General features: G+C 45.8%; 53 protein-coding genes, 1 tRNA gene and 3 pseudogenes (1 of these 57 running past the window's edge). 39 read left to right on the top strand and 18 right to left on the bottom strand.

The genetic code is table 11. The features are described from left to right. Nucleotides 1–418 carry the start of a threonine--tRNA ligase gene (thrS, locus tag JK130_RS06670; protein ID WP_218353539.1) on the bottom strand. It extends 1,499 nt beyond the left edge of the window, so the window shows 418 of its 1,917 coding nt (coding positions 1–418); its start codon is at nt 416–418; the stop codon falls past the left edge of the window. Nucleotides 419–749: 331 nt separating this feature from the next. On the opposite strand from thrS, the gene JK130_RS06665 reads away from it, so the two are divergent. From JK130_RS06665 to JK130_RS06655, 3 genes are read left to right on the top strand one after another with little or no spacing between them, the layout of a single operon-like run. Next, a complete protein-coding gene (locus JK130_RS06665) occupies nt 750–1,670 on the top strand; it encodes a fructosamine kinase family protein (RefSeq protein WP_218353538.1) in 921 nt (306 codons plus the stop codon). A 12-nt stretch (nt 1,671–1,682) separates the two neighbouring features. Beyond that, nucleotides 1,683–2,432 (top strand): pteridine reductase, encoded by a 750-nt coding sequence (locus JK130_RS06660; protein ID WP_218353537.1) that lies wholly within the window; start codon nt 1,683–1,685, stop codon nt 2,430–2,432. Between the two features lies 1 nt (nt 2,433). After that, a complete protein-coding gene (locus JK130_RS06655) occupies nt 2,434–3,441 on the top strand; it encodes a DUF3080 family protein (RefSeq protein ID WP_218353536.1) in 1,008 nt (335 codons plus the stop codon). An 8-nt stretch (nt 3,442–3,449) separates the two neighbouring features. Here the strand turns inward: JK130_RS06655 and JK130_RS06650 are convergent, their stop codons facing one another. Next, nucleotides 3,450–4,568 (bottom strand): mechanosensitive ion channel family protein, encoded by a 1,119-nt coding sequence (locus JK130_RS06650; protein WP_218353535.1) that lies wholly within the window; start codon nt 4,566–4,568, stop codon nt 3,450–3,452. Nucleotides 4,569–4,841: 273 nt separating this feature from the next. Between JK130_RS06650 and JK130_RS06645 the strand changes: the two genes are divergently transcribed. The 11 genes from JK130_RS06645 (at nt 4,842) to JK130_RS06595 (ending at nt 14,880) form a co-directional block, all read left to right on the top strand. Beyond that, nucleotides 4,842–5,408, top strand: a complete 567-nt coding sequence (locus JK130_RS06645) for a DUF924 family protein (RefSeq protein WP_218353534.1) — start codon at nt 4,842–4,844, stop codon at nt 5,406–5,408. Nucleotides 5,409–5,529: 121 nt separating this feature from the next. Next, nucleotides 5,530–6,756 carry a pyridoxal-phosphate-dependent aminotransferase family protein gene (locus JK130_RS06640; protein WP_218353533.1) on the top strand — a complete coding sequence of 409 codons (1,227 nt, stop codon included), beginning with the start codon at nt 5,530–5,532 and terminating at the stop codon, nt 6,754–6,756. After that, nucleotides 6,753–8,012 (top strand): allantoate amidohydrolase, encoded by a 1,260-nt coding sequence (locus tag JK130_RS06635; protein WP_218353532.1) that lies wholly within the window; start codon nt 6,753–6,755, stop codon nt 8,010–8,012. The genes JK130_RS06640 and JK130_RS06635 overlap by 4 nt, the downstream gene beginning before the upstream one ends. 405 nt (nt 8,013–8,417) lie before the next feature. Then, nucleotides 8,418–8,561 carry a hypothetical protein gene (locus JK130_RS06630; protein ID WP_218353531.1) on the top strand — a complete coding sequence of 48 codons (144 nt, stop codon included), beginning with the start codon at nt 8,418–8,420 and terminating at the stop codon, nt 8,559–8,561. Between the two features lie 9 nt (nt 8,562–8,570). Beyond that, complete coding sequence (locus JK130_RS06625) at nt 8,571–9,137, top strand: glycosyltransferase (protein ID WP_218353530.1); 567 nt, start codon at nt 8,571–8,573, stop codon at nt 9,135–9,137. A gap of 1 nt (nt 9,138) precedes the next feature. Then, a complete protein-coding gene (locus tag JK130_RS06620) occupies nt 9,139–10,158 on the top strand; it encodes a glycosyltransferase (RefSeq protein WP_218353529.1) in 1,020 nt (339 codons plus the stop codon). Continuing rightward, nucleotides 10,155–11,201 carry a glycosyltransferase gene (locus JK130_RS06615; protein ID WP_218353528.1) on the top strand — a complete coding sequence of 349 codons (1,047 nt, stop codon included), beginning with the start codon at nt 10,155–10,157 and terminating at the stop codon, nt 11,199–11,201. Before JK130_RS06620 ends, JK130_RS06615 begins: the two co-directional genes overlap by 4 nt. Then, nucleotides 11,185–12,222, top strand: coding sequence for a glycosyltransferase (locus JK130_RS06610; RefSeq protein WP_218353527.1), 1,038 nt, complete (start codon nt 11,185–11,187; stop codon nt 12,220–12,222). The genes JK130_RS06615 and JK130_RS06610 overlap by 17 nt, the downstream gene beginning before the upstream one ends. Continuing rightward, a complete protein-coding gene (locus JK130_RS06605) occupies nt 12,204–13,040 on the top strand; it encodes a glycosyltransferase family 2 protein (protein ID WP_218353526.1) in 837 nt (278 codons plus the stop codon). Before JK130_RS06610 ends, JK130_RS06605 begins: the two co-directional genes overlap by 19 nt. 585 nt (nt 13,041–13,625) lie before the next feature. Beyond that, nucleotides 13,626–14,291, top strand: a complete 666-nt coding sequence (gene gntA / locus JK130_RS06600) for a guanitoxin biosynthesis heme-dependent pre-guanitoxin N-hydroxylase GntA (protein WP_218353525.1) — start codon at nt 13,626–13,628, stop codon at nt 14,289–14,291. A gap of 7 nt (nt 14,292–14,298) precedes the next feature. Further along, the gene (locus JK130_RS06595) at nt 14,299–14,880 is read left to right on the top strand and encodes a DUF1989 domain-containing protein (RefSeq protein ID WP_218353524.1); all 582 of its coding nucleotides are present in this window, start codon (nt 14,299–14,301) and stop codon (nt 14,878–14,880) included. A 376-nt stretch (nt 14,881–15,256) separates the two neighbouring features. On the opposite strand, the gene JK130_RS06590 is transcribed toward JK130_RS06595, so the two are convergent. Continuing rightward, nucleotides 15,257–16,255 (bottom strand): adenosine deaminase, encoded by a 999-nt coding sequence (locus JK130_RS06590; RefSeq protein ID WP_218353523.1) that lies wholly within the window; start codon nt 16,253–16,255, stop codon nt 15,257–15,259. A 337-nt stretch (nt 16,256–16,592) separates the two neighbouring features. Between JK130_RS06590 and JK130_RS06585 the strand changes: the two genes are divergently transcribed. After that, nucleotides 16,593–17,924 carry an NCS2 family permease gene (locus JK130_RS06585; RefSeq protein ID WP_218353522.1) on the top strand — a complete coding sequence of 444 codons (1,332 nt, stop codon included), beginning with the start codon at nt 16,593–16,595 and terminating at the stop codon, nt 17,922–17,924. 76 nt (nt 17,925–18,000) lie between these two features. After that, nucleotides 18,001–18,495 (top strand): thiol peroxidase, encoded by a 495-nt coding sequence (gene tpx / locus JK130_RS06580; RefSeq protein WP_218353521.1) that lies wholly within the window; start codon nt 18,001–18,003, stop codon nt 18,493–18,495. Between the two features lie 44 nt (nt 18,496–18,539). On the opposite strand, the gene bamE is transcribed toward tpx, so the two are convergent. Genes bamE through JK130_RS06565 form a run of 3 tightly spaced genes read right to left on the bottom strand, consistent with a single transcriptional unit; the run spans nt 18,540 to nt 20,390 of the window. Next, complete coding sequence (bamE, locus tag JK130_RS06575; protein ID WP_218353520.1) at nt 18,540–18,794, bottom strand: outer membrane protein assembly factor BamE domain-containing protein; 255 nt, start codon at nt 18,792–18,794, stop codon at nt 18,540–18,542. Nucleotides 18,795–18,825: 31 nt separating this feature from the next. After that, nucleotides 18,826–19,743 (bottom strand): allantoinase PuuE, encoded by a 918-nt coding sequence (gene puuE / locus JK130_RS06570; protein WP_218353519.1) that lies wholly within the window; start codon nt 19,741–19,743, stop codon nt 18,826–18,828. Continuing rightward, nucleotides 19,740–20,390, bottom strand: coding sequence for a TetR family transcriptional regulator C-terminal domain-containing protein (locus JK130_RS06565; RefSeq protein WP_218353518.1), 651 nt, complete (start codon nt 20,388–20,390; stop codon nt 19,740–19,742). Before JK130_RS06565 ends, puuE begins: the two co-directional genes overlap by 4 nt. Nucleotides 20,391–20,692: 302 nt before the next feature. Here JK130_RS06565 and xdhA point away from each other — a divergent pair, with 302 nt between their 5' ends. The 8 genes from xdhA to JK130_RS06525 all read left to right on the top strand — a co-directional run bounded on the left by xdhA (nt 20,693) and on the right by JK130_RS06525 (nt 30,005). Then, nucleotides 20,693–22,231, top strand: a complete 1,539-nt coding sequence (xdhA, locus tag JK130_RS06560) for a xanthine dehydrogenase small subunit (protein ID WP_218353517.1) — start codon at nt 20,693–20,695, stop codon at nt 22,229–22,231. Then, complete coding sequence (gene xdhB, locus JK130_RS06555) at nt 22,224–24,599, top strand: xanthine dehydrogenase molybdopterin binding subunit (protein ID WP_218353516.1); 2,376 nt, start codon at nt 22,224–22,226, stop codon at nt 24,597–24,599. Before xdhA ends, xdhB begins: the two co-directional genes overlap by 8 nt. Beyond that, nucleotides 24,596–25,429 (top strand): xanthine dehydrogenase accessory protein XdhC, encoded by an 834-nt coding sequence (gene xdhC, locus JK130_RS06550; RefSeq protein WP_218353515.1) that lies wholly within the window; start codon nt 24,596–24,598, stop codon nt 25,427–25,429. The genes xdhB and xdhC overlap by 4 nt, the downstream gene beginning before the upstream one ends. Beyond that, nucleotides 25,419–25,934, top strand: coding sequence for a 2-oxo-4-hydroxy-4-carboxy-5-ureidoimidazoline decarboxylase (locus tag JK130_RS06545; protein WP_218353514.1), 516 nt, complete (start codon nt 25,419–25,421; stop codon nt 25,932–25,934). Before xdhC ends, JK130_RS06545 begins: the two co-directional genes overlap by 11 nt. After that, on the top strand, nt 25,934–26,257 hold the full coding sequence (uraH, locus tag JK130_RS06540; protein WP_218353513.1) for a hydroxyisourate hydrolase: 324 nt from the start codon (nt 25,934–25,936) through the stop codon (nt 26,255–26,257). Before JK130_RS06545 ends, uraH begins: the two co-directional genes overlap by 1 nt. Further along, nucleotides 26,257–27,558, top strand: a complete 1,302-nt coding sequence (gene guaD / locus JK130_RS06535) for a guanine deaminase (RefSeq protein ID WP_218353512.1) — start codon at nt 26,257–26,259, stop codon at nt 27,556–27,558. The genes uraH and guaD overlap by 1 nt, the downstream gene beginning before the upstream one ends. 4 nt (nt 27,559–27,562) lie before the next feature. Next, nucleotides 27,563–28,780 carry a urate hydroxylase PuuD gene (locus tag JK130_RS06530; protein WP_218353511.1) on the top strand — a complete coding sequence of 406 codons (1,218 nt, stop codon included), beginning with the start codon at nt 27,563–27,565 and terminating at the stop codon, nt 28,778–28,780. Between the two features lie 424 nt (nt 28,781–29,204). After that, complete coding sequence (locus JK130_RS06525; RefSeq protein WP_218353510.1) at nt 29,205–30,005, top strand: DUF481 domain-containing protein; 801 nt, start codon at nt 29,205–29,207, stop codon at nt 30,003–30,005. 316 nt (nt 30,006–30,321) lie between these two features. Here the strand turns inward: JK130_RS06525 and JK130_RS06520 are convergent, their stop codons facing one another. The 5 genes and pseudogenes from JK130_RS06520 to JK130_RS06505 form a co-directional block, all read right to left on the bottom strand. Then, nucleotides 30,322–31,965 (bottom strand): methyl-accepting chemotaxis protein, encoded by a 1,644-nt coding sequence (locus JK130_RS06520; RefSeq protein ID WP_218353509.1) that lies wholly within the window; start codon nt 31,963–31,965, stop codon nt 30,322–30,324. 1,089 nt (nt 31,966–33,054) lie between these two features. Beyond that, nucleotides 33,055–33,131, bottom strand: a tRNA-Val gene (locus tag JK130_RS06515). A 290-nt stretch (nt 33,132–33,421) separates the two neighbouring features. Beyond that, a pseudogene (locus JK130_RS16815) lies at nt 33,422–33,882 on the bottom strand (IS30 family transposase); the annotation flags it as partial. A gap of 74 nt (nt 33,883–33,956) precedes the next feature. Further along, the gene (locus JK130_RS06510; protein WP_218353508.1) at nt 33,957–34,667 is read right to left on the bottom strand and encodes an exosortase, PEP-CTERM interaction domain protein; all 711 of its coding nucleotides are present in this window, start codon (nt 34,665–34,667) and stop codon (nt 33,957–33,959) included. Nucleotides 34,668–35,001: 334 nt separating this feature from the next. After that, complete coding sequence (locus JK130_RS06505; protein ID WP_218353609.1) at nt 35,002–36,042, bottom strand: patatin-like phospholipase family protein; 1,041 nt, start codon at nt 36,040–36,042, stop codon at nt 35,002–35,004. Between the two features lie 891 nt (nt 36,043–36,933). Between JK130_RS06505 and JK130_RS06500 the strand changes: the two genes are divergently transcribed. Continuing rightward, nucleotides 36,934–37,431, top strand: a complete 498-nt coding sequence (locus JK130_RS06500) for a PTS glucose transporter subunit IIA (protein ID WP_218353507.1) — start codon at nt 36,934–36,936, stop codon at nt 37,429–37,431. 14 nt (nt 37,432–37,445) lie between these two features. On the opposite strand, the gene JK130_RS06495 is transcribed toward JK130_RS06500, so the two are convergent. Then, nucleotides 37,446–37,877, bottom strand: coding sequence for an OsmC family protein (locus JK130_RS06495; protein WP_218353506.1), 432 nt, complete (start codon nt 37,875–37,877; stop codon nt 37,446–37,448). A gap of 298 nt (nt 37,878–38,175) precedes the next feature. On the opposite strand from JK130_RS06495, the gene JK130_RS06490 reads away from it, so the two are divergent. From JK130_RS06490 to JK130_RS06475, 4 genes are read left to right on the top strand one after another with little or no spacing between them, the layout of a single operon-like run. Continuing rightward, the gene (locus tag JK130_RS06490) at nt 38,176–38,529 is read left to right on the top strand and encodes an ArsC family reductase (protein WP_218353505.1); all 354 of its coding nucleotides are present in this window, start codon (nt 38,176–38,178) and stop codon (nt 38,527–38,529) included. Then, on the top strand, nt 38,522–39,649 hold the full coding sequence (gene dapE / locus JK130_RS06485; protein WP_218353504.1) for a succinyl-diaminopimelate desuccinylase: 1,128 nt from the start codon (nt 38,522–38,524) through the stop codon (nt 39,647–39,649). The genes JK130_RS06490 and dapE overlap by 8 nt, the downstream gene beginning before the upstream one ends. Continuing rightward, complete coding sequence (locus JK130_RS06480; RefSeq protein ID WP_218353503.1) at nt 39,646–40,320, top strand: M15 family metallopeptidase; 675 nt, start codon at nt 39,646–39,648, stop codon at nt 40,318–40,320. The genes dapE and JK130_RS06480 overlap by 4 nt, the downstream gene beginning before the upstream one ends. After that, nucleotides 40,317–40,469: a DUF2897 family protein gene (locus tag JK130_RS06475; protein ID WP_218353502.1), complete on the top strand. Its 153-nt coding sequence runs from the start codon at nt 40,317–40,319 to the stop codon at nt 40,467–40,469. The genes JK130_RS06480 and JK130_RS06475 overlap by 4 nt, the downstream gene beginning before the upstream one ends. Before the next feature lie 26 nt (nt 40,470–40,495). On the opposite strand, the gene JK130_RS06470 is transcribed toward JK130_RS06475, so the two are convergent. The 4 genes from JK130_RS06470 to JK130_RS06455 all read right to left on the bottom strand — a co-directional run bounded on the left by JK130_RS06470 (nt 40,496) and on the right by JK130_RS06455 (nt 43,636). Beyond that, entirely contained in the window at nt 40,496–40,822 is a 327-nt protein-coding gene (locus tag JK130_RS06470; protein WP_218353608.1) for a heavy metal-binding domain-containing protein, read from the bottom strand. Nucleotides 40,823–40,826: 4 nt separating this feature from the next. Continuing rightward, complete coding sequence (locus tag JK130_RS06465) at nt 40,827–41,237, bottom strand: HIT domain-containing protein (protein WP_218353501.1); 411 nt, start codon at nt 41,235–41,237, stop codon at nt 40,827–40,829. Continuing rightward, on the bottom strand, nt 41,234–42,262 hold the full coding sequence (astE, locus tag JK130_RS06460) for a succinylglutamate desuccinylase (RefSeq protein ID WP_218353500.1): 1,029 nt from the start codon (nt 42,260–42,262) through the stop codon (nt 41,234–41,236). Before astE ends, JK130_RS06465 begins: the two co-directional genes overlap by 4 nt. A 63-nt stretch (nt 42,263–42,325) precedes the next feature. Next, entirely contained in the window at nt 42,326–43,636 is a 1,311-nt protein-coding gene (locus tag JK130_RS06455) for a putative bifunctional diguanylate cyclase/phosphodiesterase (protein ID WP_218353499.1), read from the bottom strand. Nucleotides 43,637–44,145: 509 nt separating this feature from the next. Here JK130_RS06455 and betB point away from each other — a divergent pair. From betB to ylqF, 7 genes are all read left to right on the top strand, one after another. Beyond that, complete coding sequence (betB, locus tag JK130_RS06450) at nt 44,146–45,609, top strand: betaine-aldehyde dehydrogenase (protein WP_218353498.1); 1,464 nt, start codon at nt 44,146–44,148, stop codon at nt 45,607–45,609. Between the two features lie 9 nt (nt 45,610–45,618). Further along, nucleotides 45,619–47,295, top strand: coding sequence for a choline dehydrogenase (gene betA / locus JK130_RS06445; protein ID WP_218353497.1), 1,677 nt, complete (start codon nt 45,619–45,621; stop codon nt 47,293–47,295). An 85-nt stretch (nt 47,296–47,380) separates the two neighbouring features. Continuing rightward, complete coding sequence (locus tag JK130_RS06440; RefSeq protein WP_218353496.1) at nt 47,381–48,598, top strand: BCCT family transporter; 1,218 nt, start codon at nt 47,381–47,383, stop codon at nt 48,596–48,598. A gap of 9 nt (nt 48,599–48,607) precedes the next feature. Further along, nucleotides 48,608–49,312, top strand: a complete 705-nt coding sequence (locus tag JK130_RS06435) for a TorF family putative porin (protein ID WP_218353495.1) — start codon at nt 48,608–48,610, stop codon at nt 49,310–49,312. Between the two features lie 150 nt (nt 49,313–49,462). Next, entirely contained in the window at nt 49,463–50,011 is a 549-nt protein-coding gene (gene gloA, locus JK130_RS06430) for a lactoylglutathione lyase (protein WP_218353494.1), read from the top strand. A 249-nt stretch (nt 50,012–50,260) separates the two neighbouring features. Then, nucleotides 50,261–51,010, top strand: a complete 750-nt coding sequence (locus tag JK130_RS06425; RefSeq protein WP_218353493.1) for a TrmH family RNA methyltransferase — start codon at nt 50,261–50,263, stop codon at nt 51,008–51,010. A gap of 57 nt (nt 51,011–51,067) precedes the next feature. Continuing rightward, nucleotides 51,068–52,072 carry a ribosome biogenesis GTPase YlqF gene (ylqF, locus tag JK130_RS06420; RefSeq protein WP_218353492.1) on the top strand — a complete coding sequence of 335 codons (1,005 nt, stop codon included), beginning with the start codon at nt 51,068–51,070 and terminating at the stop codon, nt 52,070–52,072. Nucleotides 52,073–52,141: 69 nt separating this feature from the next. On the opposite strand, the gene JK130_RS06415 is transcribed toward ylqF, so the two are convergent. Next, nucleotides 52,142–53,431, bottom strand: coding sequence for an MFS transporter (locus JK130_RS06415; protein ID WP_218353491.1), 1,290 nt, complete (start codon nt 53,429–53,431; stop codon nt 52,142–52,144). A gap of 127 nt (nt 53,432–53,558) precedes the next feature. Here JK130_RS06415 and JK130_RS06410 point away from each other — a divergent pair, with 127 nt between their 5' ends. Together JK130_RS06410 and JK130_RS16610 are read left to right on the top strand one after the other, a co-directional pair. After that, nucleotides 53,559–53,864, top strand: coding sequence for a GMC oxidoreductase (locus JK130_RS06410; protein WP_218353490.1), 306 nt, complete (start codon nt 53,559–53,561; stop codon nt 53,862–53,864). 271 nt (nt 53,865–54,135) lie between these two features. Next, nucleotides 54,136–54,610: pseudogene (locus JK130_RS16610) on the top strand (transposase); the annotation flags it as partial. 75 nt (nt 54,611–54,685) lie between these two features. Here the strand turns inward: JK130_RS16610 and JK130_RS06395 are convergent. Further along, nucleotides 54,686–55,426, bottom strand: coding sequence for a hypothetical protein (locus JK130_RS06395; protein ID WP_218353488.1), 741 nt, complete (start codon nt 55,424–55,426; stop codon nt 54,686–54,688). 617 nt (nt 55,427–56,043) lie between these two features. On the opposite strand from JK130_RS06395, the pseudogene JK130_RS06385 reads away from it, so the two are divergent. Beyond that, nucleotides 56,044–57,401: pseudogene (locus JK130_RS06385) on the top strand (serine hydrolase domain-containing protein). Nucleotides 57,402–57,671: the final 270 nt, after the last annotated feature.

Here is a 57,671-nt window from a genome sequence, read left to right as displayed (position 1 = left end):
TAACTTTGTTTTTAACCACCTGATAATTGGTTTTTGCCAGCTCTAGCATTCGCTTTTCAAGCTTTTGCAGGTCTTCGGTGGTCAGCGAGTGCTCCATATCAACATCGTAATAAAAGCCGTTATCGATAACCGGGCCAATCGCCATTTTAGCATCTGGCCACAGTTGCTTAATCGCATGCCCGATAAGATGTGCACAGCTATGACGCAGTATTTCCAGGCCTGCGTCATCTTTGGCGGTAATAATTTGCAGCTCAGCATCGTGCTCAATGGGTTCAACAGCATCAACCAATTCGCCATTTATTTTACCCGCGATGGTGGCTTTAGCCAGACCAGGACCAATATCGGCGGCAACATCAAGTACAGATACCGCATTGTCAAAAGCGCGTTGGCTTCCGTCAGGAAGGGTAATTACAGGCATTTTTATTCCTTTACAGTGGTGACACCTACTCTGTGCCACTTGAGATATGTGAGTTTAAGAGACGAATACGTTGGCGAATGGTTACTGTTGTACATTGTTTATTTTGACAAAATACACAGATAAACCGTACGCGCTAAAAAAGAGGGGAATTATAACGGCTTAACCAGCGCTTGCAATGGGCACATACAAATTGAAGTACACGATGTATTGCCCCCTCTAGCCTCTGATGACAACTACAACCAGTTGTAAATAAGTCATTATTTCGTTATTGCGCGTAAAAAAAGCTACATGCTCCTGGTGACAAACTATACTAAAGAGAAGGTTAGTGCACATGCGCGCAGGCTTATCAGACGACCCTATGTGGCATTTTATCAGCGACCATATCAGCCGGGCTACCGCTACCTGCTTTTTGTGTCAAAGCAAACAGAAAGTGACGGGCGGTGACACCCATCAGGCGTATCTTATCAAAGATGCGACAGCGCGTTATTTTGTAAAAATCAGACCTCATACAGGGCCTTTACAGCTACACTTTGAAGCAGAAAGCCTTGAGGCTATTCAGGCGACAGATACCGTAAGTGCGCCGCGGGTCATTTGTCACGGGGTGACCGACGAGGGTAATCACAGCCATGAATACCTGGTAATGAACTATCTTCGCTTTGTAAATGGCGATGATGCGGGTTGGCAGCTTTTGGGTGAACAGCTGGCGCTTTTACATCAGACCCCGTTACCGGGCCGCGCTGAAAATAATCAGTTTGGCTGGTCGCACAACAATTATCTGGGTAAAACCGAACAGTGTAATGACCCCTATCAAACGTGGTCGGTGTTTTATTCTGAATGCCGCATTGGCGCCATGCTTGATAAGCTGGCTAATCAGGGCCATCGGCTGATTAATCGCGATGTATTTGTTACCCAAACTGAACGTTTTTTAAATAGTCACCAACCTCAGTTAAGTTTGGTTCATGGTGACTTATGGTCAGGAAATATCGCTCATACCGTAAAAGGCCCGGTGGTTTTCGACCCCGCGGTTCATTTTGCTGACCGAGAAACCGATATTGCCATGACAGAACTATTTGGCCGTCTGCCTGCCCCTTTTTATACCGGATACAATAACAACGCGCCATTCAGTGAAGGTTACGAACACCGTAAAAAACTGTACCAACTTTATCATTTGCTTAATCATGCCGTTATCTTCGGTAGCCCCTACCTCGAAGAGGCAAAATCTGCCATCATTCACTGTCAGAAAATGTATTAAACCCGAGGTTTTATGTCTGTTCAGACGCCAGTGGCGTTAATCACCGGTGCCGCCCGACGTATCGGGCATCATTTTGCTTCTGCATTACATGCAAAAGGTTATAAGGTGATTGTTCACTACAATCATTCACAGACCGAAGCAGAGCAATTGTGTGATTTACTCAACCAAACCCGACCTGATTCGGCAATGGCTATACAAGCCGACCTGAGTGATAGTCAGCAGGTTAATATGCTGGCCGAAAAGGTACTTCATTGTACCGCCAGACTGGATGTGCTTATTAATAATGCTTCTGCTTTTTACCCAACTGTGATTGGCAATATACAACGCAGCGACTGGGATATGCTGGTAGGCAGCAATGTGCAGGGGCCTTTGTTTTTAACTCAGGCGCTAGCAAACAGGTTAGCTGATACCGGTGGATGTGTTATTAACATGGTGGATATTCATATTGCGCGCCCCCTACCCGGCCATAGCGTATATTGCGCGGCGAAGGCGGCGCTGGCTTCAATAACCCGTTCGCTGGCTGTAGAACTTGCTCCCAGGATACGTATAAACGGTATTGCGCCAGGCGCTATATTGTGGCCCGAACGCTCAATAGATGAGAATCAAAAAAAGCATTTACTCCAAAGCATACCGTTACAACAATTGGGAACCGTAAAGTCATTGTTTCAAACCGTAGAGTTTTTAATCAGCAATCACTACATCACCGGCCAAATTATTGCGGTAGATGGCGGGCGTAGTATTGCCAGTCAGGCAACGGTATAAAATGCGTTGGCTGGTGTTGCTCTGTCTATCAACCTTACTGACTGGCTGCTTTTTTAGTAGCAGTCTTCAAGATGAGCTGGATGAATATCATCAGCGCCTTAATCGCGTTCTTGATTCACAGGCCAATGCTATTGTTCCTGAAGTTTCTTTAAATTATCCTTCATCGGCAATGCTGGTCAGTTCAATAGAACCGGTCACCATCAATCTGCGAGATTTTTATCGTTTTCAAAATTGTGAGTTAGGTACTATGGTAGCCCAACGAAACACGGCCCTGGGAAAGACCGCCCAGCTTTCACAGCGTTATATCTATGAGTCGTTATTACTTAAAACGCTTCAACAATGTATAGATTCAATTGCAGACGAAAACCCTGAAATGACCGGGCAGTTAACGCGCTGGCTGAAGATAAAGCAGCAACAGCAGCCCGCGCTGTGGGCCAATTTAATACAAACCAGTCCAGAGATGCGCGCCGCTTTGTCGCGCTCTCCTGACTACCTCGCAGCGCAAGACAATAGCAATGCCAGCGCGGCGGTTTCGGCTTTGGGGTATTTAAACAGCCTTAAACATACACCTTTACACAATGTCTCTGAATTAGAAACGCAGTTGAAAATTATTGACCAGGCACGCCTGCCCGCCAAGCTTTGGCGTACACAACGTGTATTCGTTGCGTATTTAGAACCCATGAACGCGCAACTGACTATACAGTTACCCCAACTGAGCTGCCCGGCCGGAAAAGCCAGTAACCAGGTGAAAATCCTCAAAAATGTGTTTTATCTGTTTTTTATTGAAAAGATTCAACCCATCGGCAGTAAGCTTAATCAATATCATTACCAGCTTGGTGATGTTTGGCAGAAATGGCAGACCGACGCTGCTTTACACCCATCGTTTAAACGTTACATTGGTCAACACGCCGAACAAGGGTTTACCCGCTATCAACAAGCAGTAAAAGATCATGTGCAATTATGGCAAACCCTGTTCGCCCGCTGTAATCTGTCGCCTACCGCGCCATAGGGTGTGAATTATAAAATATTCTCCCCGTCTTCAGGGTCCCGCGACTGCTCGGCCTGACGCCGTATTTCCGACGTTTCGCTGCTTACGTCATCCTGGTTATGATTAGCGCTCGCTTCTTGTGTCTCGGTGTGCTTATTTGTACTGCTACCCATATTATCTGATGATTTTTCTGATTGCGTATTAGATTGTGAATCGGACTGCACTTGTGATGGGGCGTCAGAGGCCGGCTGAGAATTTGAGTTTTCTGAAGCCGCATCGCGCATTATTGGTAGGCCAGCAGGAAACACGCGTTCGCGCGCATCATCGGGCATACTAATACCCGCATTTTCAAATAAAACTACCAGCTCGCGCATTAATACTGACGCCATTTTTAAAACACTGGTTTTCTCAACATCAATCCAAAAATAAACCTTTAGATTGGCTGTAGCCGAACCTAAATTGTCAATCAGCACCTGCGGTTCTGGCTGTGTAAGAATGTTAGCGTGCTTTGATAAAAACTCACTGGCGAGTTGCTGAGCGTGCTTAATATCGTTGTCATAACCTACACCGATAATAAAATGACCACGCATATTGGGGTTAGCAGTAAGATTCTTAATCACCCCTTTATAAATACTGGCGTTGGGGATTTGTATATGATTGCCATCAAAGTCAACCAGAGTTGTAGCCCGCGCGGTTACCTTTTGTACCACACCCAGATAATCTTCAATTTGTACAACATCCCCAATCCTAAAAGGCCTTTGTACTGTCAGTAACAAACTCGAAATAAAATTTTCTGCAATATCCCGAAAAGCAAAGCCTAATATCAGTCCAAGCAAACCAGTACCACTTATTATGGCCACGGCAAACTCAGTGAGCCCTGCCAGCTTTAAAAATAAATACACCCCCAGCAGTATGCATAAAATAGATAAGGCTCTGTGTGTCACCGACCGAATAAGCGGACTTTTGGTTAAATGCCGAAATGGCTTTATAAGCAGGGTAGCCAGAGGGCCGGAGATAAAAATTAAAATCAGTAAAAACAACAGGCCTAAAGCAATACCCGGTATTTGAGCCCGGACGCCATCAAAAATATGGGTCAACACCTGAGTCTGGCTTTCGCCTGTTCCCTGTAAACCGGCCAACAACCACATAAGCTACCTTTATTCGTAATAAGATTTTAAGGCTATTCATACGCCAAAACTAAGGGCTTCGGGTCAAAAAACCGGACAGTCTATTAGGAGCTGATATCATTGTAATTATTAGTGCTTACCCGCTTTTTGAGACTTAGTTGGCCTACCGTAATAAATTCTAAACTGACCGCACCAATATTTTGTATTGATTATTTTTTGTTCTCATTCACAATGAGTTAGTGAATACCAAAGGTTGATTCGGTTAACTATTATTTAATTATTGGATAATCATTTATGGCAAAACAGCCAATGATCACGGTTGAAGAAGCTGCCAACGTACTGGCTTTCTGGTTTGAAGAGCTTGAACCAAATCAGTGGTTTATCAAGGATGACAGTCTAGACACGCTTATTCGAGCGCGTTTTATGACGGTTCACAATGCCGCAGCGCAATGTGAATTATGGCCCTGGCGAGCAACGGCCTATGGGCGCTTAGCTGAAATTATCGTGCTGGACCAATTTTCCCGAAATATATTTCGCAATAAACCTGAAGCATTTATGCATGACTCTTTAGCATTAGCGCTGGCTCAGGAGGCGGTAAGTGTAGGCGCAGACCAACATCTGAGTCATTCTGAACGTGCTTTTTTGTATATGCCTTTTATGCATAGCGAGTCGCTAGAAGTACACAGTACAGCCATGGAACTGTTTGATGAGAAAGGCCTTCAGAATAACTTTGAATACGAAAAGAAACACAAGGCCATTTTACAACGCTTTGGTCGCTACCCTCATCGCAATGCAATTTTAGGCCGCGAATCTACGCCTGAAGAAAAACAGTTTTTAACCCAGCCCGGATCTTCTTTTTAGAGCTATTGTGCGCGTGCAGTGAGCATTCTGGTCGGTCAAAAGCACGGCACCTTTCAACTGCACAAACTTGTTACCTACACGACGCTTTGCTGTATTTCAGCATCTTGAATATAAGGTACCTATGAAAACACTAAATTTGCCTCCTCGTCTGCTTATGGGCCCTGGGCCTGTAAATTGTTACCCAAGGGTATTGTCTGCTATGTCTACGCAGTTGGTGGGTCAGTTTGATCCGGCTATGACCGCAGTTATGGACGAGGTAATGGCGCTTTACAGACAAGTGTTTTTAACCAATAACCCGCATACCTTACTGATTGATGGCACCAGTCGCGCGGGCATTGAAGCCCTATTGGTTTCGGCGCTCGAACCTGGAGACAAAGTGCTGGTACCGGTTTTCGGGCGCTTTGGTCATCTGCTGACCGAGATTTGTGAGCGCGCCGGCGCTCGTGTTTACACTATCAATAGCCCCTGGGGCACCGTGTTTGAACCTGAACAAATTGAAAAAGCGCTAATTCGCATAAAGCCTAAGGTGTTAGCAATTGTCCAGGGCGATACCTCTACCACCATGCTGCAACCTTTAGAACATTTGGGGGCGCTGTGTCGCCAACATGACGTCTTATTATATTGCGACGCTACTGCCTCGGTTGGTGGTAATACGCTTAACACCGATGAGTGGCAATTAGATGCCGTATCAGTAGGCCTGCAAAAATGTTTAGGGGGGCCGTCAGGCAGTGCGCCCATAACGGTTAGCGAACGCTATGTTACGCAGGTACGTAAACGACATCATATTGAAGCAGGAATTCGCGAGTCCTCTTCATCGCATGCGCTGGGCAGCCCAATTCAATCAAACTACTTCGACATACCCATGTTACTTGATTACTGGAGCGGCGCCCGGTTGAACCACCACACCGAAGCTGCCTCAATGTTATTTTGTGCACGCGAATGCGCCATAGCCTTACTGGAAGAAGGCCTCGGCAATGTAATTCGCCGGCATTATGATGCTGGCTCGGCAATGCTTGCCGGCATTCAGGCAATGGAGCTTACCCCCTACGGCGATATAAAACACAAAATGAACAATGCTGTCGGGGTTGTTATACCTGACAAAATCGACGGCGAATTGGTACGCCATGAACTGCTGCACCGCTTTAACATTGAAATTGGTACCAGTTTTGGGCCATTAAAGGGCAAAATCTGGCGTATTGGGACCATGGGCTACAACGCGCGTCAGGATGCGGTACTTCACACATTGCAGTCTCTTGAAACCGTACTTCGCCGGCATCAGTGCGTACCCAAAGCTGGCGGGGGTGTAGATGCTGCTTTAGCCTATTACGACCAGGCCAGTATACAATGACCGCATTCGCCCGTGCGGCTGCCCAGGTAATGCAGCAATTACAACAGCTGGCAACCATCAGTCAGCATCCAGAATATCTGGATAGACGTTATCTGAGTGACGAACATTTTGCCGCTAATGCCTTGGTCGCTCACTGGATGAGTCAGTCGGCGATGCAGCATCATACTGATGCAGCGGGTAACCTTTGGGGCCGGCTATCCAGTGGTACACCTGACGCGCCGCGCTTTATCATGGGAAGCCATCTTGATACCGTGCCTAACGGCGGTAAGTACGACGGCATGCTGGGCGTAGTCGCTGCTGTTATGCTGGCAAAGTTACTTGATGAATACGCCGTTCAACTTCCCTTTCATTTAGATATTGTCGGCTTTGGTGATGAAGAAGGCACCCGTTTTGGTTCCACTTTATTGGGAAGCCGGGCGTTAACCGGGAGCTGGCCCGCCAGCTGGCGAAATCTGACCGATGCCGACCACATAAGTTTGCCTCAGGCTATGCAAAACGTGGGTTTACGCTTTGACGATGTACGCAATGCTGCTCTTACTGATACCGACATACTAGGCTTTCTTGAGCTTCATATTGAACAAGGACCGGTATTAGAAGATGAAAATCTACCCATTGGTATTGTCAATGCTATCGCTGGCGCCCGCCGTTTTGAATTTAGGGTAACAGGTATGGCCGGGCATGCGGGCACGGTACCGATGCGCCTGCGTAAAGATGCGCTTACCGCCTCGGCAAAGATGATTGTTGCTATTGAACAGTTGGCGATTGAGCACGATATTGTGGCTACGGTAGGACAAATAAAAAACCAGCCAAACGGGGTCAATGTTATCTCTGGCGAAACCCTATTTTCGCTTGATATCAGAAGCGGTGATGATATGCACCGCGACAAAGTCGTGGAGTTAATAATAAACGCGGCTACCACGATTGCCAGTCAGCATTCGGTAAAACTATTGTGGCGGCAAACACACGAAGCAGCAGCGGTGTCCTGTGATGCTTCCTTACAGTCACTGCTGCACCGAGCCATCGACTCTGCAGGTTATTCACCGCTTTATCTACCTTCGGGCGCCGGTCACGATGCTATGGCCATGGCACAAATATGTCCGGTTGCCATGCTTTTTACCCGGTGTGACAAAGGCATCAGTCATCATCCGGATGAAAATATTTGTGTCGATGATGTCGAGGTGACCTTACAGGTGTTGTTCGAAACCCTTATTTTGCTGTCTAAACAACACACCGTTAATCAGAACGCCGCTTTATAAAAACAAGGTATCGAGAAATGCTTTTATAAGCCGGTCTTCGATCTTGTTTTATGATCAGCCTAATAGCGAGGGCAGTTATTTACGGTCAATTACTGATGTTTGTATGGGACTGCTTATTGGTTACGCGGATATATGCCATGTACCTGTTTGCCTTCATCGTTTTAGATCATCCTTTTAAGCATTACCGATTCGAAGAGGTAGATCACATAAATAATTGATGGTTAAGGCGCTGTAAATTTTCCCACTTCATATGTAATAACGCACCAACCTTTTTCTTGAATATCTTTTTGAGATGTCCCTGCTTTATATTTTTTTATACCAAATAATCAACAAGTTAAAAAAGTATTTGCGGTTACCTGTTTATCGGTACAGGAGTTGCTATTTAGCTACACACTGGAGGTGAACATGACACTGATTAGCTACAACTCACTGATGAACGAAATTAAAAGAGCAGAGAGCCTGTTGGGCTCACTTCCTTATTGGAAGATAAGCGAACGACTGCGCCTGGAACTACGGGTAAAACAAATGAAAAGCTTACTTGAAAAATAGGATAAAAATATGACAGCGCGGGGAGAGCTTAGTGCCATTTTTGTTACTTACAAAATGAAGGATGCGTTATTAGAACGTGTCGCGCAATTTAAATCTCAGTTTCCCGATAGTCAGGTCATAGTGGCAGATAATTCTCCTGCTACCTATAAAAAGTACGCACAATTAGATACTAAACTGCAGCGATTCTCTGACACCATTTATGTTAACAACGGTATCAATAGCCGGTTCGCCGCATACAATATTGCCTGCAAAAACATAAAAAATGAGTTGGTAGTTTTTCGTACCGACGATGACCGTTTTGACGAGTCGGTATTACGCGCTCAGCTTGATAATAACCCAATCGACGATTTTGCAGTTACACCCCATTATTTCAACAACGATTATCAAATTCCGATAAGTTGGGAGCGCCCTATAGAAGGGGTGATCTTCACCCATACCTTTTTATCTACTTTGCTGCCATTTGCCGACCAACCCGGCGCCGATTGGGCATTATTAAAAACAGCTTTTGCTAAATCCAATCCTCGGTTTCTTAATCAGCCGGTCTTGTTTAAAGCTGCTCACGGAAGGGATCACTGACATGAAGCTGGCTGTCATTGCCCATCCCCGTCACCCTATCAGAGCTCCCTTTGCCGGTGGTTTAGAGGCATTTATTGCCTCGCTGGTAAGCTCGTACAACCAGGATATCGACGTCACTTTGTATGCGCACCCTGACAGCCAGGTTAATTGCGAATTGGTCAGTTTCCCGTTAAATGAAAAAACTTATAAACAGTATCCCGATATTGTCGAAAATGATTTCTTATTAAAGGTAATGGAAGATATCACCCGTCGTGGCTTTGATGTGGTTCATAATAATGCAATCAGCTCGGTGCCCCCTTTATGGGCGTGCAAATACGATATTCCAATTTTAACCACACTGCATACGCCCCCCTATAGCAAACTTAAAGCGGCTGCCGACTTAGCGTCATACTCACCCTATGTTCACTACAACGCGGTCTCTTACTCGGTGGCAGAGCTTTGGCGGCCTTTTATCAATGATGATATTGATGTTGTTTACAACGGGGTCGACTTAAATCAGTGGGATGTCGCTAAATCTCATCCCGAATTCGCGTTTTCATTTGGCCGGATAACACCTTCAAAAGGGTTCGACCTGGCGATAAAAGCATCAACCGAGTTAGGTTTACCTTTTTGTTTTGCCGGTCCGGTATTTGACCAGCGCTACTTCGATGATGTGATAACACCGCTTTTAAGCGATAAAGTTCAGTATTTAGGCCACCTGACCCATCGCCAAATAAACGAGCGTTTAAAAAAAGCCCGCGCGGTAGTATTTGGGGCTCGTTGGGATGAACCTTTTGGGTTGTCTACCGTGGAGGCAATGGCTACCGGTACACCCGTAGCAGCATTTAATCGGGGGGCATTTCCAGAGATTGTGGCTGATTCAGGTGGCTGTCTTGCCACAGGCAATAATGTGTACAGCCTGGCTGAAGCGTTGTCGCGTGCTATTGATTATCATCGCGACGATGTACGCCAGCGGGCTGACTATTTTCCGCTAAGTACCATGTGTCAGGCTTACAGCAGTAAGGTAAGTGGACTGATATGAAAATTCTTATGGTAACCAGTCCTATTGTTGATTTAACCGAGCCTTTTGCCGGCGGAACTGAAGCCTTTGTCGTGCGTCTGTCAAACGGCCTCGCTGCCCGGGGGCACAATGTTGATGTGTTGTGTCGTAAAGCTGATGAAACCAACCGCTTTAATACGCTGGCTATTGAAGAGTCAGCCTTGCGTATGTGCGACGCTATTACCAGTGAAACCGAAGGTCAGAAACAATATCAGGCTGCCCAGTATGGCCTTATTGATACCCGCGGTTACGACGCAGTGCATTATCACAGCTACTATCATGCTATTTACGACTACGGATTTTTACACCGGCGCAGTAGTGTTATTACACTGCATAGCCCGGTTTCGCCGCGTCTTGCATTAACGCATCAGCTTAACCGAGCTCGCGGAAACGATGTTTATGTCGCGGTATCGGCACGTTTGAACCAGCAGTGGAGCCGTGTTTTAGGCGAAGGTTTGCATACTATAAGTAACGGTATTGAACCTGATGAATACAAACTCGACGCTGATTTTGTTCCGCCCTCAACCTCATACCTGTTAACCAGCGGCCGAATCTGCCCGGAAAAAAATACGCTGGCGGCTATTCATCTTGCCAAAGAAGCCGGCTTGCCCTTATTTATCGCCGGTCCCGTGTCAGATGCTCAGTATTTTGAAACCATCATAAAGCCAGAACTCAGCGATTCGGTGTGTCACGTCGGTCATCTGTCGCAGGTTCAGCTTAAGCGTTATCTGAAAGGCGCAACTGCTTTGCTGTGCACATCAAGCTGGATTGAACCTTTTGGGTTGTCTACTTTGGAAGCGTTGGCTTGCGACACTCCGGTAATTGGGTTTGATACTGCTATTGTTCCCGAATTACGCTGCGAACCTCTTAGTCAGGTAATACGCAACGATGCGCCTAAGGATATTCATTCGGCCCTGGCTCGAGCTACATTGGTTAAGCCGGGTGATTGCCAGAAATTCGCTGGGCGGTTCAATTTTACCCAGACTTTGGAAAAATACGAGCAACTGTATGCCCGACTCCACTAAAACCCTCTTATATTATGTTCATCACCATGGAGCAGGCCATTTACAGCGGGCCCGTACCCTAATTGACGCATTGGAAACTCAGTTTGCCATTATATTTGTCGTCGCCAATCCCGCGATGCAAACAAAGCTACAGCATGAATTTGGACACTTACCGTGCGAATGCCTGCCGTCTAAATGGGCAGCGAGCCCGGCGTTTCCTGACCGAACCTACGACAGTGCATTTGAAGGTGTTCCTTGCACCAGCGCCGCAACCCAGCGAGCACTGACCTTTGTCAATTTGCTAAGTGCGTATCAGGCCGATCTTTTTATCAGTGATGTTTCGGCCGAGCTTAGCATTTTAGCCAGAGCAGCGGGCGTGCCGGTGGTTATGCAACGCCATAGTGGTGAAACCCACATTGACCCAACTCAGGTATTTGCTTATCAAAGCGCCAGTGCGCTTTATGCACCCTACCCCAGGCATATTGAAGATCCTGACTTTGAGTTTATTGAAAAAACCCGGTTTCTTGGCTTTTTTAGCCAACTCGGTGCTGAACGACAAGACGCAGTCAGAAGAGGCATCACTCTGGTCAGCTCTAAAGGTGAAGGTGTAGAAACAATACTGCCCACGTTGCAACAGCTACAGCTGCCCATCTGGGTAGTTGGTTGTGAAGGTGAAAGCACTTCTAACGTTACTTTTTTAGGTTATGTGAACGATATTTCGGTTCATATACCTACTGATGTTGTGGTGTGCAGCGGCGGAAATAATTTACTTTCAGAGCTTCTTTTACTGGGTAAAAAACTCATTATCGTGCCTCAGAGCCGCCCCTACAACGAACAGGTTAGCAAAGCGGCACAACTGACAAAGCACAACTACGCGGTAACCTTGCCTGTAACGCACATTGCTGATGTTTCTCACTGGCAGCAGGCAGTACACAACGCAGCTTCAATTGATACCAGCCGTGTTAGCGCGCTGGCGAACCCTCATGCAGCAGAACAATTCGCTGCTTTAATTAAGGATTTATTATGCCCTCATTCTCGGTGATAACACTGGTAAAAGGACGCAAAAAGCAACTATCGAACCTACTGGACAGTGTGGGTCGAAGTACACTTAAGCCACAAGAAGTAGTGGTAGTCTGGATGGAAGAAGACCGTATCGAACAAGACGAAGTTGAAGGAATTCCAATACGTCAGATAACGGTACCCGAGGCAAAACTGCCCCTGGCTGAAGCGCGTAACCTGGGATTTGAAACAGCGTCGGAAGCTATTCTGGTGTTTTTAGATGTCGATTGCATTTGTAGCCCGAACCTTTTTGATTCATTAATAGAACGTGCCTCGCCTCACACAATAGCGTCGGCGTCGGTCAGATACCTCAATGAAGTGCCTGAAAATGGTAATTATCTACAGCTCAAAGATGAGGCGGTTGAGCACCCTAAACGTGAAGCCATTGCGTGCGATGAACCCGTAGATCGTAAAAAATTCTGGTCACTGGCTTTTTGTATCCACCGGACTACGTTTAACGAAACGGGTGGTTTTGATGAAAACTTCTTAGGTTACGGTGCTGAAGATACTGATTTCGCAGAACGCTTTCATTATAAAGGTTGCCAGTTAGTCTTTTCGCCAGAAGAAGTGCTGCATCAATATCATACAAAGTATTCCCCGCCGGTTAATCATGTAAAAAGTATATGCCATAACGCGAATTACTTTGCGCAGCAACATAATTACTTACCCATGTACAGTTGGCTGGAAGCCTTTGAGGAAATGGGCCTGGTAAAAGTTGACAGTGATAAGCATACGGTTGAATTTGTACGTGAGCCGTCTGACCAGGAACTAAAAGAGACCCGCAGCGAACAGCCTTACTGATGATCTGCACAGGGTAAAAAAGCGCCGAATTCGGCGCTTTTTTTGTATCCTGGCTAAAAGCTGCGAAAACATGCATGTACGTTTCGTACCCTGAATGCTGTGTAACTAATGTAAGCATATGATCATCAATCAAAGTTAATGTATAGAGTTCACGAAGCACAGCGCCCGGTAAAGTCTTCACGTTGCGAATATAGTTTTGTCCCTGTCATTACAGACAAATCATTCACGTTCCATTTAACTCTTTAAAATCAGTGCATTAAACGAATAAAAACCATGGCACCCTTATTGCTTACTTAAGCATAGATAGTTATTAAACATACAGTGCAAATAGCCACACCCCAATAGTTCGGTTCGCTATTTTGTATTTACGGAGAGTCAGATGGAAACCTTATGTGCCCTTGCTTTTGCTTACCAATGTGTCTTGCTAATGCGTAAGACGCCTATTATTGACGGTGGGCTTCGTGCATTGGGTTAGGATCTAAGGATTCTGGTAAAGCCAGGTCACTATAAAAGTTATCTGTCGTATCGTATTCGTCTTTCCCTTTTATACTGTCCTTAGGCTTCTTGTTCTCAAAGGAGTCAGTTATGCAAACTTACTTATCTCAAAGCGATGAAAATCTTCAGCAATTTGTCGCTCAGCAAGACTTCCCCTGTGTAGGTGCTAAAACGGCCCTGGCTAAGGAACAAATCTATGTTCATCAATATGGTTCGCTAAGCGATGAATCAGAAAATACAGATATTCTTAGTGATCTGTATGCGTTTATTGAACAATTTAATATCAAAAAAGATATGTTTTCCTCATTTGTCTGCACCTTCGAAGGGCCCTGGGCTCATACCGAACGTCAATACGAGCGGCTATTGTGGGCCAAGTTACAGCAACTGCACGAAGTCGACAGTTGCCTTCATGGCTGGGATAAAGCGGTAAGTCGCGATCCTGAACACGATAACTTCAGTTTTAGTTTAGGTGGCCGTGCCTTTTTTATTGTTTGTCTGAACCCGGCAAGTCGCCGTCGTAGTCGTCGATTTGAATCACCGACTATTGTGTTTAACTTGCATGAGCAGTTTGACAAACTTAAAGAAGAAGGAAAATTTGAAACATTTCGCGATCATATTCGTAAACGCGACAGTGTTTTTTGTGGTTCAGATAATCCAATGTTGGGAAATCACGGTAGTGATTCTGAAGCTAAACAATACAGCGGACGTTTATTAGAAGAAAACTGGAAATGTCCGTTTCATCCGTCAACGGAGTAACACACCTATGGAAAAGATCGCTCCACGCAGCGGCACCGCTTTTGAACTTCGCGCAGGTCAAAAATTAAAAGTTATCGACCCCGAAGGTGAACAGGTTGCAGATTTGTATGCATTTAATGGTGCCAATCATAATGAATATTTGTCTTCAGGTCGCTCACTTGATTACAACGAGAGCCTGACCTTTAAAAAGGGTTCAAAACTATATTCAAATCAAAGCAACGAGATGTTCGAGATTATTGAAGATACTGTAGAAGATCATGATTTTTTACTGACGCCTTGTAGCAAAGCAACATTTCGTCATTTTTATCCCGATGAAGAGCCCGTACCCGGCTGTCATGGAAACTTAGTCAGCGCATTTGCCGAGTACGGTATTCCGGAACATTTGATTAATACAACATTTAATACTTTTATGAATGTTGCTATTGATGAAAAAGGCGATTTGTCTGTTTTACCTCCCAAAAGTAAAGCAGGTGACTACACGGTCTTTGAAGCAAAAATGGACATGGTGGTAGGGTTAACCGCCTGCTCAGCGGGCGAGTCTAATAATTTCAGCTACAAACCAATTTGCTACAAAATTATAGATGCCTAAAGCCTATTAAATCACCGGCATTTGCTGCTTTTTGTACTTAGAATCAGAGAGATAAGTGGCTGCATGGCACAATATCTCATCCGAGACTAAAGTGTGTATATGGCTTTGTCGGTTAAGCAAATGTAAACCACCCGGTTAGCGAGCCTCGCATCCGGGTGGGTTTTTAAGCATTCTCGATAAGTATTCTCGATGGCTCTTGTTATGTTCCCTGGTCGATATTCAAGGCAACGTATTCGTTCGCCTTTTGATATCTATTAGGTATGGCTTTGCAAAACCGTTGGGACGCTTATCTGTAATTTTGAAAGCAGGACATAGCCTATAAAATAGTACTTAAAAAGACCTGCGCCGTGCCAAAGATCTCTTTCAATACCACCATTTACGCGGCGTTAATCTGCTCTATCCAGTACTGCTTTTTAGGTTCGGGTAAAAAGCTGGCGGTGAAACTATTTGCTAGTAGTTGTTTTAACTGGTCTGTGTTCATACCCAGAGCTGCATGTAACTGGTCGTAATTTTCATTCAGGTAGCCACCAAAATACGTTGGATCGTCCGAGTTCACTGTGACTAGCATGCCTTCCTCCAGCAATTGCAGAATATTGTGATGTTTCATGTCATCGATAACTTTAAGCTTCAGATTACTTAACGGACAAACTGTCAGGGGCAATTGGTGTTTAATAAGATATTGCATTAATTCTGAATCTTGCTGACATTTCACACCATGATCGACTCTATCAACATTAAGCAACTTTATGGCTTGCCAGATATAGTCTGCCGGCCCCTCTTCGCCAGCATGCGCAACAATTTTGAAGCCTAATTCTTTCACCTGTGCAAAAACCCGTTCAAATTTTTGTGGTGGATGTCCAAGCTCAGAACTGTCCAAACCAATAGCGGTGATGTTTGAATAATAAGGCTCAGCTTCTTTCAATGTAACAAACGCATCGGCTTCGGGTAAATGCCGTAAAAAGGACATGATCAGCAGGGTACTCATCCCCCATTCGCTGCGCGCCTGGTCTATTGCTTTTGAAAAGCCCGGCATAAACGTATCAAACCCCACCCCTCGCAGGGTATGAGTTTGCGGATCGAACATAATCTCGGCGTGAACGACATTTTGCTCACGGCATTTGCTTAAATACGACCACATCAGCTGATAAAAGTCATCTTCATCACGCAATACATCAGCGCCTGCATAATACAAATCTAAAAAACTTTGCAAGTCGTCAAATTGATAGGCTGCTTCAATTTCTGCCACGCTATTATAAGGCAAGGTTACCTGATGCTTTTTAGCCAGTTGCCACATGAGCGCCGGTTCAAGACTGCCTTCAATATGCAAATGCAACTCTGCTTTAGGTAATGTACTGATTAAAGATGAAATGGCCATATGCTGTCTCTGTCTATAGGTAGCTAGAACATCAGGGCAAAATTTATTGCCTTTGGTTGCACCTTATTAAGGCTTCACGCACAATTGCGCCGCCACCCATCGCGTTTCGTTCTAGCTCGCGTGTCATTATGATAATGCTAGGATGCCACGAATGCCGTTTTTGATAAAATGTTTAGTCATTATGTTCCGACTTATCGACAAGGCAAAATCTCTTTTAGTCGGGCAATTGTGAATCGTGGTGGTGGATCGAATCCGCACAGGTATAACTAAAACGCTGACTCACTGGTCAGTTTTACTATGCGCCGGAATTATCAAAAAACGTGCTACGAGAGAACGCATGATCACCGACATTTTCGAACGATTTTTTAAGCTTGATGCGCACGGCACTACGGTTAAAACAGAAATAGTTGCCGGGCTGACAACCTTTGCGGCTATGTCTTACATATTAGTGGTAAATCCCAGTGTGCTGGGGTTAAGTGGTATGCCCATTGAAGGTTTGATCACTGTTACCGCTTTATCGGCCTGTATAGGCACACTGCTGATGGCGCTAATGACCAATTATCCTATTGCCATGGCGCCAGGCATGGGTCTGAACGCTTTTTTTGCTTTCACCATATGCATGACTCGTGAGGTGCCCTGGGAAGCGGCACTCGGTATTGTTTTCTGGAACGGTATCTTATTTTTACTGCTCACCGTGACCGGCGTTCGCACAAAAGTGGCGGAAGCCATTCCGCATGCGCTTAAAATAGGTGTGCAATGTGGTATTGGATTGTTCATCGCGTTTATTGGATTAAAAAATGCCGGACTGGTTGTTGCGCATCCGGCTACCCTGGTGACGCTGGGCGACTTATCTGAACCCGCCGTAGCATTAGCGCTGGCCGGTATATTGTTTACTATTATTGTGGTTATGAAACAAATTACCGGCGGTATATTATTATCAATAATCGTGCTTAGTCTGATTGGCGTCTTTGTTCCTACCGAGTCAGGTTTTTTAACCTCCGCCCCCCAGGGGGTGATAGGAATGCCAGACAGTATCTCGCAAACCTTTATGGCTATGGACATTTGGTATCCGATAGAAAATTTTGCCCATACCTGGGATCTTATCTTTGCGCTGATGTTTGTTAATATGTTCGACACCATCGGCACCCTGATTGGTGTATCTCGTCGGGCTAATCTGCTTGATGACAATGATCGGCTTCCCAAAATGGGCAACGCAATGACCGCCGATGCCACCGCCAGCGTGGCCGGGGCGGCGCTAGGCACCTCTCCTGTCACCAGCTACGTAGAGTCGGCCGCTGGTGTGTCGGCCGGTGGCCGCACAGGTTTAACCGGTATTGTTGTTGCCGCTTGTTTTGCGCTGGCGTTGTTTTTAACTCCATTAATGAAAGTGATACCGCTAATGGCCACTACCCCAGCGCTTATTATGGTGGGAATTTTAATGATGGACTCTATTCGTCAGCTTGATTTTGATGATCTTGGCGCCCTGGCCACTGCGGTAGTAGCATTGCTGGCGATGCCCCTTACCTTTAGCATAAGTGAAGGTATTGCACTTGGTTTTATCACCTACGTCGCCATTATGGTAGGAACCGGTAAAGGCAAAGAGGTCAGTAAACTGACATATGCCTTAGCGCTACTGTTTTTATTGCGCTATCTTTTTGACCTGAAATAATCGGTTAGTGTAGTGCTAAGACTATGGTAAGAACACTGCACGCTACAGACCATAAAACATAAATTAAGGAGACAACGTGGCAACAGTTACATTGCAAGGCAACGAAATGAGCACTGTCGGCGAGCTTCCGGCGAAAGGCAATCAGGCTCCTGATTTTACTTTGGTCAAGTCTGACTTATCAGAGGTTATCCTGAGCGAACTGAAAGGCAAAAATGTTGTTTTGAACATTTTCCCTTCCATTGATACCGGAACCTGCGCAGCTTCGGTACGCGCATTTAACGAAAAAGCCGCCAAGCTTGATAACACGACCGTGGTATGTGTATCAGCAGATTTGCCGTTTGCGGCGGGTCGCTTTTGTGGTGCTGAAGGTATCGAAAATGTGATGACCGGTTCGACATTTCGTAGCAACTTTGGCGACGACTATGGCGTGACCTTCAAAGACGGCCCCCTGACCGGGTTGTTGTCTCGAAGCGTAGTCGTAATTAACGAAGCTGGCGACGTTGTGTACACTCAACAGGTTGCAGAAACTGCTGACGAACCTGACTACGAGGCGGCGCTTAACGCCCTGTAGGTCAAAATTGATAAAGGCTTTGTTGGAATCTGTCTGGCAAAGCCTTATAAATTTTCAAACGAAAATGCCACGGCTTTGTCGGCCATAAAGACTACTTTGATAAATGTTCCGTCTTCCTCGCCCCATCGGCAGTTTAATGCGCCCACCATTTTTGAGCAGGCTTGTGCTTCTCCCAGTACATTTTCAACTTGCTGTTGCGACATACCCGGCTCAAGCTTTTGGTAGTTTTCGCGGGTTAGCTTTGAGCAACCACTTATAAAAGCCAGCGTACTGACAACCATTAATACGTTTCTAAACATAATTTTATCCAAAGTGTTTTATGCCAGGCATTTATTTTTTTACGGGTGCAAAATATTGCTGCCAGTGTTGCGCGATAGCTTCACGGGTTGCAACCCATACCTGCTCATGCTGATAAACATACTCAATAAAGCGTTTTATTGCCGCAATACGGCCCGGACGCCCCGACAACCGGCAATGCATACCAATTGATAGCATTTTAGGGGTATCAGCCCCTTCAGTATATAACGTATCAAACGCGTCTTTTAAATAGTTAAAAAACTGATCGGCGGTACTAAAGCCCGAGGGGGTAGCAAATCGCATATCGTTGGTATCCAATGTATAGGGCACCATCAATAAAGGCCGTTCGTAATGATAATCGTAATAAGGCAGATCATCTGCGTATGAGTCGGCGCAGTACAATATTTGTGGCTGCTTTGCCACCAGCGCCAGGGTATTGGGGCTGGTACGCCCGGTATACCAGCCCCGGGCCGGTTTTCCTGTCAGTTGCTGATGCTGCTGTAAGGCCTGCGCCATATGCGCCGACTCTGTGGCTTCATCTACCTGCTGATACGAGATCCAACGAAGCCCGTGACAGGCTATTTCCCAATTAGCATTTAGCATCGCCTCCACCGCTTTAGGGTGCCGCTTTAGAGCCATGGTTACCCCGAATACGGTGACTGGCACCTGATATTGGGTAAGCAACCGGTGTAGCCGCCAAAATCCGGCGCGACTGCCGTATTCGTATACCGACTCCATACTTAAGTGGCGGTCGGTAAAGGCCGCAGGCGCCGACAATTCACTTAAAAAAACCTCAGAAGCAGGGTCGCCATGCAAAACGCTGTTTTCGCCGCCTTCTTCAAAGTTCAGCACAAATTGAACGGCGATACGGGCGTTATCTGGCCATTGAGGATGGGGGGGCACGGCGCCGTAGCCGATTAAATCGCGTGGATACCCGTCGTCTTTTTTCATTGGCTGCTTTGGTAGCATAACGGAACAGTTAAACCACAGCCGGTTAATACCAGCTGAATCACAGTGCGTTTGGCGTGGTCAAAATCAACTTTTTTCATTTTTTCACCCCGTAGCCGGGTCACCTGTTCAGAAAAATCAGCATAATGCTGGGTACTGGCCCATATGGTAAACAGCAAATAATAGGGGTCTACCGCCACTATTTTCTGCTGGTTTATCCAGCTTTCAATGATGGCTACCCGCCCTTTCATCCAGCTAACCTGTTCATGGTTGAAATAGGTATCCAAGTTCGGGCCGCCATTTAGTATCTCCATAGCAAAAATTTTTGAAGATAATGGATGAGTACGCGACATATCTATTTTTTCACTGATGTATTCAGCCAGTATTTCGGCCGGATCATCTGTGGCCTGGGCCTGGTCAAAGCGAGAATTCCATAAGCTCAGAGTATGTTGCAGTACGGCCTGATACAGACTTTGTTTTGTTTTAAAGTAGTACAAAACATTGGTCTTCGGTAATCCTGCGGTATCGGCAATTTGTTGTACCGAACTGCCTTTAAACCCCTGTTGAGCAAATACCTGCTCTGCAGCCTGAACAATTTTTTGTTTGTTTTTTTCACCTACCGAAGCCTCAGAAGATTTATTGACTGTCATAAAGCTTGTGTGCCTTTTTCTTTATCAAACATGGTGACATGGCAAAATGGTGCGCCTGTACCCGTTACTGTAACCTGATAACTACTATAATAATCTTAGCCTGATCCTGCCTGTGAAGCCCAGTGGTTTTGACAAGTTAACCTCCTATTGCGAATGCAAGCATAAAATGTACTCGAAAAACGCAACCTGACTCTATTTTTAGCTGATTAATTTTCAGACAAATAAACTGACCTCCTGGTCTACTTTTCGTTTAAAAAGCAAGCTATAGTAAACTTATATATCAGCGACAAAAGGGCTGCACCATGGTTCGCTTTTTGTTAAACGATACGCCAGTAAGTTTATCTACGGCTGAGGCTAATCAGACCATATTGCAGTTTTTACGTGAGACACGCGAACTCACTGGAACCAAGGAAGGCTGCGCTGCGGGTGATTGCGGTGCCTGTACCGTGGTACTTGCCGAGCTTTCTTCTTGCCAGCAGCGGCTGCATTACGCCCCCATCAACAGCTGTATTGCCCTGCTTTCATCGCTGCATCTTAAACAACTGATTTGTGTAGAACACCTGAGCGAGCATCAGCAGTTACACCCGGTACAACAGGCACTGGTGGAGCATCATGGTAGTCAATGTGGCTTTTGTACCCCTGGTTTTGTCATGTCGATGTTTGCGCTGTATCACAACACCGATGCTGTGAAGCGTCACGATGTTGAGTACGCATTATCGGGTAATTTATGTCGCTGTACCGGCTACCGGCCAATTATTGATGCTGCCTTAAGTGTGTGCAATAACGTCGTTGCCGATAATTTTAAAGCGCAGCAGGCCACCACCATTAGCGCCTTACTGGCGCTGCGAAGCTCAGCTGATGCCCCCCAAAAACAGCTAACGAAAAACAACTCAACACAAACCGCAAACAAAGATAATCCAGCCATAAACGGCGCCGGTTTGCTAATGCCTACCAGCCGCGAGGCGTTACAACATTGTATGAAAAACTATCCCGATGCCCCTTTAGTGGCAGGCAGCACCGATGTCAGCCTGACCATTACTCAACAGTTTCGACACTACCCGACACTAATAAGTCTGACGCAAATTGCCGAATTGAAAACCATTGTCCATACGCAGACGCTGGTAAAAATAGGCGCGGCTTGCACACTAGATGACCTGCACCAGCTTTGCTGCAAATACTACCCAACGCTCACTGAGCTGATCGAACGATTTGCCTCATTGCCAGTACGTAAGCAGGCCACCTTAGGGGGTAACCTTGTAAATGCCTCGCCTATTGGCGATTTGCCCCCGCTTATGCTGGCGCTTAAGGCTCGATTTATTATTGATAACGGTGCAGAACAGCGTACTGTGGCCGCCCGAAACTTTTATACCGGATACCGCGAAACTGCTCTGCCCAAAGGTTTTTGGCTTAGCTGTATCGAACTGCCTTTGTTACAGCTTGACCAGCACCTGGCAGCATACAAAGTATCAAAGCGCTTTGAAGACGATATTTCAGCAGTCTGTGCGGTTTTTATAGTTACAGCGGATAAACAGCATAACATCACGGCCCTATCTACCGGCTTTGGGGGAATGGCGGCCACACCCGCGGTCGCACTTGATTTTGAGCAACACATGGCTGGTCACAATCTGCTCGACACCCAGTCACTTAAACACGCCAAGCAATGGCTGGCCGATACTTTTAGTCCCATAAACGATGTGCGTGCCAGTGCACTTTACCGACAACAGTTGGTCGCCAATTTATGGCACCGATTTGTATTGCAATACCAAAATCAAACGCTGGAAAAAACCCCAGATAAGATTCACAACAAGCAAATTGCTACCCGGGTGCGTTACCATGCGTAAACTATCAAAGGGAATGACGGCTTTTACCTCGTCGAACACTGAAACCCAAAGCCCGTTAAATAAGGCTGTCCCCCATGAAAGCGCGGTTCGGCAGGTAGCGGGCAGCGCCCGTTATACCGATGATATTCCGGTGCCTTCAAATACTGCGTACGCTGCGGTAGGAGTCAGCAATGAAAGCGCCGGCCAGATTAAGCGTATCGATCTTGATGCGGTTCGCCAGGCACCCGGCGTCATCGATGTTATCACCGTGGCTGATATTCCCGGTAAAACCGATATTGCCCCGGTTTTTGAGGGTGATCCTATTCTTGCTGACCAAAACATATTATTTCACGGGCAGCCAGTTTTTGCGGTGCTGGCCGACACCGTTACCCATGCACGGCAGGCAGCCAGCAAAGGTCAGATACACATAGCGGCGACCACGCCGCAACTACATATTGACGAAGCACTGGCTCAACAGGCATTGGTTCGCCCGTCGCACACTATGCAAACCGGCAATGCCGAAGCCGTAATAAGCACTTGTGCCCATCAGCTCGAAGGCACCTTAAGCATCGGCGGTCAGGAACATATGTATCTGGAAGGTCAGGTAGCATTAGCCATTCCTGAAGAAGAAGATCGCATGCTAATTTACGCATCAAGTCAGCATCCCAGTGAAGTGCAAAAGCTGGTAGCCGAGGTACTGAATGTGGGGCTACACAAGGTGTGTGTAGACACGCGTCGGATGGGTGGCGGTTTTGGTGGTAAAGAAACTCAGACCGCGCAATGGGCGTGTCTGGCAGCCGTGCTGGCCAGCCGAAATAAGCGCGCCGTTAAGTTCAGACTGGCCCGCAGCCACGACATGCAGTTAACCGGAAAACGGCACCCGTTTAAAAATAGCTTTAACATCGGGTTCGACCCTAACGGCCAGTTACAGGCCAGCGTAATAGAGGTTACGGGCAATTGTGGCTGCTCGCCTGATTTGTCAGATGCTATTGTCGACCGGGCGATGTTTCATGCTGATAACGCGTATTATGCTGGCCAAAGTACCGTAACCGGACACCGCGTGCGCACCAATACCGTCTCCAATACCGCCTTTCGCGGCTTTGGTGGCCCTCAGGGAATGTTAGCCGCCGAGGCTATCATGGATGGCATTGCCCGTAAGTTGCAGCTTGATCCCCTGCAGGTGCGAAAACAGAATTTGTATTCTGAGGCTACCGGCACCCAAACTCATTATGGCATGACGGTTACCGGCAACAGGCTGCCCGATATTATTGCTCAGCTTGAAAAAAACGCGCAGTATTGGAAGCGCCGCGAACAACTGCGAGCGTTCAATGCCCAAAGCCCCATTATTAAAAAAGGCCTGGCGTTGACACCGGTGAAATTTGGCATCTCATTTACCGCAAAATTTTTAAATCAGGCCGGGGCACTGGTTCATATTTATACCGATGGCAGTATTCAGGTTAACCATGGCGGCACCGAAATGGGCCAGGGACTACACACCAAAATCGCGCAAATAGCGGCCCATGAATTTGGCGTAGAGATAACGCAGATTGAAGTCACGGCCACGCGTACCGATAAAGTGCCCAATACCTCACCGACTGCGGCCTCAAGTGGTACCGACTTAAATGGTAAAGCGGTTAGCAATGCCTGTCGTGAAATAAAGCAGCGGCTGGCTGACTTTTACACGCAGTCGCTGCAGCTACCCGGTGCTAAAGTGCGTTTTGCCAACACGCAAGTGTGTGTAGGTCAGCACGTCATCGGCTTTTGTGAACTCGTGCAGCAGGCTTATTTAGCCCGGGTATCTTTATCGGCAACCGGCTTTTACAAAACCCCGAAAATTTATTACGACCGGGATAAAGCCAACGGCCGACCATTTTTTTACTTCGCCTATGGCGCGGCGGTCAGCGAGGTAAGCATCGACATCTTAACCGGCGAATATAGCGTGAACCAGGTAGACATTGTGCACGATGTTGGCACCAGCCTGAATCCGGCCATTGACACCGGCCAGATAGAAGGGGCGTTTATTCAGGGAATGGGCTGGCTGACCACCGAAGATTTGCGCTGGGATGACAAAGGACGCCTTATCAGTATGAATATGGCCACCTATAAAATTCCGGCTATTGGGGACACCCCGCCAATATTTAATACCCAGTTGTATCAAACGCCAAATAACGAAGACAGTATTTATCATTCCAAAGCCGTGGGCGAGCCACCATTTATGTTGGCCATCTCGGTCTGGTGCGCCTTAAAAGATGCTATTTCCAGCATCAGTGATTACCGACTGGACCCGCAGCTAGACCCACCTGCCACGCCCGAAAAAGTGCTATGGGCGGTGATGGCCATGCAGACACAGACACAGGCAGTGGCTGATGTCCGGGAGCCTGCGCTATGAGCGTTTCTAACTGGCACGAAGCATTGCAGCACTGCTACACCCACAGCCTCAACTATGTGTTGATAACTGTGATTTCGGTAACAGGCTCTACCCCCCGTGAAGCCGGCGCTAAGATGGTGGTCACCAGCACCGGTCAGTACGACACCATTGGTGGCGGGCATCTGGAATTTGTGGCAATTTCCCAGGCCCGCAAAATGCTGACTGACACTGTGCAGGCGCCGGTGCTGGAGACTTTTGCGCTAAGCGCACGCCTGGGACAGTGTTGCGGGGGTGCGGCAAAAGTTTTATTCGAAGCCAATTACTGCCCGGCGCAGCCGCTAACCGTGTTTGGTGCTGGCCATGTGGCGCAGGCGCTAATCCCGATAATAGCGCAGTTGCCGCTGGCCATCACCTGGGTCGACAGTCGTAGCGATGCGTTTAACGGGCTTCCCGCTTTTGCTAATGTAAACACCAAGGTGGAGGAGGATCCCAGTGCGATATTAGCTGATTTACCCGGCCACAGCTGGTTGCTTATTTTGACCCACAATCATCAGATTGATTATACCCTGGCAGAGACGGCACTAAGAAAGCATGATTTTAGATTTGTCGGAATGATTGGCTCTGAGACCAAAGCTAAACGATTTGACTACCGGCTGGCACAACGAGGACTGCCCTGCTCTAAACGGACAAAACTCATTACCCCTGTAGGTCGGTTAGATATTCCCGGCAAGCGGCCGGTGGAGGTGGCGGTATCAATCAGCGCTCAGCTGATAACCCTGTTACATCAATCTGAAACTGCGCCCACCGACCTTATTACATCTAAGGCGAAGGAGGAAAATCATGACGCTTGAACAACTCAATACGTTATCAGTACCCGGTGCTAGGCAATGGTTCAGTCAAGCCTGTGCGGCTAAAAGCTGGATCAGTATGATGGTTGAGCACCGTCCTTATTCAAGCCAGCAACAATTGATTCAACATGCCGAACAGCACTGGCAAAAAATGCAAAAAAGCGATTATTTAGAAGCTTTTGCGGCACACCCAATGATTGGTGATTTTAAAGCCTTGTACGATACCGACGAAGCCTTTTTACAACATTCTGCACATGAACAGCAACAGGCTGCCACTGCCAATGGGGCCACATTACAAGCACTTAAAACACTGAACCAGGCGTATCTTAAAAAACATGGGTTTATTTTTATTGTCTTTGCTAAAGGCATGAGTGCTGACACCTTGTTACAACAAATGCAAAGCCGGCTGAAAAACCCAACCGAAACTGAGATGGCTATTGCTGCTCAGCACCAGATTGATATTACGTTGTCACGTATTCACAGCAACCTGAAAGTGGATGATGCCTGATGAACACGTTATCCAGTCATGTATTAGATACCACAGCCGGAAAACCGGTAGCCGGATTACCTATTACCCTTTACACTTGCCGCGGCGATAGTCTGCAAACATACACTGATGATGATGGCCGCTGTAATCAATGGCAACATATTGAGCTATTGGCGGGCGAATACCGCTTACGTTTTCATTGTCAGACTTACTTATGCCAAACCCATGGCCAGTCATTTTATCCGTTTGTAGATATCAGTTTTCTTCTGGGCGATCAGAGCAGCCATTATCATGTTCCGCTGCTGATCTCCCCATTTGGTTTTAGTAGTTACCGAGGCAGTTAGTGACCACCCAACTTTTATTTCGCGCCAATCTGGCGCATTTTCCTAAGGCGAGCTTATCGCCCGATTCCGATTTATACAGTGTGCATGATGGTGCGCTGGTCATTCAAAATGACAAAATTCTGGCTGTAGGCCAGTACGATGAGCTGGCCAAAAAATATAAAGATGCCCGGGTTTATGATTTTAAACATCACTGGATAGTACCCGGTTTTATTGACAGCCATTTGCACTACCCGCAAACCGAAATGATTGCCTGCTATGGCAAGCAACTTTTGCACTGGCTTGAAAGCTACACCTTTCCTACCGAAGATAAGTTTAAAGACGAGACCTATGCCCGCCAGATCAGCCAGAGCTTTTTGCAGCAACTACTGAAAAATGGCACCACCACCGGGCTGGTTTTTGGCACCGTACACGCCAGTGCCACTGATACCTTATTTGGCTGTGCCAGCGAGCTTAATATGGCACTGATCGCCGGTAAGGTGTGTATGGACCGTAATTGTCCGCCGTATCTACAAGACTCTGCCAGTCAGGCACAGCGTGAATCTGCGCAGTTGATTGAACGCTGGCACAATAAGGGCCGTAACCGCTACGCGTTAACGCCGCGTTTTGCCCCTACCAGCACCGAACACCAAATGGCCGCGTTAGGCGAGCTGGCCCAGCAGTATGGCGACGTGTTTATTCAAACTCATCTGTCTGAAAACCTGGAAGAAATAGAATGGGTGAAATCGCTGTACCCTGAATGCGAGGGGTATCTGGATGTTTATGACAAATATCATATGGTGCGCGAGCGTTCGGTATTTGGTCATTGTATTCATCTTACCGATGATGAATGGCAACGTTTGGGCGAAAGCGGTGCCACCGCAGCTTTCTGTCCCACGTCTAATCTGTTTTTAGGCAGCGGCCTGTTTAATTTTTCTAAAGCCCGGCAAAATCATGTGCACGTAGCCCTGGCTACCGATGTGGGCGCCGGTACCACTTTTAATATGCTAAAAACCTATGGTGAAGGTTATAAGATTTCGCAGCTGCAGCAAGATCCGCTCTCGCCCCTTTCCGGTTTGTATATGATGACTCAGGGACCGGCAGTGGCTTACGGACTTGAGCAAGAAATTGGTAATCTGAATCCGGGCAGTCATGCTGACTTTGTTATTATTAAACCAGCATTTGATGAGCTTAGCCGCCTGCGGCTGGCAGATTCTCACTCGGCGCAGGACATGCTGTTTGCCTTAAGCATGCTAGGCGATGACCGGGCGATTGAACAAACCTGGGTGGCCGGCGTGTGCCGGTATCAGCAACAAAAGGAATAACACGATGGCACCATGGTTAGACTGGATTTCGTTACTGGTACGCTGGTTTCACGTTATTGCCGGTATTGCCTGGATTGGTGCCTCGTTTTATTTTATCTGGCTCGACAGCCATCTGCAAAAGCCCCCACTTGCCAAACATAAAGCCGGTATTAAAGGCGATTTGTGGGCCATTCACAGCGGCGGCTTTTACGAAATATCCAAATACGCCTACGGCCCCAAAACCATACCCCAACCTTTACACTGGTTCAAATGGGAAGCCTACAGTACCTGGTTAAGCGGCTTTGCATTACTGGTGTTTATCTATTATTTATCGGCCCCGGTATATCTGATTGATACTGAAGTAATGCCGTTAAGCCCAGCGCAAGCAGTAGGCTTAGGTCTGGGACTGATTTTTGGACCGTTTGTCTTGTACGAGCTGGCCTGCAGGAGCCCAGCGGCCCGTTATCCAAAGCGGTTTGCATCAGGTTTGGTGATATTATTAGCGGTCACCACATGGCTGGCAACGCATATGTTTAGCGGCCGGGGCGCCTATATCCACGTAGGGGCATTAATTGGCACCATTATGGTGGCCAATGTGCTGCTGACCATTATTCCGAATCAGAAAAAAATGGTTGCCGCCGTGGCCGCCGGGGCCACCATCGATCCCCGCTGGGGCGAACAGGCCAAACTGCGCTCGGTACATAATAATTATCTGACCCTGCCGATTGTATTCATTATGATCAGCAATCACTATCCGCAGACCTATCAGCATAACCACAGTGGTGCGATATTAATTGCGCTTATGCTTACCGCCGCCTGGGCCCGGCATTATTTCAATCTTCGGCATACGGGCATTCACAGACCCTGGGTGCTTATCAGTGCCGGCGCTGCCATGATGATTATTGCCGCTATGGTTAGCTGGCCGCAAGCGTCTACTGCGCCCCAAGAATACACTGCCGATAACGCCATACCCAGTGAAACAGCGTCAGAAAAGGTTTCTGACCAAAGATTTCACAAAATTATGCAAACCCACTGTATTAGCTGCCACTCACGCGCGCCCACCCACGCGGTTTTTCAGGTGGCCCCAATGGGCGTAGTGTTGGACAGACCTGAGGATTTTGAACGTTTCGCCACCCAGATTTACCGGCGCACCGTGGTTACCCAGGATATGCCATTTTTAAATAAAACCAATATGAGCGCCGCTGAACGTCAGCAGGTCGCGCAGTGGTTTGAGCAGCGATAGCAGAAAATAGGAAGCAGAAGACAGGACAGTCACTTTCTGAGCTTAAATTAACGCCCTACTCGTAAGCCCTGAGTGACTGTCCTGTTAACTCCCCTCTGTTAACTCTAATAACTTTTTTCTCTATTAACTATTGAACGATATGCAAAAATTATTCAGCGTTCAGGCGTACTGCACTTTGCTACTTCTCCTCTACACTTAACGTATCTCGTGCATAGCCAGATGTGAGCCTTAACGGCTTATACGTCTCAGAAATAACCTGAAATACACCTTATCTATATTCAACGTTTTATCGTATAGCCCTTTGCCACCACAATAATTTGGTCTGTTATCAATCTCAATGCTAAATTACATACCCTTTGATAACTCTGGCAGAACTACGCCTCTTTTTTGCTCACCACACCCCCTCAGACAAGGACAAAATTGTATGCCAAACCGAAGTAACCACCGCAACACAGTGCAGCGCACACAATGTCTTGTGGCAGCATTAACGTATTGTTGTTTCAGCCAGCCAGCGCAGGCAATTGTGCCCATCAACGTGTTGATAACCCCACCGGAGGGGATAAGCGGTGAAGCCGGATTGAGTATTAATGGACAGTCTGGAAATAAAGACGAGCAAGAATATAGCGCCAATGGTTTACTGCGGTATAAGAAAAGTACCGATCTTTATGTTCTCATCGGTGACTATAGCTATTCAGAAACAAACGATATCAGAGACGAAGATGAACTATTTTTACATGGCAGATGGGTGCGTCAGGATCAATTTGGAAAATCGATTGATTCCGAGCTTTTTGTGCAATACCAGTACGATGACTTTGCCGACATTTCAGGCCGCAGCTTGATTGGCGCTAATGTGAGATGGCGTAATGAAGTAAAGAACAGCAACGCTGAAAGACAGTTTATTGTCGGTACAGGGCTGTTTTACGAGTCAGAGACCTCAGAGCAAACTTCTGTGACAGAAGATACAATAAGAGCAAATGTTTACACCAATCTGGTATACCGCCATACAGGTGACTTCCCCTATGTAGTTTCAGCTTCGACGTACATCCAACCGGCTGTCGATGATCTGAGCGACTTGCGCATGCTGGGCGTTGGCAGTATTAATTTCCCCATCAGGCCTTCTTTAAGTATAGGGTTTGATATTGAGGTAAAGCATAATTCAACGCCCTTTTCAGATGTTAAAAAAACCGACATTGATTACGGTGTAACCCTGGTCTATACATTTTGAATGCCGGAGTGAGATAAACATAATTCGTGATCCAGGCTTTTATTTGTAACTCAGACACCGTGACTGACTGCTATTGGTTGTACTCAACACAACTAAATCGCCATTGAGAAATTTTTATGTATGGATAGAAAAGCTGCTACAGCGGTAGAGGCTAAAAAGTGAAATTAATTCATAGGTTGTAGCATTTGATATAAGAAATTCTCAATTTTTAAATGTTGATATTGAGTAATTATCTGTACAAGACATACAAACATGCTTGCCAACCTATGTGTTGATGCCAGCGGGTAACTACCTAGCCACCCGCGTCTATTTATATTCAGTCTTTAAGGCGAAATACACTTACGCGTGAACGTAACTGGCCAGCCAATACAGCCAGAGCGCGGCTGGCGTCTACCATCTTCTGTGAACCCGCTGAGGTCTGAACGGTCGCCTCGTGGATTTGATTAATATTTCGGTTGACTTCCTCAGCCACTGAACTCTGCGCTTCAGAAGCTCGTGCAATCTGCGCATTCATGTTGTTGATAGCGCCTACTTCTTCGCGAATGCGATGCAATGCGGCTTCTGCGTCGCTGGTTTTATCCACAGTAGTCCGAGCTAATTCACGACTGCTTTGCATAACCGCTGCCGCCTCACTGGCCCCAGATTGTAAGTTTCCGACCATTTCCTTAATTTCTCGCGTCGATTCCTGTGTTCTTGACGCCAATGAACGAACTTCGTCGGCTACGACTGCAAAGCCCCTACCATGTGAGCCCGCCCGAGCAGCTTCAATCGCCGCATTCAGTGCAAGCAGGTTGGTTTGATCCGCAATTGCATTAATGACTTCAATGATCTTTTCAATATTGGCGCTATCTTCCGATACCCTTTGTACCGTCTGAGTCGCTTTTTCAAGGGTGCCCGCCAGTTGACCGATGAAGTTATTAGTTTCCTGAACCACACGGTTGCCGCTCTCCACCTCATTATCTGCCTTTTGTGTTGCATTAGCGGCATTTGCTGCAAAACCAGCGACTTCATTTACGGTCTCTGCCATCTGGCTTACAGCTGTCGCCATCTTCTTAGCTTCGCTGGCCTGAATTCGGATTTGTTGGCTATTATTATCTGACGTATTTTCGAGCTCAGAAGATGACTGAGTCAACTCCTCTGCTGCCCCGCGTACTTGCCGAATCGTGTCGGCTAAGCGGTTTAGTGTATCTTGTAGCGCCCCCATAACACTGGCCGAATTGTCGGCTTTAATATCTTGATCAAGCTGCCCATCAGCCAAGCGTCGGATGGCCTCGGCAACTTCCTCGGGCTCTGCCCCGAGAATTCGGTTCAGTCTGCGTATAATTACCCAGGCAATCAGCCCACCTGCCATCATCGCCGCGCCAGTTACCGATAAGATTAATGCATTGAAACGACTTGCTGTATCACGCACAGCATTTACATCACCTGCAATCACACCTTCCTGATAATCTATAAACGCGTTAACACGCTTAAGCCATTCACTGTAAGCTGTTGACACTTCTTCAAGTAAAAAAGCGCGGGCGCCGCTGATATTCCCTGACAAACGGCGTTCCAGTAGTTCATCAGTCAGCGCAAGGGCACGTTCCTGAATATCTTTGATAGACATCAAAAGCTGTTTCTCACGGCTGCTGGAACCATTCTCTTGAAACATTTTGTCCATAGGGCCTGACGACGCAAGATAAAATGCTTTGAGTTGCTCGATGTCATCAAGATGTTTTTGAAGGTCGTCGGCCTTTTCTACCAACACGGCGTCACGAATAGCGATAGCACGATCGTGGACACTCCCTCTGAAATTTATCGCATAACGTTGTTTAACCGATGCTCCGTCGGCAACCTTGGTTAGGGTTTGATCGATGAACCCCACACGGTTATTTCCTATTAAACTAACAACAATCATTAGGGACAAAATAAAACCAAAACCCAGGGAAAGTCGCTTTGCGACTGTAAGTTGACCAAACATCGATAATTCCATACTTTTGTGTGAAGCAAGGCGTCAATAGGGAAATAACGTCTCTCACTTCTGATTTGTGGGGGTATCCCGTTTTTCTCAAAGCATTTTTAAAAATGCAAACAGCTTTTACTTTTTACACTCTATCGCTTACAGGTACCTGGCTTTTTGCGGCAGGTTAAAGGGGAACACTACTTGGTGAAAATTGATTGTGGTCCGCTCTTATTGATGACTCTTCTTCTGATATCCATCTTTTGTTACTAGCCAAAGATTCCTTTTGTGATGTTACCCGACTCATTACTCACACACTTAAAATGAATCACGTATTTTCAAGTAATGGCTAGCCTATGTAGGGAGCGCATTTCCTGTTGCGCGATCAATATCATCTTTACCAGGATGACAAGCATCGTGATCTGAATGGGGACGTAGTTTATAAGTTAATAGCGCTTAAAGAAATTAATACTTAGTACAATGTTATATAAAAAGGTACTTAAATATCGGGGGCCATGTCTTTTCCATCAGGCACGGCAGCTTGATTAAGGGTAGGTTCAAGCTTAATTGAATAGGTTGATTTAAAGGTGAAGGTCACGGCTTATAGAAAGTCGCCATTTTAGACATTACCAAGAGTAGCTACGATACATTCGCAATTCACTCACTTAATAATAGCAAATAGGACAAGCATTTTTTTGCATTGAATTATAGCTGACAGATTACTTTGCCCGCATCTTTTTACACAAAGACAGAGCGCAAGAAATAGTTCCTGACCAGCGTTTTGAGATGATTATGCAAACCTCGTGTATTGGTTGCCACTCGCGGGCGCCTAGTCATGAAGTTTCTCAGGTGGCATCAATAGGCGGCTGGTTAAACTTAGGTAAGGATTTCGAAGGTTTCGCCACCCAGATTTATCATTGAACCGTGCTTACTCCAGATACGCCATTTATTAACAAACCCGCCATGAGCACAGCTGAACGTCAGCAGGTGGCGCAGTGGTTTGAACAGCAATAGTGGAATTTTCAATAGTGCTAGTGAGTATAAATAGAAAGTGTTTTACAGGTAATTTAACGGCTGAAAACCGAGGAAACAATAAAGAGGAAATGAAGATGGTGCGTCTACCCTGATTCGAACAGGGGACCTCTACCATGTCAAGGTAGCGCTCTAACCAACTGAGCTATAGACGCATTATGAAAACGCAGTAGTGCGTTGATTCGGCGCGTATAATAACGACGCCGAAGGCTACTGGCAAGTACAATTTGTGCATTCTGTATTGTTTGGGTGCTTTATGTGCAAGATGCACAACAAACAAGCTATCTCGATTACGTGCAAAGTGAATAAGCTTCAATTCGACTGGCAATACCTACGGTCCGAAACAACGAATTCTGACAGTCAACATTGTAATTACTAGTTGAACAAAGTCGCAAATTCAATCCCAAAGTGCATCTATCGTTAAATTAAGTCGAGATTAATTCAATTAAGCTGAACACCGTAACTGCTCAAACACGACGACTCGCTGTTTAAATCCGAGGCATTTGCTGGGTCTCACATTTAGGACCCGCTTAATATCTGAAATCTGCATGACCGTCACCGTTCGTAAGTCTGTCTCCTTACGGAGATATTGCCGAGGCAATCCGTTGAAGTTCTCATTCAGTCCGCGAGCCCACGAGGTGTATGGATTGGCGAAGCAGGAGTTTGTAATCAGCTTATCCGCGACCAGCGCGGGAGCGCAGAACTGCGCGCCGTTATCGACAGTGATCGTGTGAACCTGACCACGGGAACGTCACAACATGCCCACCCTCGTCCGAACTACGTCAGTCGCGCTTTTAGCAGGCACTTTGCGTATCAGATACCATTTCCTTTTTCGCTCAACCTACTGACGATGGCACCCGTATCATTCTTGCCCGAGACTGGGTCGGCTTCCCGATTATCAAACCGATTCGCAATTTATCGCGCTGCTCGAAACCGTAAACGCTTTAGTGGTACACTAATTATCTGAGTTCGGGCATTTTTTATGCAACTTTAGAACAATTGAATCGTCTGACCGCCAATAACAGACCTAAAATTAAAAAAGCATAGGTTGGGGGTTCGCTAACAGCAATAGCGCTTGGAATAGGGCCAGCGCCAACTCCTGAACTGTTTGAATTACCAATCATATAGGTGCCACTTGGCCCCGAGGGTGCCTGGCTTGTTTGCCAGAAAAAAGTAATTCCCTCCCCAGTATCCCAGTCTGAATTGTTGCTCGTCCAGCTTATTTCTCCTGTTGCAAAATGCTCAATAGTAAATTCAACCCCAGCATCTTCCGCTTCAGAAAAACTGTAACCTGCTATCCCATTAAAGCCAGTTGCAGCAAAACCCAACGAAAATTCACTCACATCATCAAATGGTAGCAGTGTGCCTGGCATTGGAAATGGCTCATCATTTGGTAAATCTACACCAGGAATTAGCGTGTGTGAATAGGTATAAATGGTCCCCGCAGGGGTGTTAGGTGGCAGACATTCTGCAAACCCTGCAGGACAGCTTACACTGCTACGCAAGTCACCAATACTATCGCCACTATCGTTTATTACTGACACTTCTACATCGGGCCCTACCGGGCCTACAATTTTTGCTCCTAAGTCAAGCGAATCGAAGTCTGTCGCTTCTATTGGTTCAGCATTTGCCTCCGCCAATAAGCCTGACATCAGTATGGTACTGGCAATACAAGATTTTAGATATTTCATCAAATCAGTCCTTTTTTCCTCAACATTAGACAATCAAGTAAGCGATTTAACCCAATACCCACTTACTTCTGGCGTGAATTTAAATTCATACGTTGCTTATCACTTTTGCGATTGAGGATTTTATGAAAATAGTAATAAAATGGATTCTTGTTGGAAACGCATCGCTTTCCCGAACATTAACCTGCCTGATGACAGTCAGATCGCTGGTCCCTCTCAAAAATTGTTCAACAACCAGCAAACAGCGACAATTCGCTTATAGCTGCCCTGCTCAACTATACAAGCAGGGCTGACTTTGAAATTGAAAAGTACCTGATTAGATACAAGTTCCGACAAATTATGGATAACAGGCAAATGGCAGAGGCTTGATTTTGTCCATTATCGAGCCATCTTCGGTAATTTGCATAAAGTACTCACCCAGTCTATCTGTTTCACTAAGCACGGTTTCCCAGTATGCAATTCGGGTTTTAGCATCTAAATTTTTAAAGTCGTCTCGGTCAGGTATCTTGCCATAAGGTAATGACTCGACAAAAGAGGCTGAGGGTACCAGCATCACTACATTGTCATAGCTTTGTGCATGCACCAGCCGTTTTTTCAGGTTTTTGTCAAACCACCCAGTGACCGGGCGCGGATAAAAGTGTGGGTATAGCGTAAGCCCTTGGTGGGGTCCAAATGCCAGATCAAAATGGTAATCGATGATGCCCCCATCGCGATATACTCCAGGCGGGGCAGCCACAATGTTATCTACTCCGTTAAGCACTAACGGGATAGAACCAGAAGCCAGCAATACATCGCTGATATTAGTATAACCCAGCATGGCGTGCTCGGTTTTCAATTTATAGGGATCATGAATATCAAGTCGGCTATGCGGGGCTGAGAAAACCACACGGGTAAAGGCGCGCTGAAGGTTTTTTCGGGCTAACCGATTTCCCGCTGCGCTCATCGCCAGGCCCGTCAGTTGAGATAGTTTACCTCTACGACCCACCAGCCCTTCGCAACGAGCGGTAATGATATGCGCTTTGAACCGTTCGTTGGTTAGTACGTCGTCTAATCCTGTGTCGCCCAGCATGTAAGCCAGCAAGCTTTTAGCTTTGGCTGTTATTTCATACGAAGAGGGTTTGGCAGAATACACCGTATTAGAATAGCTTTTCGCGAGTCGGTTGATGGCCGCCAGTGGATCGCGCTGAATCATACAAGCGGCCCGGAAAGCCCCGGCTGACGAGCCGATAATTTGAATCTGGCCCCCTCGGGGTTGAAAGTATTCCGGAAACAGAACCCGATCCAGCCCTGCCAGTACAAACCATTTGGGCCCACCTGATGCTCCAATAAAATAGTTAAACAACAAAGGATGAAACCCATAACGATGTAAGGTTTTCATGGCCTTGGGTCCGGCATAAACAGTTAATGGAGCGCTCAAAATAGTCCCTTTTCTTGCTATATAATTATGTCGATAATGTAGCAGTTGTCGTAAAAATGTGTACTTCGCCTTAAAAATACATTTTTATAATTATTTTTGATAGTCGATCGATGACTAATTATGTACCGATCTTACAAAAATTATGCATGTCTGACTCGCTAAATTCAGCCTTCTCTAACAGGCTTACTTCAGCCTAAAGAAGCACATTGTCAACACCATTAACCTAAAAATAAGTACGAATTAACCAATTATTTCTGAATATGCGGCTAGACATGCTCTGTGGAAAATGCTTGCAAATTGACATATGTTATCCACTGGACACTTTTTGTACAATATTTTTATTCTTTATTTATCATGTAGTTACAATTAAGCCCCAAACTACTCAACAAACTTATCCACAGATTAAGTGGATAACACTCGATTTAGAAATTTTCTCAGGCAGTTAAACCATCGAGTGCAAAGATTGTTTAAAATGAATACTAGTGCCCGCCATCTTTATGAGTATTATGCTCAAATTCTAACGGCGGATGAACCAATCTTATAAAGCGCATTTTTTTCTGGCTCAGCCAAATGATCTATAATAGTTACGATCTAAAAAATATAACTTTTAGCCCGATCTTGTTTGGGCTGTATAAGTTGACGCATATGGCTTAATTTTAACCCTAACTAACTAACATTCAGGCCTTTTATTAACCATATAGATAAATAAAAAAGACTAAGCACGTATATTCTTTTCAAACTAAAGTCTATGTTTTATGCTTCTTGCGTTGGGTTAATGACTCTATTAGTCATTAATACCGATGCTATGTTGCACCGCAATGACACTTCACAATGATTACGGGACCCAAGCTTATGCCCAATGACAGCACTCTCCAGGAAACGCAGGAAGAAATCCAAAGCGTCAGTGTCCCTTCCCCGATTTCCGGAAGGCCATGCAACGCGTCTTTATCAATTTTAGGGGACACGCTGGCATTGTTTAACGCAGGTTGTTTGCTAAAAGTCACCGGCAATCAGGTAATGGCTCCGTTTGATGGTGTCATTACTGATATTGAAGCTAACCAGTTGTCAGTGAAACTTAAAGCAACGAATGGGTTGAGAATATGGATAAAAGTGAGTGAAGTTATGTTAGCAGCTCATACAGCCGGCTGTTTTGCGCAAGTCAAAATTAATGATCAGGTAAAGAAAAACGATGTTTTATTGCAGTTTAATCCGACTATTTTAAAGCAGTTCGGCGCCCTACCCTATGCCAGGGTTATTATTACTAATAGTCAGAACATTAAGCGTACAGACATAACAAAAGCCAGGCAGTGCCTGGCTTTAGAAGATAATTTGTTTACTTTAAGGTTTTGACCTAACAGCAAAGATTAGTTATGGAAGGTATATTCCAATGAAATTTTTGCTTTAAGTAATTTCGAAATTGGACAATTTTCTTTAGCATCTTTAGCGATTGAAGAAAACTCGTCTTCAGAAATACCTGAAACCTTTGCATCCAGAGTTAGCGCTGATTCAGTAACAGCAAAGCCGTCACCGTCTTTTTCCAACGTTACTGCAGCATCAACTTTCAGCTCGCCACTGTCGTATCCTGCGTCAGATAATGCAAATGAAAGAGCCATGGCATAACAACTGGCGTGCGCCCCTGCAATCATTTCTTCAGGATTTGTACCAGATTTGTCTTCAAACCGGGTATTAAAGCCGTAAGGTTGTTCTGATAAGGCACCACTGGCCAGACTTACATGACCTTGTCCATCTTTACCAAGGGGCTGATAATGTGCAGATGCTGTTTTTACGATTGCCATGATATCTCCATTTAATCTGTTAAATTCCAACTGCGTAAATCTGTGTAACGTGATCACGCAAAGTATTACTTACATTTGTAGATGCACCATGCGTGCCGAAGTGTATAGCTACATCGGTAGCAGACGTTACTTCTTGTTTTGAAAGGCTTATAGGAAGATACCAATCAGGGTTTGTTTAAAGCGCTAAAATTAGCTTGTGGTACAGGTGTGAGATTTTTACGTAAGTTGTGTACCTTTTGCATCCTGAAATCTCTAAAGATAAACTCAGTCCCTATACCTTAATTAACGATGAGTGATTATGACTACAATTGTTTATGGCATTGCCAATTGCGATACCATCAAAAAAGCCAGAAAGTGGCTGACTGAACACAACATCGACTTTACCTTTCACGACTATCGTAAAGACGGCATTAACCGACAGTGGCTTGAGCAAACCGAAAGCTATTTGGGTTGGGAGGTCATGTTAAATAAACGAGGCACCACCTACCGGCAATTAGACGAGTCTGCCAAAGATTCCATAGATCGTGAAAGTGCTATTGAATTAATGCTCTCACAACCGGCTATGATCAAGCGGCCTATTTTGTATCATAACGATAAAATGATAATCGGATTTAAAGCTTCAGATTACGAGGAAATATTTTCCAATGAGTGAAGTTGTAGAATTAGCGAAAGCGCTTATTAACCGAAAATCGGTCACGCCATCAGACGCAGGTTGCCAACAAATGATGCAACTGTGGTTAGCCGATGCAGGTTTTAATAATGAGACTATGGTGTTTGAGGACACCACTAACCTGTGGGCACGCAGGGGCCAAAGTGGCCCGGTTTTTTGTTTTGCAGGTCATACAGATGTGGTGCCAAGCGGGCCCGAATCTGACTGGCAAACGCCGCCTTTTATCGCCACTGAACAAGATGGCTTTTTGCACGGACGTGGGGCTGCCGACATGAAAGGCAGTCTGGCAGCAATGCTCACGGCCACTAAACGGTTTGTGGCCGATTATCCTGACCACCACGGCAGTATCGCTTTTTTAATCACCAGCGATGAAGAAGGGCCATTTATCAACGGCACTACCCGCGTTATTGACACCCTGGAAGCGCGCAATGAGAAAATCGACTGGTGTATTGTAGGTGAACCCAGCAGTACAGAACTGATTGGCGATGTAGTAAAAAACGGACGTCGCGGCTCGCTGACTGCGGATATAACCTTTAACGGTATTCAGGGGCATGTGGCTTATCCACATCTGGCAAAAAACCCGGTACATTTGGCAGCCCCAGCTTTGGCTGAATTAGCGCAAACGCATTGGGATGACGGCAATGCTTTCTTTCCGCCCACCAGCTTTCAAATATCTAATGTAAATGCAGGTACAGGGGCAGGTAATGTTATTCCTGGCGCCATGCAAATGTGCTGTAACTTTCGTTTTTCGACCCAAGTGACTGACCAGCAGTTGATAGAGCGTACTGAGGCGATTTTGCAAGCCCACGAGCTGGACTATCACGTAAAATGGACATTCAACGGCCAGCCCTTTTTGACCGATGCCGGAAGCCTGGTTGACGCCACACAATATGCTATTAGCCAGGTTACCGGGCGTGAGACCGAATTATCCACCGCAGGTGGTACATCAGATGGTCGCTTTATTGCGCCTACCGGTGCTCAGGTGGTGGAATTAGGACCAGTAAATGCCACCATTCACAAAGTTGACGAAAAGGTCAAAATCAAAGATCTCGAATCTTTGGAAGAGATTTACTATCACATTATGGTCAGGTTATTAACATGACCGCCACCTGGCTGGGAATTGAGCACAATGACTTGGTTCCCATAGAAGCTAACCATCAGCTTCATCAAGATGTTTTGCCTGACTTTGAAGCAATGCAAAAGGCGGCACTTGAGCAGGGAATAAATGTTAATTTGGTCAGCAGTTATCGAACGTTTGATAAGCAGCTGAGTATCTGGAATCGCAAATGGTGTGGCGAATTGCCCATATTAGATATGCAGGGAAAACCCACCGCCATTGACTTATTGAGTGACCAGCAAAAAATGCACGCCATTCTTACCTGGTCTGCGCTTCCTGGCACCAGTCGGCATCATTGGGGAACCGATTTTGATGTGTACGATCGTCAGGCTGTGCTCAATAGTGGCATTAGTTTTGAGTTGGTTGATGAAGAATACCGCCCAGGGGGTCCCTGTGCTGAACTGGCTGATTGGCTGACCCACCATGCTCATCAGTTTGGTTTTTTCAGGCCGTTTGAAACGTATCGTGGTGGTGTAGCCTGTGAACTATGGCATCTTAGCCACCGTACTACCGCTATGCAGTACGAAAAGCTACGCAGTTGCGAGCAACTGGCAGCGAAGTTGAGCAGCAGTCAAATTGCCGGTAAATCGACGGTACTTGCGCACATCGAGTCTGTGTATCACAGATATGTTTTGAACCAGGGGACGTCATTATGAGCATGGGCTGGATAATTCTGATTGTTGTATTAGCAATAGGCCTGATAGCCGGAAATTTACTCTTGTTGCGCAGCACAAAAAAAATGCGAACACCGCCCGACTTTAAACCACGCAAATACGATAAAGAAGACGAAGACGACTGGAAGTAATCCGGTCGTCTCATTTTTCAAAAAGTTTATCCTGTTTTTACTTTTACGGCGGTGCCGCTGATACTCACCATCAGCATGCTGCCTTTGTCTCCTATGACCTCGTAATCTATTGCAATGCCTACTACCGCGTTCGCGCCCATTGAGCGAGCTTCTTGTTCAAGCTCGGCAAAGGCAAATTTTCGTGCTTTTGTGAGTTCACCTTCATAGGCCCCCGACCGACCGCCAACAAAGTCGCGTACCGAGGCAAAAAAATCTTTAAATACATTAGCCCCCATCACTGCCTCGCCAACCACAATGCCGTAATAATTTTCGATACTCTGCCCCTCAACATTCGGGGTAGTGGTTAAAATCATCATATTACTCCTTCAACAAAAGATCTTTTACTTTGGCGGTAAGCTCTGACGCTGCAGCTTGGGTATACTGAATGGAAGGCTGACGCCCCCAGACAGGATGGGGCCAGGCTACATCGGAGCTAAAACGGGCAACATGGTGAATATGCAGCTGAGAAACGACATTACCCAACGCGGCCACATTTAATTTGTCGGGGGTAAATAGAGCTTCCAATACACAGCAAACCATTGCCGACTCATTCAGAAACTGGTGCTGTTGAGCTTGGGTAAGCAAATATAGTTCACGGGCACCGGGTATCTTTGGCACTAAAATGAGCCATGGAAATTGTTCGTCATTCGCCAGTAACACCCGGCATAAAGTTAAATCGCAAACAAAGTGCGTATCCGCTTCAAGCTTAGGGTCAAGTACAAAACTCATTCGCTATCCAGGGTGGTAGGTATCACAGTAAGCAGCGCGCGCTGCCCTATCGCTACATTGGCGTTAGGAAATACCACTGCTTCGCCTTCATATTCAGCGTAATAGCTTGCACCGCTTTCTTGCGCCAACAGCGTGCCTTTTGAAAAACCAGTGAAATTTGGCGTGTCATCAGCAAAGTGCAAAGTAAAGTCTTCAGCCTGTTTATTGATGACCTGGTTAACCGTGAAAATTTCTACGTCTTTGCCTATAGGCTCAAGTTCTAACTGAGCTTCGGTGATTAACCGGGTAAAAGTTTGACGCGCGGCTTCAAATCGTGACATATCATTTTGCCCAAACGGCTTCACTTTACCTAACTCTACAGTGAAAGCGTGAGCATTGTGAATATGGCTTGAATAATAACTGAATGTGGTCGTAGGGCTTTGCGATAATAAAATGGTTTTAACCCCACATGCACTTAAAAAAGCAATTTGATCTTCGCTACGGGTAGCACCATGCAAGTACGGATAAACCGCAAATTTTTCATTTTTTGACTCACGAATGGCAGTGTGTAAATCGTAGTGAAAACGATGTGAGCCTGCGTCGGCGAAAAAGTCGGTAATTGCCTGTTCAAGTTGTCGCGCGCGTTGTCGTTCTTCGTTAACAAGACCCTCACCACTGCTATGCGCCCCGCTAAATAGCCGATTCATATTCTCTTTAACAAAGCGTTGAGCAATATCCATAGATGGCAGGTTACCGAATAAAAACAGCACGCGATGAACGGGGATCATTTGCTCTGTTAGTATTGCGCTTACCCAGTTATCACATAATTCTATAGGCGCAGTTTCGTTACCGTGCACACCACAGGAAAGAACAATGTTCTTACTATCGTCATCGATTTTTGCGGGGGTAAAGCTGATAATACCAGGCGCTGTGATGTCTACCTGAACACCATTAGCCAAAGAAAAACTACAGGGGTTTGAAAAATCGGTTGGAGTTTGACGCGAACGCTCTAAAAAATTGCCGTTAGCACACAGTTCTGCTTTCATAATACCAATGAATTAATGGATTTATGTCAGCAAGTTTACCCAGTTACCGGACAAAATGCCAAATTAGCCCAACCGTTTTCGCAGGGGTGAACTGCCAATAATAATTTCCTGATGGGCCAGCTTGATAAAATCGGCTAACGGTACGGCTCGGGAAAAGAGGAAGCCCTGCCCGGTTTTAATGCCAAGTTCTCGCAAAATGTGTAGCTGATCTACGGTTTCGATACCTTCTGCCACCACTTCGCATTGTTTGGCATCACCAATAATTTTTGCTGCTTTGATAATCGCCTGATTAACCGGGTTGTCGGTTAAGCCCATCACAAAGTTTTTATCGATTTTAAGAGCGGTAATGTCTAATTCGCGAATATACGCTAAATTCGAATACCCTTTGCCAAAGTCATCAACTGCAATAGCAATGCCCAGCGCTTTAAGACGGGATAACTGTTCGCGCACCATCAGCGAATTAGACAAAGCAACATCTTCGGTGAGTTCAAATTCAAACCGGTCGGCTTTAAATCCATAGCGTTGACAAAGTTTGGTAAAATGCGGAATAAGCTGACTGTCATACAACTGGGTGGGCGAAATGTTGATAGATATGCGCGGATCTAACCCAGCCATCTGCATATTAGCCAGGTTTTGAAATGCTTGCTCTAATGTCCACGATGCAAGCTCACTCATCATATGATAAGACTCAGCTGCTTCAATTAAAGGGCCCGGGAATACCACACCATCTAATGGATGATTCCACCGTAATAAACACTCAGCCCCCGTAATTTCTAACGTTGTTAAATCAACTTTAGGCTGAAAATAAAGTTCTAATTCGTCACGAGACATTGCTCGGCGCAAATCCGCTTTAAGTGCAAGCCGCCGGCCGGTTTTTGAGTCTGAGCATGGCTCCAGCATGTAGAAATTTTCGTAACGATTTTCTTTGGCCTGCTTTAAGGCCGCCTCGGCTCTGGAGATAAAGCTATTGAGCTGAAAACCCTCCCGGGCTGCGGATACTGCACCTGCATTAAAGTCGGCAATAAAGGCGTGATTTTCGTGGTGCATCGGTGCTTTGAAGTGTTCGGTAAGTCGCTCTACACGTTTAAGCATTAAAGATTTTTCGGCTTTGCCGCTAAACATAATAGCGAATACATCACCACTGACCCGGCCAAAACAAATGGTATCGTCAAAAAATGAGATGATACGATTAGCAATTTGCAGCAAAAAACGATCGCCTACATCTATACCTAAACTGGTGGTGACATCAGAAAACCGTACTACATCAATCAGCACAATGGTGAAGTTGTCATGACACTGCGCACATTTATCCACCTCACTGATAAACGCGTATCGATTGGGAATCGTCAACAGTGATTGATGCGATGTCGGCATTAGTTCATTGTTTCCAGTATAGAATATAGACAAATATCTAACTTATTATGTTTGTCATAAGACCACGGTTGAAAACAATGAGCAATAACTTAGCAGTATACGAACCTATACCTAATTATCAGCGATATCATTTTAATACGCTAACTCCCCGATACACCTGCAATTTTTAAGCATACGGCAGATATAAAGGCGTAACAGATAAAAGTAACGTAAAGTGTTATAACTTAAGCTGGTTTTGCGGCCAGACACCCTGAAAAAAGGATTAACGCCAATTTTTTTAGGGTGTTTTTACGGTTACCCCATATCAAAAAAACGTTGTCAACTTTGAGCCTATTCAACATATCTATTAGTATATATACGTTAGAGGCATCAACATCACTGGATAGACGTACGCTACGCCATCGGATTGGCTCTTGAATGGCGGATTTCGCGTGTCTGCAATTTACTCGTTTTGCAAGATTGAAACTGACCTCAATATTTACCACACATTTTTTATTTGGAGCAATACTATGACGATTCCGCGTCTGCAGAATTTTATTAATGGCCAGTCGCTGGCAAACGAGTCTGGCGATACTATCGAGGTCAGAAATCCTGCCACGGGTGAGGTAATTTATGCGATAGAAGTTGCCGACGAAAAAGTAAAAAACGCGGCTATCGAAAGTGCTCGGTCTGGTTTTAAACAGTGGTCAAAAATGACCGCTATGGAACGTTCTCGTATTTTACTTAAAGCCGTAGCGATATTACGTGACAAAAACGATGAGCTTGCTGGTTATGAGGTGTCAGACACCGGTAAACCGATGCAGGAAGCTAACTGTGTGGATGTAGTAACCGGTGCCGATGCCATCGAATTTTTTGCTAATCTTGCACCTACTCAGGTGGGTCAACAGCAGGACCTGGGCGGGGATTTTTATTACACCCGTAAAGAGCCTCTAGGCATTTGTGCTGGAATAGGTGCCTGGAACTACCCCATACAAATTGCTTGTTGGAAAGCGGCACCTGCTCTGGCAGCAGGTAATGCAATGATTTTTAAACCTTCTGAAGAAACACCCCGTGGTGCGGTTGAGCTTGCCAAAGTATTTATTGAAGCAGGCGTACCTGCTGGCGTGTTTAATGTTGTATTAGGCGCGGGCGAGGTAGGCCAGTGGCTGACACATCATGAACACATTGAAAAAGTGTCGTTTACAGGCGAAGTAGGTACTGGCCGAAAGGTTATGGAGTCTGCCGCATCTACCTTAAAAGACGTCACTATGGAGCTGGGCGGAAAATCGCCGTTAATCGTATTTGAAGATGCTGATATTTCTCAGGCGGTGTCGGCTGCAATGCTAGGAAATTTCTATACGCAGGGCGAAGTGTGTACTAACTGCACCCGGGTGTTCGTGCATGAAAGTGTTTACCAAAAATTTATTGATGAATTGGTTGAGCGCACTAACAACAATATTAAAGCGGGCGACCCACAAGACTTGTCAGTGAATTTTGGTGCCATGATTTCTCAAAAGCATCTAGAGTTAGTAATGGACTATATTGAGAAAGGTAAACAGGAAGGCGCCACGGTTCTGACAGGCGGCAACACGATGTCTGTGCCAGGCATGGAAGGCGGCTATTTTGTCGAACCGACTATTTTCACCGACTGCACCGACGATATGACTATTGTTAAAGAAGAAATATTTGGTCCGGTTATGAGTGTTCTTACCTTTAAAGATGAAGATGAAGTGATTCGGCGTGCTAACGATACCCTTCTTGGTCTTGCAGCAGGTGTGATGACCCAGAATGTAACCCGGGCTCATCGCGTTATTCATCAGTTAGAAGCCGGCATCTGCTGGGTTAACACCTGGGGAGCCTCACCAGCAGAAATGCCAGTGGGAGGCTATAAACTTTCAGGCATTGGTCGTGAAAACGGCATTGAAGCGCTAAATCAATACACGCAAACTAAGTCGGTTTATATGGGTATGGTTGAGCTGGAAAGTCCTTTTTAAGGAGGCGCTATGGAAAAGTTCGATTATATCGTAGTAGGAGCCGGCTCTGCCGGTTGCGTACTGGCCAATCGTCTGACTGCCGATTCAGCCAACAAGGTTTTGCTTATTGAAACAGGCGGAAGCGACAAAAGCATTTTTATACAGATGCCCACCGCGCTGTCTATTCCCATGAACTCAGATAAGTACGCCTGGCAGTTTCATACCGAAGAAGAACCCTATTTAGATAACCGGGTTATGCATTGTCCACGGGGCAAGGTGCTGGGGGGTTCTTCATCAATTAACGGTATGGTTTATGTGCGCGGTCATGCCCGCGATTTTGATGAGTGGGAAGAATACGGCGCTAAAAACTGGAACTATCAGCAGTGCCTGCCCTATTTTAAACGCGCCGAGCAGTGGTATTTGGGCGGTGATGAGTACCGTGGTAATGACGGTCCGCTAGGGGTCAACAACGGTAACGAAATGAAGAACCCGTTGTATCGGGCCTTTATTGAAGCGGGTAAGCAGGCTGGCTATGCCGAAACCTTTGATTACAATGGCGCCCAGCAGGAAGGCTTTGGCCCCATGCATATGACCGTAAAAGACGGTCAGCGCTGTTCGGCGGCACGAGCCTATCTTGATCCGGTTAAACAGCGCGATAATCTGACTATTGTTACCCATGCTACTGTTCAGCACCTTTTGCTGGAAGGCAAAAAGGCAGTGGGGGTGAAATATGATCATAAGGGTACAATGCATGAGGCAAAAGCTGACACGGCCGTAGTCTTAAGTGCCGGCTCTATTGGTTCTCCGCATTTATTGCAGCTATCAGGAATTGGCAATCGCGAACATCTTCAAAATGCAGGTATTGAATGTGTTCATCACCTACCCGGGGTTGGCGAAAACCTTCAGGACCACTTAGAGTTCTATTTTCAGTTTCGTTGCAAGCAGCCAATTACCTTAAATCGTGAACTTGATCTTATTTCAAAAGGCAAGATCGGGGCGCGCTGGATGCTATTTAAAACCGGTCTGGGTGCCACCAATCACTTCGAGTCCTGTGGCTTCATTCGCTCGAAAGCTGGCGTAGAGTGGCCTGATCTTCAGTATCACTTTTTACCTGCTGCAATACGCTACGATGGCAAAAGCGCCTTTGATGGCGATGGTTTTCAGGTTCACATAGGCCACAACAAACCGCGTAGCCGGGGCTATGTCAGAGTGAAAACCAATAAACCAGGCGATGCCCCGGCGATACAGTTTAATTACCTGCAACATCAGGATGATATTGAAGGATTCAGAGCGTGTGTTCGCTTAACCCGAGAAATTATTAATCAACATGCCTTCGATGAATACCGCGGTAGCGAAATTCAGCCTGGCGAGTCAATTGAAACCGATGAGCAAATAGATGCTTTCGTGCGCCAGGCTGTTGAAAGTGCGTATCATCCTTCGTGTACCTGTAAAATGGGTGAAGATGAAATGGCGGTGGTTGACTCATCAACCCGGGTCCGTGGTATGGAAAACCTGTACGTTGTCGATTCATCAATATTCCCTACCATACCCAACGGTAACCTTAACGGACCTACCATAATGGTGGCCGAAAAAGCAGCAGACCATATCCTGGGCAATGCGCTGCTTCCCTCCGAAAATGTTCCGGTTGTTAAAGAAAACGACTGGCAAACCAAACAGCGCAGTCAAACGCTGACAGCAGGAAGCTGACGATTGGCGGGTAAATTTTCCCGCCGCATCTGCCCTGGACTGGCAAAAAAAGATGCAACTATTTTAATAAAAAAGGAGATAAAAAATGCTGATGTGGCTTAGTGCTGGCATCGTGTTAACCCTTGCTGCCATAGTTTTTATAGTGGCTAAATGGGGAAATATGCGCATGATAGGTGTCACGCCGGTTAAAACACTGACATTTATCGCTATCCTGTTTACCTCAGGCCTTGATGTTGGCCTGATAATGTTTCCGCTGACCGAGTTTGGTGGATACGCTGATACCGCAGCAAACCCGGAATACGGCTTTACTAATCCGCTGGCCATAGAGTTTGGCTTTTGGGGCTTCTTTATTTGGTCTTTCTATTTTCTAACCTGTTTTTATTTTTGTGTTATCGAACCCAAAGTAAAGTTCTTTGAAATTAGCTGGGTTAAGTTTATTCACAACGTAATAATAATCGGTACCTGTGCGTTCACTGCATTCCTTTTACTATCAAACTTGCCCTGGTATTTACCCAGCCTGGGCGATGGCGAAAGCATTGTGCCGGCATTTTACCTGATAGTGTTTGCTGCCATTGCGTTTTCAGTTTATAGCAGCACTGACATCAAGTTTGTGAGAATTCTGAGTATTTCGACCACCTGGATGTTTATTACCCTGATTGTGTTTATGTGGGGCAGCGCCTTTGTGTGGGGCAACAGTGACATGGCGCAATACTTTGAAGCGACCACAATGATGGGTGGCTACTTTGCCAACATTCAAAACTTTTTGTTTCCTATAAACGACTATCACGCATTTTACCTGTTCTGGTGGTTTGCATGGTCAATCATGATTGGTCAGTTTACTTCACGCTTTGTAGGTGGGTTAAAAACCTACCAGGTGTTAGCCGCAATGCTTATCTTCCCGTCTATTCCAATCGCCCTATGGTTTGGTGTTTTGTATCACTATCACGACGCGGGGCTTGATACCACTGGGATCCGAAATATAGCAATGGTCTTTGTGGGAATCGTCTTTGTTATAAATTCGCTCGACTCGCTTATTCGTTTGTACACAGACAATTTGAATTTATCTTCACAGCGATTAGGTAAAGTTAAATATTTTGCACTTAACTTTATAGCGCTTTGTGCACTTACGCTGCTGTTTAAGTTTGATTTTCTGGAAATTCAGTGGGTCGGAGCCCTGGTTATCGGGCTGTTCTATTGCTGCCTGGGCTATATTTTATATAGCAAACTTGGCCGCGTTCGCAACATCGACAGTTCGCCCAAAGAAAACGAACTTGATTTCAAGAAAATTGATACCGCACATTAGGAAGCATCAATGAAATTATTTACACAAACATTGCTTGCGGGTAGCGTTTTCGCCATGAGTCAGAGCGCCTTCGCCAATTGGTCATCTACTGTGACACTGGCCTCTGACTATGTATTTAATGGGGTTAGCCAGACTCAAAACGACCCCGCATTACAGGTAAGTCTTGATTATGTGGCCAGCCAGGGTTGGTATGCAGGCGCTTGGACATCAAATGTAGATTATGGTGAAACCGCCGAACAAGAACTCGACTTTTATGCCGGGCACTGGTTGCAGCTAGATGCCAACTGGAGCATGGATTACGGCATTGCCTATTACACGTATATTGGATCGTCTGAAGCAAGCGAGCTAAATTACCCCGAAGTTTGGACCAAGCTCGCCTACAGTTCTAACTATGGTACAACGGAATTTAATGGTTGGTATTCGTGGGATTACTTTGGTTTAGGTGGCGGACACGTGATTGGCATGATTGCTCATACCTTTCCGATTGCCGAAAATCACGGCATTCGGGTCAGCGTAGATACCTCTAATTCTCTGGATGATGACAGCTGGGTATGGGATGGCGATGATGGCACCTCTTTTGTGCATTACCGGTTGGCGTATCAAACCAGTTGGAACAAATTCAATTTTGAAGTTGCTGCTGAAGATACCACACTGGATATCGACACGGCCGACAAACGTATTGTGGCCAGCGTAAGTCGTACATTTAGCTTTTAATTGTAAACACGCAGTAAGACTAACCGGAATGAATGTAGTTGCTACATCCATTCCGGTTTTTTGTGTCCGCTGATAATAAAAGCTTGATACTGAGCCCTTTATCCCAATTACTTTTTCAATACTCAAACTATTGCAAACAGGAGATCTTGTATGAGTCGTCATTTTGATACCGCCCAAGGCTTATGTGAAGACCGCGACCCGGCTACCCGCGGATTTGTGTTTAATCAAACCATGCTTCGCATTGCCGACCCCGAGCGCTCGCTGGATTTTTATACCCGCGTAATGGGTATGACCTTGCTCAAGCGGCTCGATTTCGAACAGATGAAATTTAGCTTGTATTTTCTAGCGGCAGGCGATGACTTCTCAGATATCAGCGAAGACGCCGCCGCTCGTACTCAGCAGACATTCGGGCGCCCTGCTATGCTGGAGCTGACACACAACTGGAACGACACCGCTGAAAACACCACTTATCATAATGGTAACAACGAACCGAAAGGCTTTGGGCACATTGGCTTTCATGTGCCTAATCTGGAACAAGCGTGTGCACGGTTTGAAGATCTTAATGTGCCCTTCCAAAAACGCCCCGACGATGGCGCGATGAAAGGCATCGCGTTTATAAAAGATCCTGACGATTACTGGATTGAGATTTTTGATGCCAAGCGGGTTGATGAAGTGTGTAAACCGCATATTAAAGATTAACGCTAACCTGTTGATTACTTTTTTAAACCATTTTTGCACACCGGCCCTGCTTTCGGTGTGCATGCTTTGTTCAGCTAATGTTATCTGAAGGCAGTCTGACGCTAACTTAAGTGCTGTTTGTCTTTGGTAAATGATATAATCAGCCACAAAAGTTTATGGCAAGGCTCGTTAAATTTGGTGTCTTTGCCTTAAAAGAACCCTTTGACCACGACAAATCGCGATGCAATTAATATCCAAAGGCAAGTCACAATGAAACTGGATGATGTGAAAAAGCTTCATCAGAAAAAATACCGTAACGAACTGGGTCACTATCTGGTAGAAGGCGAGCATCTTATTTTAGAGCTGCAAAAGGCCAGCGATAGTTCGACTGATAACAGCCACATTACGTTGTATGTTACTGATGATCACAAGCAGTGGGCGCATAATCTGAATGCGGGTTTCAATATTGTGCCGGTCAGCAGTAAAAAAATGGCGCAAATCAGCGATACTCGTTCTCCGCAGGGGCTCATCGCCTGCGTGCCGTTACCAGATCCCAGCCCGTCAGTAAGTTCTTCTTGCGAACCTGAACGTTGCATCTATTTGCATGAAATTCAGGATCCGGGAAACCTTGGTACCATACTGCGTAGTCTGGCCTGGTTTGGTCACTTTCGGTTGCTATTGAGCCCCAACAGTGTCGACCCGTTTAATCCCAAAGTAGTCCGTGCCAGCATGGGGGCTATTTTCCATGTGCCGATGGAGCAAAACGTGACCATGACTGATTTGGCCGAACGCTTTTCAAAATTTGCCTATCTGGATATGCAGGGTGAGTCGGTACACAGTACCCATTTTTCAGACTTTGATTGCTATTTATTTGGCAATGAAGCACGCGGCGTCCCCCATGATGCATTAAACACCTTTGCTGCCTCTGCCTTTACTATTGCCGGTAAGGGCACCATCGATTCGCTTAATGTGGCCAGCGCGCTGACCATCTGTGCGTATCAGCTATCGCTGAACGCTTAATTTACTGATTGCTCAGACGCCGCGGCGCGTCTTGGTTTTTTAAATAGGAAGGCTATTGTGGCTTTACATTGGTTCCCTGGGCATATGCACAAAGCCCTGAAAGAAATAAAAGAGTCTTTGAGTCAGGTTGATGTTCTTATTGAAGTGCTTGACGCGCGCATCCCCTACTCTAGCGAAAATCCTGAAATAGCTAAAATCCGTGGTGATAAGCCCTGTATAAAAATCTTGAATAAGTTCGATTTGGCTGACCCGGATATGACGGCCCACTGGCAGACCTACCTTGAGTCAGAACGTGGGGTAAAAACCATTACCACCACTACCGACAGCCCCGGCAACACGAAACAGATTATCGATCTGATTCGTCAGGCGTGCCCGCGTAAGTCTACCCAGCCTAAAGTGATCAATGCCATGATTACTGGTATTCCTAACGTGGGCAAATCGACTCTCATTAACATTCTGGCAGACCGTATTATTGCCAAAACCGGTAACGAGCCTGCAGTAACCAAAGGCCAGCAACGCATTAATTTAGGCAGCGGCATTGTACTATTTGATACACCTGGCGTGTTATGGCCCAAGGTCGAAAATCCGCACTCTATTTATCGGTTAGCCTCGTCAGGTGCCGTAAAAAACACCGCAATGGAGTATGACGATGTTGGCTTTTTTGCCGCCGACTACCTTATCAAGGCTTACCCACAGCTAATGCGCGAACGTTTTAAAATAGATGAACTGCCTTCGACTGAGCTGGAATTTTTAGAAGCTGCGGCAAAAAAGCGCGGCGCTATTATGACCGGGGGCCGGGTAAATCTGCATAAAATTTGTGAGATTCTGTTAAAAGAACTGCAGTCTGGCAAGCTTGGCCGAATTACCCTTGAAAGCCCAGAAATGGTTGCCCAGGAAAAAATCGAGATGGCGGAGGCGGCAGCCAAAAAAGCGGCTGACAAAGCCAAACGTAAACAAAAATTCAAAGACGGCTCGCTTACCCCTGATAAGCGAGATCGCAAAGAAAAGCGCACTGAAAAGCGCGAAGAACAAAGTAATCGTATGAAGAAAACACCCCGCTAGCAAGCCGTACTAATGCTCAAAGGCATAAGTCTTTGAAGGTCATTGCCAAGCCCTGAGGCTCCCCAAGGCTTAACTTTTTGCCTCATCTGTCACAGGTGGGGTCGCCTCGTCGTCGACCACCAGTAACTGTTCCTGTGCAGTGGCCTCTTCGATACGGGGATCCATCGTCGCCGCCAGCGGCGAAGTGGTGATATCAGAGGCGCTAACCACATAGTCTGAATGCTCTGGCCGCTCTGCTTTTTGACGAAGATCGATAATCGACAACACCCCGAACATGAGGGCGGCAAGTATCGCAATGGCTGCATACAATGCGGTATGGCCCATAAGTACCATGACTTGTGCTAAGGCAACCGAGCCCAGTCCGGCTCCGGCTCCGAAGGCCACCAGCAATGCCGAAGAGACGCCCACCCGATGTTCATCGTCTACCCGGGAATTGGCCAGAGCTGAAGACAGTGGATAAAGAGTAAAGGCAAATAGACCAAACATAAAACTAAGGATCAGCATGGAGGCCTGACTTAACGGCAAAACAAACATTGCGCCCGCTACGATCACTAACACCACGGCATTGATGCGCAATAAGACACTGCGCCTGATTCTGTCAGATAACATGCCCATCGGCCACTGGGCCAACAGCCCGGCAAAGACCGTTACCGACATGAACCAGGCAATACCCGTAGCATCAAAACCAGATTTGCTGGCAAATGTGGGGGCCAATCCATAAAAACTGCCGTTGATGATACCCGCAAATATGACCGCGCTCAGCGACTGCGGAATAATCTTAAAGTAACTAAAGAAACCCATCGCCAAAGGCTTTAGCGGCTTGGGGTGTATTCGTCGGGTGAGGGCTATGGGCACGATACCGATAGAAACAGCGATGCACACCAGAAACAAAGGGGCATAACCGAGTTCAGGAAACTGAGCTACAGACAATTGCCCCAGCACTGTGCCCAGGTAGGAGGTAATCATGTATAACGAAAATACACGGCCGCGCTGTTCATGACTGGCCTGCTCATTAAGCCAGCTTTCCAGCACCATGAAATTACACATCATGCCGACGCCAACCAGAACCCTTAATACCAGCCACAGGGATAAGTTATCAGAAACGCCGTGCATTGCGATACATGCGGTTACCGCGGCAGTACAAGCGGAAAAAGAACGAATATGCCCCACTGACTTTATCAGGTAATAGCCAACCTTTGAGCCAAATAGAAGCCCTATGTAGTAGCCCGATGTCAGCAAACCAATCCAGAATGTTGATACATTCCTTTGGCCCAGGTACAACGCCAGATACGTGGTCAGAAGCGCAGTACCACCAACCAGGAAAAAATTTGCAATATACAGGGAAAAAAATGACCGCACTGCGGGCCCTCAAAAAGATATAACACCTCGCTGGAAGACTAAATGAGTTTGATGGTCTGGCCAAGATAAAAACGTCGGTTCCTATGCTTTTTCTGAAGATATTTGCAGATATTTTTCAGCTATACAAATGTGCAAATACAGAGTAATTACCTTCCCCCGGACCTGGAGTATCGAACTGCAGGCTCAGGGCGAAATGCTGCCCAATCGCGAAAATCAGGTCACCTTACATTTAAATAAAAAAAACAAATGGGGAATGCCCCAGCTAAACATCAACTGTCGCTGGTCTGGCAATGAAAACGCCATGATGGAAAGTGCGCTGGATGTTGCCTCCCTGATGATGAAAAAAGCGGGATTTCGCAATATTGAGCAACGTAGTTTCGGACAGCCCCCCGGCTTAGCGATTCACGAGGTGGGGACGGTAAGAATGGGATGAGATCCAAAGACGTCTATCCTCAATGGCTACAACCAATTTCACGATATCGATAAATTATTTGTTACCGACGGGGCCAGCTTTTGCTCCACCGGGACGGCAACCCTTCACTAACCTTTATGGCTATCACTGCCCGCTCAGTTGACTATGCAGCAAAAGAAGTTAAAGCAGGACGATTAGGATAATTTATGACACTCACATCAAAACTTTTTTTCTTGCTTCCACGTTAAGTGCCGCTTTGTTGTTCGGCGGCTGCGGCGAACCCGCTCAATCCCCGCAAACTCAGATACAACTGTGTATCGTTCATCAAATTTGGCATCCATTGCGCTACGTGAACTGGAAACAGCCTAAGATTATCGCAGTGGACTTAAAACTGATTTACGATGCGTCCACTCGCACTGAGGCCGAGCAAGCGCTGGACGACTTCGCGATAAAGGGGAATATGGGGGAATGGTCAGGGGCACTCGACCATCAGCCGCTCCTGGCGAGCGAACTGGGAACGATAATGCATGTTCTTCGATTATTCGGCCGAGATACGCAAGACCATCTACATCGACAGAGCGATTGAGTCGCTGACCGCGTCACTGCGTAAAATCGCCAAGACCTGCCGGTCGTTCCCGTATGTCGTAGCCGTTATGAAGGCGCTGTACTTAGCCTTGCACCAGGCTTCGAAAAAGAGGACGAGGCCGATACGCAACTGGAAACCGGCCATGGCGCAGTTTGACATTATGTATCAGGATTGGTTTTAACCGTGCACTCAGCCATTTACACAAAATATTTTACAGTCTCTTAAAAGACAAATGGTTTTTCTATCTGCTTTGCACTTAATGTTCAGACAGGTGTGGTTTAAAGCGAGTCACAAGTGCCCAGGTAATCATTACTAGCATGAGAACGAAGATTAAAAACCAAAGTGCTATAAAACTGTTATATACCCAACTAATAATTGAATAGCTTTTTAATTCGAAGCTCACAACATTAAATAAACCATGAAGTCCGGCTATTGTAACTGCCCATCCTCTATATGAGGTGTTCCATATAAACAAAAAAAGCCAGGTCATAAAAAAGTGCGAAAGAACTCTTAATAAACTTATTAACAGTAGGTTCATCACTATAACTGTTTCAAGTAAATGAGCCGTCAGGTTTTCTGACAAGCTATATAGGGAAATATCAGAAAATACGATTTGGTCAATACCCGCCACAATGAGCGGCAGGGTAATTTTAGCATTTTCCAACAAAGCTATGATTAGAGCAAGTGACCAGATTTCGCTATTGTGAAAATAGTTTTCAGGTCTATTGAGTTTTTTTACTGAATTACAGTAAAGAGTCAGGCTTGTTACTTTAAGACATTCTTCAACAAAACCACTGAAAAAATATCTGCAATAATCGCTTTCCTGAAATAAAGCACCGAGGATAGGTACTACAATAATACTGCTAAATAAAAACAATGTCGTAGCATAAAAAGTACCCCATCGATTATTATTTTGGCTAAGAAAAGTGCTAACTAAAAACCCTAACTGTACAGTCAGGGAGATTAATAAAATCAGATACAAGAATAGCAGGAGCACTTACTTCATTTACAATCGATTGTAGGGTGAAAGAAATTCCATACCATAATCCGCATTGAAGTTTTGCCCGATATTTATCTTAAAACCGTCGAATTCCAGGGTCATTATGCCTATGTCTAGCGAACAGCAGCTCAGTATAAGTGCTCCTCCATATAGATTTTCCAAGTCTTTATTTTTTAGTTCTTCCATTGAGCTAACCTTAAATTAGTGAATACCTTATTGGTATTTGAAATTTAACCTGAAAAGAGCAACTTCGTAACTGACATATGGGCCAGTTTTTCAAATGTGTTGGATTTAAAATATTAAAGAAAAGAATAAGTAACCGCGACAGACTATAGTAGCCTTATGAATTTCTGTAGTTTACGGACCAATAACCTGGATTGGTCACTGTCCACTTGATCTGACACTTTTAATAACAGAACAAGATCAAATCTGACAGTCTCTAGTGTACGTAAAGCGGTCCTTTGCTAGGCTCGAGTTGAAATACTTCATCACAGAAAAAACGGCTACACAGTAGCACATCAACTTTGTGATTTTAGGTCGCATTTTGCTAATAGAACCCATAGTATAAAACAGGACGAATAAATTCATTCAGTTTACAAATTAATGGAAACGAAATGGAAAGGATGACGAAGATAAGGTTAATATTATTTTGGGCAAAATTCGCAGCCGTACTGTTCACTCTTCCCACTGCTGCACAGAGTTTGAGCCAACATCAAACCGACCTAGATACCTATTTAAAGACCCTTAGTGACAATAATAAGATCATGACTGCGGTGTATGTGACTGAGAATGGTGTTCCACGCTATGAGCACTATGCAGGTCTGGCATCAGTTGAAGATAATAGTCCAATCTCTGCCCAAACACGTTTTCGCATTGGCTCAGTAACTAAGACTTTCACAGCGGTACTGATAATGCAGCTTATCGAAAATAAGAAACTGAGTTTGGATACAAAGCTAGACCAGTTCTACCCTGCCATCCCCAATGCGGCACAAATTAACATTAAGCATTTATTGAGTCACCGTTCAGGGATATTCAACTATACCAATGACCCTGATTACACGAGTTTTATGACAACGCCGCAGACAGAAGAGCAGCTTGTTTCAAGGATTCGAGAGTATCAGCCTGAGTTTAGTCCGGGTATTCTAACTCTAATTACGCGCTTTTAGGTTTCATCATTGAATCGCTACACGACAAGCCGCTTAAAGAGATAATCAATAAGAAAATTACTCAACCATTAGATTTAAACAGCACTTACTACGGCAATAGCATTGAAATTGAAGAAAATGAAGCCTCGTCTTATCGACACAACGGGCACTGGATCAAGCAGCCAGAAACGCATATGAGTGTGCCTCACGGAGCAGGAGCGATTGTTTCTACTGCGAAAGATACCAATCAGTTTTTTACTGCATTGTTTGGCGGTAAACTGATATCAAGCGATTCGTTGAGTACCATGATGAAGCTTGAGGATGGTTATGGCTTAGGTATGACTGCGGCCCCATTTGGCGAGAAGAAGTTTTACGGGCATTTTGGTGGCATTGACGGTTTTGTTTCCGCAGCGGGCTACAATATAGAGGACGGGCTTAACATAACTGTGCTAAGCAATGCATTAAACTATAACTTCAACGATGTGTTGATTGCCGTTCTAAAAACCATGTACGGTCTTTCTACAGATATTCCGGACTTTTCTGCAAAACCTATAACGTTGAGCGAAAAGATTTTAAGCTCATTCGAAGGTAAATATGCGAGCACACAAGTACCTATTAAAATTCGCTTCTGGGTTGAAAATGGAAGATTGATGAGTCAAGGAGAGGGCCAAGGCGCTCTTCCACTGACAGCGTATTCAGAAACAGAATTTCGTTTTGATCCTGCTGGTATCGTCATCAACTTTGACAAACCGAGCGCCTCACCATCTCAGTCAAATGGTTTTATTCTGAGCCAAGGCGGTGGTAAATATGACTTCAAACGCCAGTAATAGCGTTTAAGTCAGTTCCCTTGACTAAACAGAAGTAGAAAATAACGTCGTTTAATGTCTGTCTTGTCTATTTGTGCCTGTCAGTGGTCACTGTTAGGCAGTTCCTTACGTAAACCGGAAGTTGGTTATTTATTATTTAATGGAGCCAATAGCTAGTTTCTGCCCAAAATAATGTCATTGTTGAGAGTTAGATTGTAACTACCCCCTAAAATGAAACAGCTTATTCGTAGAATTTCTTTTAAACTATTTGAAAGGAGTTTTACGATGACA

Source organism: Alteromonas lipotrueiana, assembly GCF_019249245.1.
Taxonomy (GTDB): domain Bacteria; phylum Pseudomonadota; class Gammaproteobacteria; order Enterobacterales; family Alteromonadaceae; genus Alteromonas; species Alteromonas lipotrueiana.
This window is presented reverse-complemented; position numbering and strand designations above follow the sequence as displayed.

Excerpts from the sequence above, each read along its gene's own strand:
- JK130_RS06505 (WP_218353609.1), bottom strand. The coding sequence starts at position 36,042 with ATGAAAACCTTACATCGTTATGGGTTTCATCCTTTGTTGTTTAACTAT.
- JK130_RS06410 (WP_218353490.1), top strand. The coding sequence starts at position 53,559 with ATGTGCAAATACAGAGTAATTACCTTCCCCCGGACCTGGAGTATCGAA.
- JK130_RS06655 (WP_218353536.1), top strand. The coding sequence starts at position 2,434 with ATGCGTTGGCTGGTGTTGCTCTGTCTATCAACCTTACTGACTGGCTGC.
- puuE (WP_218353519.1), bottom strand. The coding sequence starts at position 19,743 with ATGAAAAAAGACGACGGGTATCCACGCGATTTAATCGGCTACGGCGCC.
- uraH (WP_218353513.1), top strand. The coding sequence starts at position 25,934 with ATGAACACGTTATCCAGTCATGTATTAGATACCACAGCCGGAAAACCG.
- JK130_RS06455 (WP_218353499.1), bottom strand. The coding sequence starts at position 43,636 with ATGCCGACATCGCATCAATCACTGTTGACGATTCCCAATCGATACGCG.
- JK130_RS06465 (WP_218353501.1), bottom strand. The coding sequence starts at position 41,237 with ATGAGTTTTGTACTTGACCCTAAGCTTGAAGCGGATACGCACTTTGTT.
- JK130_RS06585 (WP_218353522.1), top strand. The coding sequence starts at position 16,593 with ATGATCACCGACATTTTCGAACGATTTTTTAAGCTTGATGCGCACGGC.
- betA (WP_218353497.1), top strand. The coding sequence starts at position 45,619 with ATGGAAAAGTTCGATTATATCGTAGTAGGAGCCGGCTCTGCCGGTTGC.
- dapE (WP_218353504.1), top strand. The coding sequence starts at position 38,522 with ATGAGTGAAGTTGTAGAATTAGCGAAAGCGCTTATTAACCGAAAATCG.
- bamE (WP_218353520.1), bottom strand. The coding sequence starts at position 18,794 with ATGTTTAGAAACGTATTAATGGTTGTCAGTACGCTGGCTTTTATAAGT.
- gntA (WP_218353525.1), top strand. The coding sequence starts at position 13,626 with ATGCAAACTTACTTATCTCAAAGCGATGAAAATCTTCAGCAATTTGTC.
- xdhC (WP_218353515.1), top strand. The coding sequence starts at position 24,596 with ATGAGCGTTTCTAACTGGCACGAAGCATTGCAGCACTGCTACACCCAC.
- JK130_RS06590 (WP_218353523.1), bottom strand. The coding sequence starts at position 16,255 with ATGGCCATTTCATCTTTAATCAGTACATTACCTAAAGCAGAGTTGCAT.
- JK130_RS06660 (WP_218353537.1), top strand. The coding sequence starts at position 1,683 with ATGTCTGTTCAGACGCCAGTGGCGTTAATCACCGGTGCCGCCCGACGT.
- JK130_RS06525 (WP_218353510.1), top strand. The coding sequence starts at position 29,205 with ATGCCAAACCGAAGTAACCACCGCAACACAGTGCAGCGCACACAATGT.
- JK130_RS06630 (WP_218353531.1), top strand. The coding sequence starts at position 8,418 with ATGACACTGATTAGCTACAACTCACTGATGAACGAAATTAAAAGAGCA.
- JK130_RS06475 (WP_218353502.1), top strand. The coding sequence starts at position 40,317 with ATGAGCATGGGCTGGATAATTCTGATTGTTGTATTAGCAATAGGCCTG.
- JK130_RS06635 (WP_218353532.1), top strand. The coding sequence starts at position 6,753 with ATGACCGCATTCGCCCGTGCGGCTGCCCAGGTAATGCAGCAATTACAA.
- JK130_RS06520 (WP_218353509.1), bottom strand. The coding sequence starts at position 31,965 with ATGTTTGGTCAACTTACAGTCGCAAAGCGACTTTCCCTGGGTTTTGGT.
- JK130_RS06440 (WP_218353496.1), top strand. The coding sequence starts at position 47,381 with ATGCTGATGTGGCTTAGTGCTGGCATCGTGTTAACCCTTGCTGCCATA.
- JK130_RS06665 (WP_218353538.1), top strand. The coding sequence starts at position 750 with ATGCGCGCAGGCTTATCAGACGACCCTATGTGGCATTTTATCAGCGAC.
- JK130_RS06425 (WP_218353493.1), top strand. The coding sequence starts at position 50,261 with ATGAAACTGGATGATGTGAAAAAGCTTCATCAGAAAAAATACCGTAAC.
- JK130_RS06545 (WP_218353514.1), top strand. The coding sequence starts at position 25,419 with ATGACGCTTGAACAACTCAATACGTTATCAGTACCCGGTGCTAGGCAA.
- JK130_RS06490 (WP_218353505.1), top strand. The coding sequence starts at position 38,176 with ATGACTACAATTGTTTATGGCATTGCCAATTGCGATACCATCAAAAAA.
- JK130_RS06495 (WP_218353506.1), bottom strand. The coding sequence starts at position 37,877 with ATGGCAATCGTAAAAACAGCATCTGCACATTATCAGCCCCTTGGTAAA.
- astE (WP_218353500.1), bottom strand. The coding sequence starts at position 42,262 with ATGAAAGCAGAACTGTGTGCTAACGGCAATTTTTTAGAGCGTTCGCGT.
- JK130_RS06610 (WP_218353527.1), top strand. The coding sequence starts at position 11,185 with ATGCCCGACTCCACTAAAACCCTCTTATATTATGTTCATCACCATGGA.
- JK130_RS06435 (WP_218353495.1), top strand. The coding sequence starts at position 48,608 with ATGAAATTATTTACACAAACATTGCTTGCGGGTAGCGTTTTCGCCATG.
- JK130_RS06620 (WP_218353529.1), top strand. The coding sequence starts at position 9,139 with ATGAAGCTGGCTGTCATTGCCCATCCCCGTCACCCTATCAGAGCTCCC.
- JK130_RS06645 (WP_218353534.1), top strand. The coding sequence starts at position 4,842 with ATGGCAAAACAGCCAATGATCACGGTTGAAGAAGCTGCCAACGTACTG.
- JK130_RS06510 (WP_218353508.1), bottom strand. The coding sequence starts at position 34,667 with ATGAAATATCTAAAATCTTGTATTGCCAGTACCATACTGATGTCAGGC.
- JK130_RS06650 (WP_218353535.1), bottom strand. The coding sequence starts at position 4,568 with ATGTGGTTGTTGGCCGGTTTACAGGGAACAGGCGAAAGCCAGACTCAG.
- JK130_RS06640 (WP_218353533.1), top strand. The coding sequence starts at position 5,530 with ATGAAAACACTAAATTTGCCTCCTCGTCTGCTTATGGGCCCTGGGCCT.
- JK130_RS06470 (WP_218353608.1), bottom strand. The coding sequence starts at position 40,822 with ATGATTTTAACCACTACCCCGAATGTTGAGGGGCAGAGTATCGAAAAT.
- JK130_RS06565 (WP_218353518.1), bottom strand. The coding sequence starts at position 20,390 with ATGACAGTCAATAAATCTTCTGAGGCTTCGGTAGGTGAAAAAAACAAA.
- betB (WP_218353498.1), top strand. The coding sequence starts at position 44,146 with ATGACGATTCCGCGTCTGCAGAATTTTATTAATGGCCAGTCGCTGGCA.
- JK130_RS06500 (WP_218353507.1), top strand. The coding sequence starts at position 36,934 with ATGCCCAATGACAGCACTCTCCAGGAAACGCAGGAAGAAATCCAAAGC.
- JK130_RS06615 (WP_218353528.1), top strand. The coding sequence starts at position 10,155 with ATGAAAATTCTTATGGTAACCAGTCCTATTGTTGATTTAACCGAGCCT.
- JK130_RS06480 (WP_218353503.1), top strand. The coding sequence starts at position 39,646 with ATGACCGCCACCTGGCTGGGAATTGAGCACAATGACTTGGTTCCCATA.
- gloA (WP_218353494.1), top strand. The coding sequence starts at position 49,463 with ATGAGTCGTCATTTTGATACCGCCCAAGGCTTATGTGAAGACCGCGAC.
- xdhA (WP_218353517.1), top strand. The coding sequence starts at position 20,693 with ATGGTTCGCTTTTTGTTAAACGATACGCCAGTAAGTTTATCTACGGCT.
- JK130_RS06595 (WP_218353524.1), top strand. The coding sequence starts at position 14,299 with ATGGAAAAGATCGCTCCACGCAGCGGCACCGCTTTTGAACTTCGCGCA.
- JK130_RS06605 (WP_218353526.1), top strand. The coding sequence starts at position 12,204 with ATGCCCTCATTCTCGGTGATAACACTGGTAAAAGGACGCAAAAAGCAA.
- JK130_RS06625 (WP_218353530.1), top strand. The coding sequence starts at position 8,571 with ATGACAGCGCGGGGAGAGCTTAGTGCCATTTTTGTTACTTACAAAATG.
- JK130_RS06530 (WP_218353511.1), top strand. The coding sequence starts at position 27,563 with ATGGCACCATGGTTAGACTGGATTTCGTTACTGGTACGCTGGTTTCAC.
- xdhB (WP_218353516.1), top strand. The coding sequence starts at position 22,224 with ATGCGTAAACTATCAAAGGGAATGACGGCTTTTACCTCGTCGAACACT.